The organism is Sphingobium sp. SJ10-10 (assembly GCF_036038995.2).
GTDB lineage: Bacteria > Pseudomonadota > Alphaproteobacteria > Sphingomonadales > Sphingomonadaceae > Sphingobium.
The window spans coordinates 112,991-169,660 of the sequence record NZ_CP158133.1; the positions used below are offsets into that span (position 1 = coordinate 112,991).

A 56,670-nucleotide genomic window follows, 5' to 3' on the forward strand; every position below is an offset into this window, starting at 1 on the left:
GGGAATTCAGCTTCCACGGGAAGGGAGTGCGCAAATGACGCAGATGATGCCAATAAACCGCAGAACGGCGATGTGCCGCAGGCTTATCGATATGCGGAATGCCGTTGGCGACGCGCTCGGCTATGAATTTTGTCCCAGCCCGATCTGGGACATGCTCCTCGATCTGTATCTCGCGCGGCACGAAAATCGAGGCGTCTATCTTTGGTCCCTGTATATGGTCGCGCATGTTTCGCCGTCGACGGCGCAGCGCAGGGTTGTGGAAATGGAGCGGCAGGGCCTGCTCATGCGGGAGTTGTCCGACCGCGATCGCCGCTGCATCGGCGTCGAGATGACGGAAGGTGGCGTTGATAAGATGAACAGCCTGCTCGACCGGCTGATCGGCATCTGTCACACCTCGCCCTTATGACATGGCGGAGCGGCCCGGTCCGGTCAGCCCGTCCGACCAAAAGCGCCATGAACGCGGTGAAGGATTTTGTTGGCCGCAATAGTGAGTTGCGGCATGCACGTTTTCGCCATGGCTCAGTCGTCGAGCGTGCGGGCGAAACGAACCACGCGGTCGATTTCCTCGGGCTTGCCTCTGATCAGGTCGATCCGGCGCCTGCCGTCGAATGCCGGTTCTCCCCCAACCAGAAACTGGAGGATCGCCCATCCACTTGATCGGGGCGCTGCAGCAAGAAGCTGTGGGATGGCGGGCCGAACGCTGTTGCCGTCGAATTGAAAGCTCGAGAACAGCTTCACACCCCCGTCGTCCAGCATGAGCAGGCGGCGCTCGCGCGCAGCCTTGTAAACCGCCTGGACGGTCTTGTGGCCGAGCAGCTTGCGGACCGACTCCGCGCTGAGGGCCTGTCCAGCCGCCTCCATCATCTGCCGCTTGAAAGTGATTGTCCGGCCGAGTTCCTCGACAATGTCCGGGTTATCGACCTGGGTGGCGGGAATGCCTCGCGCCAGGTTGAGGATGAATTCGGGCAGATCGACGCTTTCGATGGCGATCTTCTTGGCGGCGACCGGCATAACCTTCAGCAAACGTTCGGCGCTCGCCATGATGCGCGCGCGAAGCGCTTCATTCAGGTCGATAGAATTGCCGGTTGTCGGCCATACCATAGGATCACCTCGTTTAATGGAGATGATATTGCATGGAAAGGGGACGAATTCAACGAACGGCCAGAGACAGTCAACTCGGGATTACATCAGGATCGGCTCTTGCCCCTCCCGGTTTCCCGAAGCATAGCGGTGGCGATGAACGAAGAGCTGGCAAAAATTGTGCTGACAGTGCTGCAGCGGGCGCCCGAATGGATTCGGCACGATCTTGGCGCAAAGGACAACAGCCTGCGCGCGCGAGCCGAAGAGGTTTTGGCAGCGATGGTGGAAGCCGCGGTCCGGGAGCACGACTTAGCCTCGTAATCCACCGAGTTGCTCACCATGGAGTAGCAATTCTCCAACCGCTTCACATGGTCGGGTATCATCGACGCTCGTTGCGGCCGCCCCGGGATGACAGGCACATGGGAGCGGGTGTGTAATCGCAGTTTGATATATCCATATTTTGCTAAGTTAAACTTTCTAAAATGAATGATTTTCAAACTAGACTTCGGTTTAAAAATATTCCAAAATACCAAGTATGGCTTATTCTTCCGAAAGAAAGCTAAACCGTCTACAGCAGCTTCCCGAAAGCGTGCTGGTTGATGCCGCGTGGCTTGAACGCCATGGCTATTCGTCATCGCTGCGTAGCCAATACGTCAAACGGGGCTGGCTGCATCAACCCGCGCCGCGCGTTTATCGCCGAGCTTCCGGCCAGCCCACCTGGCAACAGGTCGTCACATCCCTCCAATCGTTCATGGATTACCCTCTGACTGTGGGCGGCCGCACCGCGCTCGAGGAGCAGGGCTATGCCCACTATCTGGGTGAACGGCGCGAAGTGCATCTCTATGGTCCGCGAAAGGCTCCGGGCTGGCTTGAGGCACTGCCGCTCGACATCCTGTTTCGCTGGCATAACAGCCGCCGCCTTTTCCCGGATAGTCCCGAACTGGCGCCGGCTTCGGCGCCCCCTGAAAACACGGATTCGCTGCTGCCCGGCGGCTTCATGGCAACCGCTGGCACAATGCAATGGCCGCTGCGCCTGTCCTCGCGGGAGCGCGCCATACTCGAATTGCTCGACGAGTTACCCACCCACGAAAGCTTCCATCAGGTCGATATGCTGATGGAGGGGCTCACCAACCTTAGCCCTCGCCACCTGCAGCCGCTTCTCGAAAGCTGCCGGAGCGTCAAGGTAAAGCGCCTGTTCTTTTTCTTTGCCGACCGTCACCGCCATGCATGGCTGGATGGCCTCGACAAGAAGGCCGTCGATTTGGGTTCCGGCAAACGCTTGCTGGTCAAGGGCGGCAAGCTTGATCCGACCTATCTCATCACCGTTCCGGGAGACCTTGATGGCCTATCTTGACCAATATCGCGATCAGGTCGCCCTGCTCGTGCGCGCGATCCCGTTCGTTGCGACTAAAAATGATTTTGCGCTCAAGGGCGGCACGGCGATCAACCTGTTCGTAAAAGACTTGCCTCGCCTCTCAGTGGATATCGACCTTGCATATCTGCCGATAGCCGACCGGGCCACGTCGCTCGCGGAGATCGACACGGCCATGGCACGTATCGCCGATCGCATCGAAAAGGGCATCCGGGGCGCTCACGTGACACCGAGCCGACTGCGCGCAGAAAATGTGATCACCAAACTGGTCGTCCGGCTGGACAACGCACAGATCAAGATCGAGGTGACACCCGTCCTGCGCGGTACGGTCTATGACCCCACCGAAACCTCCGTCACCTCTCCCGTCGAGGATGCCTTCGGCTTTGCGCGCATGCAAGTCGTCTCCCTCGCCGATCTCTATGCAGGAAAACTCGTCGCGGCGCTGGACCGCCAACACCCCCGCGACCTGTTCGATGTCCGCGAACTACTCGCGGGCAGCGGCGTCGACGATGCGCTACGCCGCGCATTCATCGTCTACACCATCAGCCATGATCGCCCCCTGTCGGAGATCCTCGCCCCTACACGGAAACCGCTCGAAGAGGAATTCGCGCGCGGCTTCGATGGTATGACGCGCGAACCGATAGCCCTCGACGCCCTCATCGAGGCGCGCGAGGCGATGATCGGCACGATGATCGCGGCCATGCCAGATGCGCACCGGCATTTCCTGATCGGCTTCAAACAGGGGGAACCGGATTGGTCGTTACTGGACGTGCCCAACGCATCGACTCTGCCCGCAGTGAAGTGGAAAATGCACAATCTCGGCAAACTCTCCCCCGAACGGCGCCACGCCCTCGTAGAGAGGCTACGAAGCGTGCTGTTTCCCGAGTGAATGCCGTCCACGGCATGTCGAAGAACGGAGGAATTGGCGCCGGACGCAGTTCCATACAGCGCGCCCTTCAATCTTGTTTGAGCTCGTTTCGTTCGCCACGATGTGCCAACATTTCCCGAAGATAAAATGTTCTCGGTCTTTGATTGGCGAGTCGTGCACATGACACCGGAAAATCGTCAGACAGTGCCTATTCTGCTGAGCGATCTCATCGACGCGCTCGAATTTGTCAGCACTTCCCAATATGACGAACATCACGCCTATATTTGCAGGCAATCGGGCCGCATCCTTTTTCTGGCCGACAGCGTCGACATGGACGATGCGGCGGAGTTGCCTGACGATCCGGAGGCCGCAGGCTATATCCTGGTGCCCCATCGACGCGACCTCGACCTTGGGAAAAAGCTGGCGCTCGCATTCGCCGCCGAGGAACTGCCAGAAGCACAGATGGACGTACGGGACATTTTCAGCCGGAAAGGCGCCTACAGGCGTTTCAAAAATCTGCTCGAGGCGAAGGCCGTGCTTGAAAGATGGTATGCCTATGAAGAACGCGCGGTCGAAGCGGCCATGTGCCGATGGTGCGACGATGTTGGCTTGACCTGGACCCGCGATACCCATCCAGATGAGACAGGCAGGAGTTGAGCGGAGAATGATGCCGCGCATATCATGCGACGAATGCCATAGCGGCGTTCCAGACTTCGAAATAACGCATTTCGGGAGCCTCGAGGCCGGTTACCGGGATCTTTGCAGCCGCTGCACGAGGAGGTCGCCCGCCGGAACGGGCTGACCTTCACCCATATCGCCTTCCTGCCAATGGAATTGCTCGATGCGAACGGGGCCGGGCATCGGTTCCATTTTGTGCTGCGGCTCCTTGGCATGATGCTGTCGCTTGAGGCTGTCGAAGTCAAAGGCGGAAGACGGGAAGGCTACGAATTCCAGGTGCATGGCGCCGCAGACGCCGATCCGCTTGATCTCATGACGCGCCTGCTCGAACGGATGCGGCATGATCTTGCCACGACCTACCTGGTCGAAGGCGATCTGGGTTTGTCCATTTCGGGAACGACCGTCCGAGGCCAACTCACTTGCGACCCAGAATCCGCCGATTATATGCCGGTGCTGATCATCGATGGGCGGGAGGTGAGTTGGGAGCAATTTGGTCGCATGCTCATGACCTTTGAGGGATGGCGAATCCATCTCGAAATCCAGGACCCCAGCGAGGAAGTCTGAGAGTATCGGTCTTCAATGATCCAATTCCATGAACCGCAAATATCGTGCATGGTTGGGAACGATCAGGCAGCCGCTTTCAAATCGGAAAGCGGGATCATGAGCGTCATCTCGTTGGTGGGTGATTGCAGGAAACCGCACGCCAAGTAAAATTGCTTCGCGTCATCACTGATTGCATGGACGATCATGCCACGGACGCCGACAAGGTCAGCGGCGGCAATCACCCGGCGGCCGGCGTCGCGGATGAGAGCCCTTCCAAAACCTTTGCCGTGTATGGACTGGTCGATCGCCAAACGAGCCAGAGTTATAACCGGAATGGGATCTGGCATATTTCGGCGGAAGCGGCCTACGGCCTCCGCACAGGCGATCGAACTGGAGGCCAGCGAATAATAGGCGATGACGCGCGCGTCATCGCACAGGACGAAAGTTCTGCTGGCTCCGCTTTCATGATTGGCACGCGCGCGGCGCCTTAGCCAATCGTCAAGCGAAGCCGTGCCGGAGGTGAATTCGTCAAGCAGATGACCGTCATCGAGCGGCACCGGAGCGATGAGCGTCACTGGGACTCCCAGGGCGCGGGCGTCTGCATGGTTTTGCGAAGCTGCTCATTCGCTTGCGCGGGGCGGTCGAGCATGGCCAAAAACTCGCCATAGGCTTCGGACGATACAGAAATGACACGTTGGTCGAGGATGGCATCCTCGGCAGCCTTCCTGGACGCAGCAATCATGAAGTCGGAGCGCGTGCGGCCAAGCATGTTTGCCGCCCGATCGATCAGGGACTGCGTGTCCTTTCGAACACGCAGATTGACGGCCTGAAGTGGCGTTTCCGAGGAGGCGGTGGTACGTGGCATGCCCTTGATCCTTTAAACCTCTCCCTACCATGAAAGATACACGGTGTGTATCTATTATTTTGGAATGCGGGATCGCAGACGAATTTCCGGATCGGGAATGGTAAATTTCGGCATTTAACGGCGATGAACGGCGCGTTGCCGAGCGGCCGGACTGATCCCGTTTGGAATGACATCACTCATACTCACGGTACTGGCGAAAAACAGGCTTAGCGGCGCTGCGCTAGCCACCGTGAGCAGAAATGGTGTATTATACACCACCCGACAAATTCGAGCTTGCTTCAAGGCGTTAATCGCGCAAACTAGGCCCGCTTCCGGGAAAAGAACGGAAGTGGGGCGTGGAAACCCTTCTGGATTGCTCGGTCACAGATTTCTGGGGCCGGGTGGCATGCGCGCATGTCCAACCGGCAACGGTAAAGGCGCATGCGCCTGTTCCAGACAGGTTTCCAACATCCGGCTTAGGCCGTCGCCCCGAGTGGACATAGGTGCGACGAATGAGCCAGGGCCAATCACGACCGGCGCGGGACCGGTCTAATCCGGGAATATTTCCCTTTCACGACGACCGCTGCGGGAAGCCATTCCTGCGATGCGGTGCGCATATGATGAGAATGCCGTCATGAGCGTCTCTCCCCAACGACGCGCGTCCCTCGACGATGACGACGCAAATAGCGCAGCCCCTCCCACCCATGATTTTGCAGACGTGTACCGGCGGGAAAAGCCCCGTCTCCTTCGCTATTTCCTGCAAAAGCTGGGAAATCGCTCGGATGCTGACGATATGGCGCAGGAAGTAATGACTAGGTTCCTGGGCGCCACGCCTCCGGTCGCGGTGGTAACCCCGCGGGCCTATATCACCCGCATCGCCACGAACATGCTGCGGGATCGCGCCGAACGGGGATCGACGCGCCTGTCGCAGCTGTCGGTATCCCTCGACGAAGGATTGCACAAATCCAACGACATCGACCCGCATCGTGAAGTCGAGGCGCGGCAGGAGATCCAGCGCTGGCGAGCGATCTTGCGGCAACTGCCGCCGCGCACCCTGGAAATTTTCCTTCTCAATCGTGTCGAAGGCTATAGCTATCGGGAGATAGCGACTGATCTGAGGCTCCCCTTGTGGAGGGTGCAAAAGCATATGTTGAAGGCCATCCGGCATATCGCCGCCAATATGGGAGGCGATCATGAATAAACTCTCATGGTGGGATCGCCGTGCCGCTTCGCGATGGCTTATGAAAATGCAATGCGACCCTGACAGGCATCGCGCGGGTCTCCGCCGGTGGATGGCAGCCAAGGATGGCCGTCAACATTTCTATGAAAAATTGTCGGCCAGCGTCGGCGTCGCAGCCGGCGCCGCGGCCGTTGCGCCCATGCATGTCGAGAAGGGCGTCGCGCAAATGCCAGGATGGCGGCCTGCGCTTGCCGCGGCAACCGTCATGACCCTGATCACCGCCGCCCTGGTCATGATGTTCTTCTACGCCCCATTCGCGCGCACGGATGCTCTGGGCGGCGGCAAGCTCGCAACGAGGATCGGCGAAGTACGCGAAGTCCGGCTGGAGGATGGATCGACGCTCATCCTCGACACCGGAACGAGCATCAATGTCGATCTCTCGGCGGAGCAACGTGTTGTAAGCCTGGAACGCGGGCGGGCAAGGTTCAGGATCGCGCATGATGCCGCGCGACCGTTCATCGTGCGCTTCGGCCAGAATGAAATCCTGTCCCCCGGCACGATATTCGATGTGACCTATGGCCATCGTATCGCCATTCATCTCCTTGAAGGAAGCGCCGACGTGAAGGTGCATGGATGGCGTTCCAGTGCTCGCTCCGAGCGACTCTTTCGTCTCCATCCCGGGGAGCAATTAGCCTTCCTTGATGGACAAGCCATGTCGCCTTCTGTCATGTCCGCAAAACCTACCGACGAGCAATGGGTCAGCGGCGTGAAAGATCTAGATGATGTTCCGATCAGCGAGGTAATCGCCGAAGCCAACAGTTACAGCACGACGCAGATCGTGCTCGCTGATCCAGGGCTTGGCAGCCGGGAGATATTCGGCTCGGTTCACATCCGCGACATTGACGCCGTGGCGGAGGCAATTGCCGCATTCCTGGAGGCGAGGATCGATCGTTCCCATCCAGGAAAATTGATCATCACCAAATAAATTTTAGCCAAGCCAGCTTCAACTTTTCCTTCCCCCGTCTTTTCCCGTTTGCCCTGTCCAAGAAGGGCGCAGCGAAAATGATGGGGGAAGCATCATGGGTTTCGGCAAGACGGGATTTCTGATTGGCGCAGCGACCGCCCTGGTCGCGATAAGTCCGCATGTCCTGGCTCAGGACAGCGAAAAGCGATCCTATGATCTTCCGGCGCAGGATCTGAAATATGCGCTTCGTGCCGTTGCCCGCAAGGACGGCTATCAACTGATAGCGGATTCAAGAGCACTTCGGGGCAAGCAGGCAAAAGCCCTCAAGGGCGCCTATACAGTCAGCGAGGCTGTCAGCCTCCTTGTCGAGGGCAGCGACCTCATAGCGGAAGTCCGCAACGGTTCGATCTTCGTTCGGGGGCGAGGCGAACCATCGCGGGAGGCGATAAACGGCACGGCGGAAAATAATATCATCGTCACCGGGTCGCGCATTCGCGGTGGCGCAAGCGCGTCGCCCGTGATGACCAGGACACAGGATGATATTCGCACAGCCGGACTTTCCAATCTCGGCGATTTCGCCCGCAGCCTGCCTCAAAGCTTTGCCGGCGGGCAAAATCCCGGGGTCACGGTCGGCGTGGGAGGTATCAGTAACGAGAATGTAAGCTCCGCTTCCAGCCTCAATCTTCGCGGACTTGGTCCCGATGCCACGCTGACACTACTGAATGGCCGACGCATCGCCTATAATGGCGTGGCGCAGGCCATCGATATTTCCTCCATTCCCCTGGGCGCGGTCGATCGCGTGGAAATCATCACCGATGGTGCTTCTGCCGTTTACGGTTCGGACGCGGTCGCTGGCGTCGCCAATATCATCCTCAAGCGCAGCTATGATGGAATGGAGGCATCCGCCCGATTGGGCGCGGCAACCGATGGCGGCGACGAGCAGCAGCAATATAGCGTGGTGGCGGGAAAGACCGGACGCAATCTCGGCTTCATGTTCACCTATAGCTATGACCGCAGCACGGCCATAAAGGCCGGCGACCGTTCATTCACCAACAACGCCTTTCCCAACACGACCATTCTCCCGGCCATGAGACAGCATAGCATAGTGGCGACCGGATATTGGGAACCCACCGACCACCTCACCATCAGCACCGACGCGCTTTTCAGCAATCGTCATTCCATCACCATTCAGCCGCTTATCAGCAACGATTATCGGGATCGAGGATATCGCCGGACACCGCGGAACCAATCCTGGTCAATATCCCCAAAAATAGAATGGAAGCTGCCCGCCGACTGGCTCGCCACATTCATGGGTACCGCAGCACAGGACAAGCTTGAAATCAACTCGCGCCTCTACACAGCAGGTCTGCTGAATTTCGCCTCGGTCGGCAGCTATACCAACAAGTCCCGCATATTGGAGATGAACCTGGAGGGCGCACTCGTCGATCTGCCGGCTGGCGACTTGCGACTCGCCCTCGGTGGCGGCTACCGATCGAACAGGCTGATCGCCGATCTCCAGACGGAAAGAGCGACCGGGACAACGCCTACGGTACAATTTTCAAAAAATCGCAGCAGCTATTACCTCTTTGGCGAAGCCGCCATTCCGATCGTGGCGCCAGAGCAGGACATTGATTTCATTCATGCGCTGTCTCTCAGCGCCGCAGCGCGCTATGAAAGCTATTCGGGCGGAATGGGGCATGTCACGACGCCCAAATTGGGACTCGTCTACGCCCCGTCGAAAGATATCAATCTCAAATTTTCATGGGGCCGCTCGTTCAAGACACCGACGCTCTACCAACAGTTTCTCGATTATACGGCGCAGTTGGTGCCGATCAGTGATTTTGGCGGCAGTGCCTACCCCGCTTCAGCTACGGCGCTCTACATCTCTGGTGGCAATGCTGATCTCAGGCCCGAGCGGGCCACCACAATGGCCGCGACGTTTGAGATACATCCGGCCGCGCTGCCTGGGCTTAAGATGAGCACAAGCCTCTTCCACATCCGTTACAAGAACAGGATCGCCACGCCGATCGCCTCGACGACCGGTCTATTGTCCAACCCCGCCTATCAGTCCCTGGTCAACCTTAGTCCCACCGAGGCACTCATCGAAGCTTTCATATCGGGATCTCCCACAGGTCTTACGAACCTCACCGACGCGCCTTTCAATATCGACAATGTGGCGGCTATCGTCGACAGCCGATACGTCAATATCGCCCAGCAGACAGCGAAAGGGATCGATCTCGACATAAGCTATTCTGTCAGATTGGCCGCTGGGGATATGATCCATCTGACGGGAAATCTGACCTATCTCGAGAGCCGCCGGAAAGTCACTCCCGTATCCGCCGCGGTCGATGCGGCCGGCACCTTGTTTTTCCCGCCGCATTGGCGCGCGCGAGGGGGCGCGGACTGGTCTCATGGCGGTTTCAGCCTGGGGATATTCGGCAATTATATCGGCGGAATCAAGGATCAACGGCTGATGGCCGCCTCATCGATCGACGGCATGACCACCGTCGACATGTCCGCGCGATACCGCACCTCCGATGACAGCGGTATCCTCAACGGAATCGAAATCAGCGCTGCAGCACTCAATATCTTCAACGACAAGCCGGATCGGATCCAGACGACAGCTCGCTACTATCCGACCTTCGACTCCACCAACTATTCCGCAGTGGGGCGCTTCATCAGCCTAACGGTGACGAAGAGGTTTCAATGATCCGCGCGATCAAGGGTCTGACGCTTTCGACAGCAGCGCTGGCCTTTGCCGCCGGCACGCCCGCCCTTGCCGACGTGCCGGCGGATTGCAGCGATCTGAAACCGGATGCCGTCTCCCACGAAACAGACACCCAGCAGGCGATCACGCCAGAGAAGCTGCTTCGACTGCGGGATGTAGGACTGCCCGCCGCCGCGGCCGTCTCCAGGCACGGGGCGATAACCGTTTCGCCAAACGGGAAATTGGTCGCCTTTCAAATCCGTCGCGTCGATCGGACGGCGAGTGCCTATTGCCTCGGCATGTTCGTCACAGCCCTCAACGGCGCGCATAGACTGATCGCGATGGACAGAGGCGGCGAACTCATCCGGATGACGATCGAGCGGACCGGCATTACCCGTTTCCCCACTGGGGTACCCCAGCTCATCACGCCACATTGGTCGCCCGATAGTCGCTGGATTGCCTATCTCAAACGCATCAATGGCGTGACACAGATATGGCGCGCCCGGGCAGACGGCCAAGGCGCCGAGCAGCTTTCCTCTTCGCTGGACGACATAGAGGATCTGGGGTGGTCGCCCGATGGAACGACGATCATTTTCGCGAGCCGGCCGGATTATCGCAAGATCCAGCAGCAGATCGACGAAGAGGGCGAGGCCGGCTTTCATTATGATGCCCGGTTCGTTCCCAAGGCAAGCCCCCGGCCCTTTCCTTATGCCCCCATCGATCGCGCCTATCTTGCAATCGATGTCGTATCCAGGGCGGCCCGTCCCGCCACGCACGAGGAAATCAATCTGCTGCAACTGCAGAACGACAGAGCAAAACCGGTCGGCGCCAATCTCTTCGCGCACGGCCCAGGCGGCGCACGCGCCTGGACCGCCATTCGGCCATCGAGCGGCTACATGCCCCAATTTGATCTCCATGTCGTGCTTGCATCGGGAGAGCAGTTCAATTGCCGCTTTGACACTTGCGAGGGCATCGTAGGCCTATGGTGGCCAGTGGGCGGCTCGAGCCTCCTTTTCCTGCGCCGGGAAGGCTGGGGTAACAGCCAGCTCGGTCTGTACCGATGGAAACCAGGCCCTGCCAGGAGACCGGTTAGGCTGTTCGTGACAGACGATATGTTGGCAAGCTGCGAACTGGTGGGTGAGCAGCTGCTATGCCTTCATGAAGCCTCCAACCAGCCGAGCCGGCTTGTGTTCGCCGGTCTTGACGGGCATCTGGAGCCGGTGGTCGACCTCAATCCGGAGTTCAGGGCGTTGACGTTCGGACCCACCCGCCGCCTGAAATGGCGCAATGCCTTTGGCGTCCAAACCTTCGGCGATCTCGTCTTGCCGCCCGACTATGACGGGAAGCGACGGCTCCCCCTCATCATCGTCCAATATGACAGTCGCGGATTCCTGCGCGGCGGCACGGGCGACGAATATCCGATCCAGCCGCTCGCAGCGCGCGGTTTTGCGGTATTGAGTTTCGAACGACCGCGCTTCACCGGGTTCGCTCGCCCCGCGAAGGATGGTGATGAATTGTTCCGGCATAATCTGGAGGGATGGTCGGATTTGCGCAGTGTCCTCTCATCGCTCGAAACCATCACCGATCAGCTTGTCACGCAAGGGATTGCCGATCCCGCGAGAGTGGGCATTGCTGGCCTCAGCGACGGCACAAGGAACATCCAATATGCGTTGGTCAACAGCGACAGGTTCGCGGCAGCTTCCGTCAGCAGTTCCTTCGAGGAGCCGGGCACCTTCCTGCCTCTCGCCGGCCCGGCCGGTGCGAACAGCTATGTCGCGTCCGGCTATCCCCGGATGGAGGAGATGGCACCGGATTTCTGGAATTGCTATTCGCTGGTAAGGAATGCCGCGCGTCTTCGCACGCCGGTCCTCATGCAGCTTTCCGATGATGAATATCTGGGGGCACTGGAACCTCTCGCCGCCTTGCAAGACAAGGGCATTCCCAGCGCGCTCTACGTCTTTCCTGGCGAGCATCATGTCAAATGGCAACCGCGCCATCGTCTCGCCGTCTATTACAGGAATATCGCCTGGTTCGAACATTGGTTGATGCCGGATCATCCCTCTTCGCTTGCCGCCAAATGGCTACCAGCCGACATCGCGCCATCGACTGTGCTTTCTCGCGCGAGGGGAGACGTCGCCGCACCGGTCCAATGCCGGGCCCAGGCCTCCGCATCCGCGAGCGCCAGCAGGCGCAGATAGTCATCATCGCGCTGCGGCCCCTCATAGGCCAGATAGGCCGACACCGCTTCGCGATCGATCACATGATGCTCCGCCAGCAGACCATCCAGCAGCATGTCCCGATATTGGCTTCGGTAGGTATCGAGCAGTTCAATACAAAAAGCGGACGGACCGCCCTTCCGGACCCGGCGCATATTATCATCGCCAAGAATCTGGCGATAGGCCTGGCGGGCAACCGCTCGGTTGATCCCGCCCGAAATCCAGAGCCAGCTGGGAATGGAAAGGCAGAATTCGACAATGGGCTGAGACAATAGCGGACAGACCAGTTCCAGTTCATCGTCCCGCGCATAGCCCTCGGTGAACCGCTGCACCCGCGTCGCCCATATACCATGGATGATGCGGCCACGAGCAAGACCCGCCGGCGCATCAAACCAGGGATGCGCGTCGAACATTTCCCGGCTCGCATCGCGCGCGACCAGGAATCGGTCTTCTATCTTCATGGCGATGGCCGCCGGCGAACTACCCCTCTTGCGGCGGAGGGCGGACAGCACCTGCGGAATGCTGCTGTCGGTCATGCGGCAAACATCGGCGAGGGTTTGTAGCAGGCCGCCGCGAGCGCCCCGCGTTTCCCAACGGTCCAGAATTGGCGTCACATTCTGCATGAAGCAGAATACCGCATCACCGCCATTCCCACGAAACAGGGTCTTGCTTCCCACAGCGCGCGCAAGCTCAAGGAGGATATGGTCATAGCTCTGGAGAAAGGGTTCGCCCGTGGGCCGCGCCTGATGCGCGGCGCTGGGACGCGCCGGATCGACATGCCGGGCAGCATAGAGTGCGCTGTCGAAGGGCAAGCCAAGCCTCAGGCATACCCCGCGCGCATAGCTACGTTCATCGCCATCGGGGTGACTGGTCGCAATGCTGATACCATGGGCGCCAAATTCGACCTCGCGCAGTGCCGCGGCGATGATCGATGAATCGAGTCCCCCAGAGACACCGATCAAGATAGGGCTTGCCGTGGATCGGCCCAAAGCTTTGATGCATTTTTCGGTGATGTCCCGCAAGCGAAGCGCCGCCTGATCCAGGCCCCCTTCAAATCTGCGGGCGGCATGCTTCCATGGTGACCATAGCGATGTTTCCGTCGCCATCGCTCCCTGCCAATCCAGCACGAATCCCGGCAGCAATTCCCTTGCACCGACCAATGCCGTCGAGGGGGATCGCTGATTGGGATATCGGAACTGATGGAGAATATAGTCATAATTGACCGCGGCGCGCAACAAGCCTGCGGCAACGAGCAATCCGACATCCGATGCCGCCGCGTGGCAGCCGTCCCGGCTCACATGGTAGCAGGGCAAGCCGCCTGAAGGATCGCGCAGGATCTGTGCGCCTTCGTTTCCATGCTTCACCGCGACATATTGCCCCCATCCCTGCTCGAGCAGATCGGACAGAGGGGCCGTTCGCTCATTGCCATCGGTCCATTTCGCGAGGTCCATCGGCCGGAAGTCAGTTTGCGAAAAAATGCGCCCGATGCCGATGAGGTTCACCCCTTCGACAATCTGCACAGGCGTGTCGTTCGACAGGAAGAGCATGAGTTGGTCGGATTGCCAGGCAAGCTTCAGTCCCCGGCGACCGACAGACGCGGCAATGGTACGCCGCCGGTCCGAACAATCGATGCTGGCGATGAGATAGCGCGCCGCCATCACAGGCTCACTATCGGACTGAACGTCCGAATCCGCTCAACCCGATCGTTCAGAAGGAGATCCCCTCGCTGGACCCAGGCATGAGCGGAAAATGGGCTGGCCGTAACGCCAAGCACGAGCGAGGCAGCAATATTGCGACGGCGCAGCAGTCTTGCAAGGGCAAGAGACCGAACGAGGCATTGGTCCGCCCCGGTCATGATAAAAGCCGATTGCGCGAAAGCCCATCCCAGGCGGTTCGCGATTTCGCCAGCCCTCAGAGGTTCACAGGCCTTCACCGGCGATGCGGCGACCTCCTTTGCGAGGCAATGCATGCCATGATGCCGCAAGTCCCGGCAAGCCTGCCACTGCGACCAGGCCACGCGCGCGGTCAAATAGCTGCTTGCTCGTTGGGGTCGCTCGTCGAGAAGGGATCTGATCGGCATTATGGGTACTGCGCGAAGGGATTCCTCCGCGGCTTTCTCCGATGGCTCGATTAGCCGGGCATCTCGCAGCCGCTGCACCTCGCGCAGGTTGATGGAGCCGTTCTCTCCCCGAACGATAGTACGAAATGCCCGATTCCAGGTCGAAGGAATCGTGAAATACCGGCCAGACGACACATCCAGAAAGATGATATGCTGACCAAGATCAGAAAAATGCAAATTCTCTCGCAAAGCGTAAGTCATCGCCACCTCGGATCGTGATGGGAGGGCACGCATAGCCTATGTGTGCCCTCCCGGGTCGGATCACTCGTCCAATATACCCATGCCGGTCAGGGGCGACTGGTCCACATCGCGCGCCTTGCCCTCGATCCCCTTGGTCTGCTCGACAGCCGATCCGAGGTCGATCAGCGCTTCATTCCGTTCGAAGTCACGTTCCATGATTGCTTCCTTCAGATACCGCTTGATTGCGGCCTGATGATTTTAGGGCAGGATGAAGAAACGGCCGACCATATACGTTCCCAATTTGACAACATATATGCTGGACATTGCAGAGTGATTGTGATTCTCGCCACGATAATAGCTGAATGATACGGATTTCCGTTCTCATTCTATGAATCCATTCTTCATCATGGCCGAAAAAATCGTCTCTACGTTCAACAAACGTCGGCGATGATAATGCCAAAGGGCCGTTCTGATGGAATGTTTGTTCCTCGAACGCACGAGATTCCATAGGGATTCCAACTCGGAAAGACATCGCGGCAGCACATTTTCATGGATCCGAATCAAGTGCAGCCGCGCTTCCAGGGCAAGGACAGCGTGGAGATGTTCCGGATTATGCGAACATGCCGCCAATGACGCGAAGAGCTCATCAGCCAGGTTCGCCAGATGATGATGTTCATCGCTTGTCTTACCTTGATCATAGACCGGAAACTCGCCGATCTCGATGGGGTCATTGATAGCGCGAACAATGATACGAAGAAGATCGCCGTGCCAGGCATAAAAACAGCTTATGCGGTCATGCGTGAGAGGAGGAACGGCAAATCCCCCTCCGCCTTGCATCTCGAGAAGACGTTCGCCGACCATGCGCAATATTGCGTCGCGTACCGGAGAGACACTGGTTCCAGCGCTATCAGCAATCTGGCTCAGTATAAGAACTGCTCCTGGGCGCAATTCTCCTACCATGATTTGCCGCTTCAATTCGCGATAGACGCGATCGGCCGTAACAGCATCGGGCGACATGGCGCTCAGGCCTCCCTGTCGATGCCCTCATCCGTAAGTGGAATCGGGATTGAACGGAGGAATGGTTTCAGACGATAGCTCGCAATAAACTCGATGCATCCAGCCTCCAGTTCATGCATGTCCTCATCGAAAATCTGTCGTGGAAAGTGCATCTGATGCTCCAGAAACAACATTGGCAAGAGGAGATGCGATGCCGACAATCCAAGACCGTGCGCGCACCGCAAATGGTCGTCGAGCCGGGACTTGGGACTTCCCGATTCGACTTCCCGGAGCCAGCGTTCACCCATCCCAACCTGGGCTGCCAGCTGCTTCTGCGTCATGCGCTTGTCCCGCCGCCTTTCCTCGATGCGGCGGCCCGAGATCTGTTTGACCTCGGCTAGAATAGCGGCGCGGCTACCCGGCCGCCTGCTCTGAGTCGACATCATCAGGTTCTCCCTGAATGTTCCTCAAAGCTTCCATGCACATTCCGACTGTTTCAACTTGTTGTGTGAAACCCTCGGTGCGTCAAATATTATCGTTCTCATTTTGGGAGCAATTACCGTCAGGCTCTTCGATGACCAAAGCCTGATCCTGCTCACTTATCTGCCAGAAGATCGCTCATTCGGCTATACGCCGCTCGCAGGGTCTTGTCCTCGCTGGCGGCCATGAGCGCGATACAGGCTGCATAAAGGGCGTTCTTTGTTGGCCGATCGCCAAGATGATCCGATCTTTCCAGGCGATCGCTGATCTTGCCCGCGATTCGCTGCAATCGATCGGACGCCCCGACAAAATGCTCCCTTTTCCCGATCAGCCGTCGCAAATGGGGGAGTTCGAGTTCGGCAGCAATCTCCGATGCATCCGACGCTTCCGCGATCAATATGGCTACATACAGTGTCGAGCCATAGGAAATCAGGCTGTTCGCGAGTTTTGCCAGACGTGCATGGCAAACCAGGAAGAGATCGGTGCCCTCAGGCGAAAGGCATAGTTTGTACGTTCTCGATTGGCGTTCTGTCATGATGTCTCCCTCATCCGATTCGAGGTTGGTACTCATGATGATGACGACCCGAACGGAGAATAAAGCCGATTTTTGACAAGGAAAGCGGCATTTATATGCCGCTTCCGGAAGATGAATGCCGCAATCGGCACAACAGTGCCCTGCCCCTTGCGCGCCTTTTCAAGCTGTGAACAACTCGTCTCACGGTCGATGACTGGGAAGCATGTTCCGGCAATTTGTACAGAGCTTCCGCCCACCGATCCCGCCCTCAAAAAAAGGCGTCCGAGAGGATTTGCCGCTTGCCTGGAGTACCGTCATGGTCCAATCTCCGCCTGTCCTTGGCGCCTGCCTGAGCCTGGCGCTCGCCGCAAACCCGGCGAGCGCAAAACCACTCCGCTTGCCTTCGACGGATCTGCCCGACCGACTGCGCATCATTCAGGCGAGCGACGCATTCCAGATCGTTGCCCTCCCAGCTGCCGAACCGGCATTCACGCCGCCCGGCAGCGCAATGGCCGTCGGCAGCAGCATCCGCATCGATGCCGATATTGCTCGCGCGATCACGCAGAACAGCGGAGGCACGCAATGAGCCGCCGGATGAGTTTCTCACAGGCGGCCGGCGCGGCCCTGCTCCTAGGCGTCAGCATCGGCGGCGCCCAAGCCCAGGCAAAGCCCGACGATGTGCAGCTGCTGCAAAAAGCGGCGCAGGACGCCGAGCAGAAGCTCCGCCAGAGCTTCACCAACCTTCAGTTCGAGGGGTTCGAGCCAGCGCCGGTCAAGGGGCCGATCTACCAGGCAAGCGCGGGCAGCCGCATGCTCTATTATGCTCCGGAGAGCGAGCATATCCTTTTCGCGACGGTCTATGACCGCAACGGCGTCAATGTGACGGCGCTGGCCCAGGATGCGCGAGCGCAGCGGCAGCTTGCCGCGATCGATCCCAAACAGGCGCTGGAGATTGGCCCAAAGGACGCGCCTTCGGTGATCGAATTCACCGATCCCGATTGTCCCTATTGCCGCGCGCTCGATCGCTTCTGGACGGCCAAGGCAGCGGAAGGAAAGCCCGTGCGGCGCCTTGTCTATTTCGTCTCAGGCATCCACCCCGAGGCCGCGACCAAGGCGGAACATATCCTCTGCGCGCCCGACAGGGAGGCCAGCTTCAAGGCCCTCTATGCCGGCGCGAAGCCCCCTGCCCTGCTGACATGCCCGGAAGGTCGCGCCAAGGTGGAAGCCGACGCGGCACTGGTGAAAAAGGTGGGCGTCAGCGGTACGCCGACCCTCATCGTGGGCGGCAAGATCATCTCGGGTTTCGACCAGGCGGAGATCGAGGCGTTTCTCGGACAAGCCTATGCGGCGAAGGCGTCCACCCATGCGCAGCGCTAACCCTTCCCCTTATCTGGCGGCTGCCTGGACCGCGCGGCGTCCCGCGTGGACCATGCGGAACGGAATGCCGGCGATCGCGGCCCTCAGGAGCCGTCCGACACGATCATCGGCAGCCTACGAGGTCCCTCGCCGGCACATATCCCAAGCGGACGGCTCCTTCTTGCACATGGAGTATGACATGATCAAAGCCCTTGGACGACGCAGCCTTTCCGCTGCCGACTATTCGATCGCCGCTCTCCTGGCCATATTTGCGGCCACGGGGATCGCCCATGCTTTCACGGCGCCCGCCGCCGGCGACCTTGGCTACGACATTTACGACATCGTCGTGAACCAGGGCGTCAAGGGACCGCTGGGCTTTGTCGGCGGCGTCGCGGCCTTCCTGTTCGGCGTCTCGCGCCTCTTTTCCAACATCATGATCGGCATCCCGACGATCGTGGCGGCGGTCTGCCTCATCAAGGCGGATTCGATCCTCCAGACCTTCGGCATGACCATCTGAACTGATCGGCGCGGGTCGCCACACTCTCACGCAACCCACGCCCCCGAGCCTGGAAGCCAATGATGGCTCCCGGGAAACCCCGAGCTCATGCCGGGGAGATGAAGCAGGAGGAGAAGGGACAATGGACGAACGCCTGCCCCAGTATCTGCATCGGCCGGTCCAGATCCTATGGTTCGGATCGGACGAGTTCATCCTGGTGGTCTCGACCATCTTCGTCGCCGTCATCGTCGGCGGGCTGATCGGATGGGCGCTCATCCTTGCCCTTCTCCTTTTCATCCCCTGGAAGCGCAGCAAACCCCGCGGCTTTCTGCCGCATCTCGCCTGGCGCTGGGGCCTGCTTGGCTTTCGCCATTATCCGGGTCCGACCCAGACCCGCTTTTATGAGTGAGGCTTAAAGCCATGTCGCTCTTCCCAAACCGAACTGGCCGCGAGGTCGATCCACTCCTTGGCAAACCGCCAAGCTTCGGCATTCACCGCTATCTCCAGGGCTCCTCCAATCTCTTCGAGGAGAACCGCCTGCTCAAATTCGCGATTGTGGGCCTGTTCGGCATCACGGCGGTGCTGGGCGCGGTGGTCTATTCGACCGACCAGAACCGGCGCACCGTGGTCGTGCCCTTTGGCACGGGCGGCGATCTCTATGTGACGGGCTCGAAACCCTCGACGGACTATCTGCGCACCATGACGCGCAACATCGTCGCGCTCTCGGGCACCTATTCCGCCTATTCGGCAGATCCGCAGTTCCAGGAGCTGCTCTCGATCGTCCATCCGAACGCCTATAACAGTATGCGCGACAGCCTCAACGCAGTGCTGGACGAGCTTTCCAAAAACCCGACCCTGTCGATCGCCACCTATATCCGTCCCGACCAGCCGGTCAGCTGGACCGACAGGGACATCATCGTTCCGGTCGAGAAGGTCCGCATCATCGGCGGCGTGATCCGCAAATTCCGGGGCACGCTGCGCATCGGCTACGGCGTCGAGAACGGCCGCTTCTGGATCACCCGCCTTTCGGAGGAAAAATTCGATGCCGAGCTTCGGTAAACCCCTGCGCGCGTCCGCCGCCCTGCTGGCCATGATCGCGTCGGCGCCGGTCTTCGCCCAGTCCATCGTCGCGCTGCCCGATCAGACCAGCACGATCCGGCTGTCGAACCGCGACGTCAATCATGTGATCTGTACAGGCGGCGAGATCGAGGACGTCAAATTCTCGGCGGAAAAGGCGATCGCGGTCGAGAAGGGCGGCGCGGACGCCTGGATCAAATTCTTGGTGAAGGAAGTCGATGACGCCGGTGCCGTCACGCGCAGCTATGTGACCGCGCCGTCCGAATTCTTCATTTCCTGCAATGGCGCCATCTATCCGCTCTATACCGAGCCCTCGGACATTCCCGCCCAGACCGTCACCCTGGTGCCGGGCAGCGCGCAGCGCGCCAAGGCCAATGACGAATTGCTGGGGCCGCTGGTCGAGGAGGAGCGCGCCGTCTCGATCACGCTCGCTATGCTCCAGGACCGTATCCCGGCGAGCTTCACCGCCGTCGCGCCCAAGGCCGAGCGGGTCGTGCTGCCCTCCCTTCCCGCCGCGCGAATCATCGAACGCCGACGGGTCGAGATAGAGGGTTCCGGTCTTTCGGCATCGGAATATCGGGTCGAAGCGGACGCGGACCTCGGCCTTGATGAGCGGCTGTTCCTCGACCGCGCCTTTGGTGCCCGCGTCTTTGCGGTCAGCGCCGATCGTCTTTCGCTCAAAGCCGGAGAGACCGCCCGCCTCATCATCGTACGGCGGGGAGCAAACCAATGAACGAGAAGAAGCAAGGCGGGAAAGAAACCCCGCAGGATCTTGGCGCCCCGATCAAAGGCTTTTCTCGCCCCCCGAAAGATCAAAATGAGGCCAGGGACGGAAAGCAAGGGCAAGCAAAGGATCAGGGCGCCGTTCGCGGCCCGGCCCTGCTCGACCTGAAAACCCACTGGCGCGCCATGTCGGCAAGACAGAAACTGCGCGCCAAGCAGGTGGGCGTGGGAGCAGCGGTCGCGATCCTGGGCTATGGTCTCTACACAGCGTCCAGCGGTTCCTCCGACGACAAGCCCGATCTGCCCGCAGCCTCGAAGCTGGACATGGGCGCGGGCCTGCGCGGTGATAGTCTGGAAACCAAGCTGCGCGGTGACCTGCAAAAGGTGCTCGACGGCCAATCCCTGCTGGGCGATCGCATCACCGCGATCGAGGAGGGCAAGGTCATGCCCGGCAGCAAGGTCGGCGGCACGTCGACCGATGGTGGCGATCTGCCGTCGGCCATGACGGGCACATTGCCGGCCTTCCCGCCGCCACCCAGCGACGCGGAGCTGGACAGCGCGATGGGGTCGATCCCGCCGCCTGTACCGCCGGTCGCTCCGGCCGCGCCGCCCGCGCCCCCAGTCGAGAAGACCGTCGGTTCGATTGGCGCTGCCACCAGCGCCATCATCCCCGCCGCAAACAAGGAGGGCGCCGGGTCCGGCAACGGAAAAAAGTCGCGGACCATCTATTTACCGCCTGGTTTCATGAAGGCACGGCTCCTGACCGGGATCGACGCACTGGCCAGCCGGGACGCGACCTCGAACCCGGAACCGCTGATCGCCCGCGTGCAGGCCCCCGCCGTGCTGCCCAATGATGTGAAAGCCAATCTTGCCGGCTGCTTTGTCATCGGCAATGCCACCGGCAGCCTCGCCAAGGAACGGGTCGAGGTCCAGCTGGTGTCGCTCTCCTGCGTCGATTTCGACGAGCGGTCCGTCGTCGATCAGCCCATCAAGGGCTTCTTCGTCGACACCGATGGAAAGAAGGGGCTTTCGGGCAAGGTCGTGACCCGCGCCGGCGCGGCGCTGGCCCGATCCTTCATCGCCGGGACCGTGAGCGGCTTTACCAGTTCAGTCGAAAACAGCTTCGGGGACCTCTCCACCTCCGCCCTGGGTTCGGTCCGCACGCTCGATGCGACCGATGCCGCAAAGAGCGGCATTGCCGGCGGCCTTTCCAAATCCTCCGACAAGCTCACCGATTTCTATCTCGACCTTGCGCGCCAGGCTGGCCCCATCGTCGAGGTCGGCGCCGCCAAGGAGGTGGTGGTGGTCATCCAGGAGGGCGTGACCCTCGACATCAAACCCAGCGCAGGGAGCAAATTCTGATGGCATATCGTCTTTTGAGGGGCATTCGCCCCATGCCTGACACGCCCGTTGGTGCTGCGCGCCGGGCTGGATCGCCAGCGCTGCTCGGCATGGCTCTGCTGCTCGCGGGCTGTTCCACCATTGGCTCGGTCATGTCGCCCTACAGCGAGAAGTTCAGCTGCAAGAATAGCGACCATGGGCAGTGCATCCATCCCGACAAGGCCTATGCCGATGCGGTGGCTGGCGTGCCATCCCGCTCCGATCCCGCGGTCACCCATGACAAGGCTCTTCTCAGCCAGGGAGACGGTACCGGGACAAGCAGTGCCACCAAGCGGGGCAAGACAGGCCCATCCCCCTATCTTGGCTATCGCGACAGCGTCTATCGGGAGTTGCAGGGCCTGGTCGATGCGCCGGTCACGCCGATGCTGCGCCCCGGCCGCACGGTGCGCACGCTGATCCTGCCCTATGCCGACCGCGAGCGGCCCGACCGGCTCTACATGCCGCGCTATGTCTATTCGATCCTCGAGAGGCCCCAATGGGTGGTGGGCGATTATCTGGTGAGCCCGGTCCAGTCCGCGACGGGCGTGCCGGTGCTGGAACAGGTGAGGGACAAGGGCGCGTCCGACCGCGCCGTCGAGGGCGAGCCCGCCGATATCCCCGCTACGCCTGAGGAGGCACGGCCATGATCGCGCTCGGTACCCGCCATGGCGGCGGCCTCACCCGGTCGGACCTGCATCGCGCCGTCGCGCGCGACGCCTATTCCGATTTTCTGCCGCTCGTCGCCTGGAACGAAGAGGAGGAAGCCTTTCTCTGCATCGACGATGGCTGGGGCCATGCCTGGGAGCTGATCCCGTCGGCCTATATGTTCGCTCATGTCCATCAGGCCTTGCTGGGCCTCCTCAACATCCATTTTCCCGATGGGACGGTGTTGCAGCTCCACGGTTTTGCCGATCCGCTGATCGACCATGCGCTCGATGCCTTCCTGGATATGAAGACCCGGCCCGATCCTCTGATCCAGGCATCGGCGCGGCGCACCGCCGATTATCTGCGCGCCGGAACCGAGGGGCTCGACGCGCTTCATGGCATCCCGGTGCGCAATTTTCGGCTGTTCCTCTCGATCAAGACGCGGGTGGAACTTGGCCATGACCTGCGCCGCCAGATCGAGGAACAGCTCGCCAAGCTTGGTATCCGCCGTCTGCCGCCCGAGGAACTGGTCAGCTTCTATCGCCGGATCTTCAACGGTCTCTTCGATGCCGCGCCAGGCGTGTTCGCCGATGGCAGTGACGGCCAGCCCGCCCCGCCTGTTCGCAAGCAGATCATCGATGCAGGCCCCGACCTGCTGTTCGACGGCCCGGAAGTGCATCTGGGCAATCAGGTGGCGCGCTGCCTGACGCCAAGGGCGCCGGCACGGCGCATCACCGCCGAGCGCGCCAATCGCCTGCTGGGCGGGATGCGCGGGGCGGCCGAGGACAGCGACCAGATTGGCGGCCCTTTTCTCTTCACGCTCAACATCCTGTTCGATCACAGCCAGTTCGAGATTCACAAGCGCGCCCAGATCCTCTCCGCGCAGAAGGCGGCGGGAAGCTTCGCGGTCGAGGTCGGCAAGCAGATCGAGGAAATCGGTTGGGTGCTCGATGAGGCGGGCAACAGCCGCTTCCTTTCGGTGATCCCGATGGTCTGGGTCTTCGGCCGCACCAGCGCCGACGCGCGGGAAATGGCGGCGCGCGCCAAGCGCCTGTGGGAGAGCGAGCCGCTCCCCTGGATGATGCAGGAGGAGAGCTATCTCAATCCGGTCCTGTTGCCGATGAGCCTCCCCTTCGGGCTCTATCCCGAAAAACGCACGATGCGGATGCTGGAACGCGATTTCCGCATGCCGGTCAAAGCCGCCGTGCTGCTGGCGCCGGTGCAGACCGACTTTCGCGGCGGCGGTCGCCCGGCCCTTCTTTATACCGGCCGCAAGGGCCAGCTCATCACGCTCGATCTTTTCGATCCGCGCATCAACAATTATAATTTCATCGTCTCGGCCGAGAGCGGCGCGGGGAAGAGCTTCCTCCTCAACAATCTCTGTCAGCAATATTATGCGCAAGGGTCGCTTATCCGCATCATCGATATTGGCGGCAGCTATCGCAAACTCTGCACCCTGTGCTCGGGCCGCTATATCGATATTGGCGAAGAGAAGCTCGTGCTCAATCCGTTCGACATGGGCTTCGCGCTTGATGGCGATGATCGCCAGTCCGCGATCTCCATGGCGGTCGCGATCGTCGCGGAAATGGCCAATGCCGCAACGCGCAAGGGCGTCACGACGTCGGAATGGAATCTGCTCAAGTCCGCTGTGCAGTGGACGATCGACGAAGGTCATGCCGAGGAAGGGATAGACAGCGTCCGGGCCTGGCTCGGCGCCTATCCGCAATTTGCAGCGTCCGATCTCGACCGGGTCGACCATCTGGTGCCGGCCGCGCGGGAACTCGCCTTCAACCTGCGCGATTTCGGCAGTGACGGCGCCTATGGCCATTTCTTCAACGGTCCCTCGACCTTCGACATCAGCAACGACGAGTTTGTCGTGCTGGAGCTTGAGCGGCTCAAAGCCATGCCGGACCTGTTCAACGTCATCGTCATGGTCGTGGTGAACGCGGTCACCCAGGAACTCTATCTGTCCGCGCGCGACCGGCCGCGCTTTGTCCTGTGCGATGAAGCCGCGCAGTTCATGACCCGGAGCGAGGGCCAGGACTTGTCGCGGCTCGCCGAAGCTTTCGGCCAGGGCTATCGCCGCGCGCGCAAATATCAGGGCAGTTTCGGTGTTGTCCTCCAGAGCATGAACGACCTTCTGCTCTTCGGCGGCACCGGACAGGTGATCCTCGAAAATGCAGCGACGCGGTTCCTGCTTCAGGGTTCGACCTATGCCCAGGCGGTCGAGAACAAGATCCTCGACTATTCCGGATTTGTCCTCGATCTGTTGAAATCCGTCCGTAACGCCAAACCCCATTATAGCGAGATCTTCATCGACTCTCCCCTGGGACTGGGCGTGGCCCGGCTGGTGGTGGACCCCTTTTCCTATTGGATCAACACCAGCGCGCCGCAGGAGGTGGCGGCCTTCGAGGCGCTGATCCGCGCCGGGCGCAGTCCACTCGAAGCCGTGTGCGAGCTGGCCGGGGTCGATCCCGCCGAAATCCTGCCTGCAATGCAAGATGGAGGGGCAGCATGATGCGCAAGCCTTCCACCCATCCCGATCAATTGCCCCTGGGGTTCGGCAAGGATGCCGAGATCGAGCGGATCATCGAGGCCCGGGTCGCGATCCGCGCGGAGGCCGAAGCCATACGATGGCGCTTCCGGCTGATGGTGATCGAAACCATCCTGCTGACCAGCCTGGTGATTGTGACCGGCCTGATGCTGCACCAGCCACCGATGCTGATCGCGCGCGGCGCGCTGCTGATCGGCGCTACCTGCCTCAACACAGGCCTTCTGCTCATCCTGCTCACCGGCTTGACGGGGAAATGCCTCGCAGCGTTGCGCAGCTGGAAAGCCAGGCGCTCCAATCTTCTCGCTGCCTGGAAACGGCCATGACCGGCCTCTTTTCATCCCGTCCTGGACAGCCCGCCATACGCATGATTGTCGGCACGCATCTGCTGCTGACGATCCAGGCGGGGCTGGTGCTGTGGTCGGCGACGGAACTGGACATGGGATTGCGGTGCATCGTCGGTGCTGCTGGCCTACTGGGGCTCGCCGCCATCATCACGGCGATCCGCGGTGGAGATGAGGAGGAAGGCCGGGTCTGGCGGCCCTATCGGCTGCGCAATCATGCGTGGCGTGGAGGCGGGCGGTCATGATCCACCGCACCCTCATTGCAGGCATGGCGATAGGCTGTTGTGTGCTGGTTGTTCCTGCGGCCATCGCGGACACCGCGACGATCGGGCGGACTTGGCCCATAGCCGAGCCTGACGCGCTCGCGGAGATCGAAGCGCGGGCCGCGCGACAACCTACCAATATGGCGGCTCAATTTGGTCCGCGCGCGAACTGGTCAGCGCTACGCGCTGCGTCGCTCGGAAACGCCCGACAGGACCGGACCCGCTTCGTCGTGCCCTTCTACACCCTGCCCGACGAAATCCGCCTGCCTGACGGCAAGCTGCTTTATCCCAAGGGTTTCACCTTCAACCCGCTCGACTATGTCTCGTTGCCGCAGCGTCTCGTCATCGTCCATCCGCGAAACCTTGGCTGGGCGCTCGACCATGCCCGGCTCACCGATTTCATCCTGCTGACGGGGGGCGACGCGCTCGAACTTTCCGAGCGAACCGGGCGGGCGCTGTTCATTCTTGAGGAGCGCGTGAAGGAGCGGCTGGGCCTGACCGTGGCGCCCGTCATCGTCTCCCAGGTCGGCAAGAAGCTCGAACTCCACGAATTTGAGGCCGTCGACCAGCGAAAAGGGGAGCGGCAATGATTCGTTCCAACATGCCCACCGCGCAATTGGCCGAATGCCGTCCAGTCTGCACGCGGTGTAGCGAACGGCTCAAAGCGCGTCTCCCGCGCCGCAACCTATGGGATGTTCAGCAATGCGTGGATCTTTGCGACAGGAAGGTGGAGGCGCAGAGGCACGTCGGGCAAGGGCTGGAACCCATAACGCATATAGAGCTGCTTGCGCTTCTCGACCTTCGCCGGATCGCCACAGTCGAGAATGTCGAGGAGCACAAGGGCGATTCCGACATCCATCGCGGCGCGTCCGATCCTCTTGAGAGCGTCGGCAAGCAAGAGGCCTCCAAATCCCTTGCCCTGGAAACGGGCATCGACCCCGATCATCGATATGAACGCAGCGGGTATCTGACCATGCCCCGGCCGGTTACGCGTAAAAGAAGCGGGCAGGTGGGAATAATCGACACTGTGCGCGTTCAACGTGTAAAAGCCCAAAAGCTCCCCTTCGGGAGACAGAAGGACAAACGCCCGCACATTGTCCGCTCGGGCCAGCTTGCTTGCCGTCTTGCGCAAATAATTGTCGACTTGATCAATCCCGGACGAAAAAGCCGCCCGGTCGTGCCGCACCGGATCAAGCGGCTCGATGATCATCCCCTTATCAGTCACGAAACCTCGCTCTTATCGGCTTTCGATCATCTGGTCATGCCGGGCGAAGGCTTCGCGCAGAGCATCCGAGGGCGGACCCGGATTCTCGAAGGCATTGAGAATCGATTCATAATCCTTCCGGCTCAAAATCGTACGCTCGTGCGTCTGGATCGTCTCCAGTGCCGCCTTATACGCGGCGTTCATAACGAATACGGAATCATCGACACCACACCACGCCGCAGCCTGCTGAATCGCCTGCTTGATATGCGGCTTGGTACGAAAATTCATACGCACCGTGCTCCGCTCGTTGATTGCACCCGCTGCGTCATCAAACGCTTGCATCGCCAAAGCCTCATCTTCACTGTTCCGCATATCATGTACGCCTTGCGGGCGCACATTTCAAGATCGATCGACTTCATAGCGACTCGTCCGATGAAGCAGATGCTGTGCCTTGGCATGGGGGGTCTGGCTATGCTGGTATCGACGCCGGCCCATGCCTCCAAATGCGAGGCGGGAACGATCTTCAATCCCATCACCAAGGTGCGCTGGACCTGCATCTTCCCCATCACCATCGGGGGCGTCCGGGTCGGCAGCTTCGACAAGCTCGATAAGGAACTGGACGCCCAGTCCGCCTCCAAGCCGCTCTGCGCCTGTCGGAAGGGCACCACCTTCTGGTTCGGCGTGAAAGTGAGCTTCTGGTCGCCCAACCGGATGATCGACGTCGTTACAGAACCCGGTTGCATGATGGCGCTGGGCGCCGACCTCATGCCCACCGGCGGCAAGCTCCAGGGGAGCCAGAGCAGCATCGCCGACGGCACCAACACGCGCAAGATGTTCGCGCAGATGCATTATTATATTTCCCCGGTCTGGAAGATGCTGGACATGTTCACGGACCTCCCCTGCATCGAGGATGACGGCTTCGACGTCGCCATGATCACCGAGGTGCTGCCGACCTGGCAGTCGGGGACTTTGGGCGCGATCATCCAGCCCGAGGGCATCTTGTTCGGCAATCCCGCCGCAGGGCTGGCCTGCATGGCCGATAGCGCGGCGGCTGCCGCCGGCAAGGTCATCGATCCCCTTTTCTGGTGCATGGGAAGCTGGGGCGCGACCTATCCGGTCGCGGGCGACATCCATTTCGATGACTCGGTCGAAGCCTGGGCCGGCATCGCGGCGCGCGGCACCTTCATGATGGGGCGGCTCGGTGCGCTGACCATTTCTTCCGCCGATGGCTGCTCGTTCAAGCCCCAGCCGATCTGGACCAAGAGCCGCTACAAGCTCCAGATCATGGAGCCGGTCAAGGGCGGCAAATGCGTCAATATCGGCCGCCCCGGTGCGCTCTGGTCTTCGGGCAAACATGCGCCCGGCAAGGACAACGCCCAGTTCATGGCTTTTGAAAAGGTGATCTGCTGCGCGGGAGTTTCGACCCCGTGAGCCGGTCCCTTCCCCCATCCCTCGCACCGATGCGGGCTTTTGCCTGCTCTGCCCGCCACAGCCATGGTGGCTGTCCCGCGCGGCGCGAGGACGGAGCGATGCCGCGGTCCCCCTGCGGCATCGCTCCACCTATGGTCAGCACGGCCGCCGAACCCCTGTCGGCGGTGGGCAAAACCCCTCTCCGGCCCGCCGTCGTGGTGGCCGTGCTGACCACCATAGGAGGCCAGGCCGCCTTTCGCGTACTGGGTGACGTCGGGGCATCGGGCGTGTCCCACTGCTTCCGACTGCGCCGCATGTCGCGCGCCGCCCCGGATGCCGCGTCATGAAGTGTCACGCGCTCCTCCTCTCAGCGGGCATCGCCATCTGCCTTCCCGCCGTCACCCAGGCGCAGACGATGGAGGAGCGCGCACGCAGCGCGGCCACCGCATCGCGAACGAAGACCGGCGACAGCGATGCCCTGCAAAGCAATTATCTCACCCCCAGTCTTGCCGGCCAGCCGGTCAGCACCATCGACAACAGCAAGAGCTTCGCGCCGAATATCGCCTGCCAGAAGACCGCGACGCTGCTCGAACTGCTCGCCCAACCCGCCTCGACCGGCGATATCGGCACGCTGCGCATCTCGCGCGACAAGGATCTCGACGGCTCGTTCGACGAAACGCTGAACGTGCCCGTACCCGTATCGGGCATCTGCGCCAATGGCATCATCTCCTGTGCGCCGGGCAGTTGGAACCAATGCCGCCCGTTTCAATGGGAGGTCGGCAGCAGCGGCAATCTCAAGCTTGGCGAGGTCGATCTCACGGCCCTTGCCGGCTGCTATTGCGTCAACAACAGCTGCGGCGCCAATCTCTCCTGGGGCAATATGGCCTCGATCCTCAAGGATCTGGGTGGCGGCGTTGTCGGGGCGCTCACCACCGCCGATCCCCGTATCGGCGTAGCCCAGGCTTCCATCGATGGTCCACTGATCCGCTATACTGGAGCGCAGACCACGGCCTGCACGGCTCAGCCCCAGCTTTCGGCGACCAGTTATCGGAGCAACCCCACCGCGATCCAGGGCGACGCCTATTCCGTCTCGCAGGCAAGCAGCGTCTTCCAGACCCTGGCCGGTTCCGCGGCCGGCAACGGTAAAGCGCAGCAGACCCGCAACTGCGCGATCGAGCGCGACATCACGGTCAAGGAATGGGGTTTCGACGATGTCCTGGCAGTGCGCGGCTCGATCGCTGCGGTCACGAGCTGCGGAACCGGCTGCCGGCGTTATGAAATTCGCGGCTCCGGCACATGTGGCAGCGTGCCCCCAATCTACAGCGCGACTTTCGATCCCCTGGCTCCGGCGCGGATACGCTCCGCGCGCATCGTTGAAATGGGCGCGGACGACTGGGTCCAGGCAAGGGTCAACGGCCAGATCGTGGGTTATGCGGGAAAGCGCCCCTGGCTGGGGGAGGCCTTGCCCTCGGGCGACTGCCGTATCAGCGACGATCCCTGGTACAACAGGTCCGCCATCGACATCACCTCCCAGCTGCGCAGCGGCGCGACAATAGTCGGCGCGCGGGTGCGGGGTGGCGGCGACGGCAATTGGGGCTATGTCACTCTCGAAGTGCAGGTCGACACGTCCTGCGAGGTCAGCGAGCGGCTGGTCGATCTATGCTCGGGCTATGCCGCCGATCCCGCCTGTCATCTTGTGAGCGAGACGGTCGATGGTGTCGTGACCTTCAGGAATGGCGTCAACACCGGCATCAAGCCCCTGCCCTCCACCCGTCTGTTCGGCACGGGGGCATGCAGTTTCCAATATACGCGCGACTTCTTCGAACGCGCACGCCAATATGCATGCGTCATCGACCAGGCAGACGCCGGCGCACCGGACCTCAGCCGCGGCGCGTATATCATCGACCACTCGACCGAAACGCTGCTGGCGGACCGGACGACCGATGCCAGCGGCATGGTTTCGGCCTCGACCCGTCCCTTCTCCATGCCCGAACGGGGTTCCGTTACCGCCTGCGAGCCCATCTGCAAGACCCGAGCGCCCAAGGCCAATAGCGATGTGGCGATAGACGGTGTCGTCGGCGTCAGGCAAAATGACCCGGCCGGCTGGGACATATTTTACCACAGCTGCTCAGCGGACAATGTCTGCCCACTTGGGCAGGGGGAAGAGCTGGTTTCGGCCTGCGGCTGTCTCGACGATTTTCCCGAAGCCGTCGTCATGATGCAGACCGTGCGCCTGGCCGGCGCTGACCTCGCCTGCACGGCGGAGACACGCTGATGCGGTGGCGCCTTTCCTTGTTGGCCACCTTGCTGCTGGCGTCCAGCCTTGCGCTCACGATGACGCCGGCCCAGGCGCAGCCACTCTGCGCCGCCGACCTCGATGGCAGCGGCGATGCCGAGACCCCGGGGGAAACCGCCCAATGTTCCGAGATGACCGACGGCAGCTATCTCTGTCCGATCCAGCAGGCCGCCTGTGTCGCCGATGCGGTCGGCGCCTATAGCTGTCCGCTGGGCAGCCAATATCCGTGCGCAACACCCATTGGCGGAGGAACGCCCAGTTGCTCGCCCCATGCCTGCACATCGGTGATCGGCGGCGGCATCGAGGAGGACGATCCGGTCGTCGACGATCCCGGCGCCCCCAATGACGGTCCCGTCGATGCCGATGGCAACTGCCTCGGGGCGATCGAGATCTTTGCCGGGCGCGCTGTTCGTTGCCGTCCGGCGGGCCTCAAGACCACATTCTCCAACTGCTGCAAGGATCGCGGCGAGATCGTGAAGGACGGGATGGGCTCATCCATTTCCTCGATCGGCACCAAGATCGCCATCGCCAAGGGCGTCTGGACCGGCATGAAAGCCGCCTACACCGCGTTCAAGGCGGGGGCGACTGCCTCCCAAGCGGCGAGCGCCGGTGCCAATGCGATCATCGTCGGCATCGATCCGACGTCGATCGCGATCAGCCTCGCCATCAACTTCATGATGGATTTCCTGCTTTCGGGCTGTGACCAACAGGACATGGAAGTGGGCATGCTCCGTGGTTCGGGCATGTGCCATGAGGTCGGCACCTACTGCGCGTCGACTATTCTTGGCGTCTGCGTGCAGAAGGCCAAGGGCCATTGCTGCTTCAACACCAAACTCGGCCGGATCATCCAGGAACAGGGCCGACCCCAGCTTGCCAGCTTCAACGCCGTGGGGTGGGGCACGGCGAAGAAGCCCTATTGCCGCGGGTTCATCGCTGAAGAGTTCCAGGCGCTGGATTTCAGCAAAATGGATCTCTCCGAATATTATTCCGACATCGAGGCGCGGGTCCAGTCGGACATCCAAATCGATATGAAGGACAGGATCGATGCCTATATGGAGACGGTCAATCCCTAGCCGCGCGCTTCTTGCAGCGGCGATACTGGTCGCCTCACCCTGCCAGGCGCAGAGTGAGGGGGACGCGGGCAATGCCCGGCAACGCGCGCAGACGCAGGGCGACAACGCCTTGCAGCGCCTCAAGGGTGCGGTTGCGGACCAGAAGGATCGCGCTGATGCGGGCGGGCCGGATCGGCTTCCCGATCTTCCAGAGGCGACACGGCGCCGCGCGTTCGAGGGCCTGCGCAACCGCAAGCCGGACCCCGGCATGGATGCCCGCGCGCGATCGGCGCTGACCTCGGGGCAGGACAGCCTCGCAGCCCAGCAGGAGGCCATGGCGAAGCGCCTCGGCCAGGCCCTGGGGCTGGACGCGCCGGACATCACGGGCCTGGCGGGCGTCCCGCCGCCCTCGGCGCCTCATGGCTGGGTGCCGCTGCTCTTTGCCTCATCCTCCATGCCCATCCCGGTTTTGCGGACCTATGCGGCGCAGTTGGAGAAAGCCGGCGGCGTCATGGCCTTTCGCGGCGTGCCGGGCGGCATGACGAAGATCGGTCCGATGGCCAGGCTCTCGGCGCAAGTGCTGCGGCTCGATCCGGGCTGCGACGGCCCGGCGTGCGCCATGCGCAATGTCCAGCTGATCGTTGATCCGCTGGTCTTCCGCCAGCACGGGGTCGCGCGTGTACCGGCGCTTGGCCTGGTACCGGGCGATCCGACCCAGCCCTATTGTGAGCGGGACGATGATAGCCCGGCAAGCCGCCACATCGTCTATGGCGACGCTGCCCTGTCCGGTCTGCTCGAAGAATATGCCCGTCTCGGCGGCACGAAGGAGGTGGCCGATGCTCAGGCTCGCCTGGACCGCCGCTAGGGCGGCATGGCCCGAAATCAGGGCCACCCCGCGCAAAGCAGCCATGGCATTGGGAGCGGGCGGTCCCGACACGGCGCCACAACCGCGCCGTTTCTGGTACGCCTGCGCGATCATCCTGCCCATCAGCGCCGCCGCCTGTTGGACCTTGCCGCAGTTCACCTTGGTCATGTCGCCCTCGATCGACGCCTGGTTGGTCCACAAGGCGCCGGGCACCATCCGGCGCGGTGACCTTGTGTCGTTCAAGCTGCGGCATCCCCTTGCCGGCCCTGCCCCGGTCGATGTCACCAAATATGTGCTCTGCATGCCGGGAGACAGGATCGAGATGATTGAGAAACCCTCGATGACGCCGGGCGCGAGGGATGGCTGGTATCGGTGCAATGGTAAGCTCATCGGGATCAGCAAGCCTGTCGGGCGGAAGGGGCAGCGCCTTCTTCATTGGCGGCCCACCGAGCCGCATATCCCTGCTGGCATGGTCTATGTCGGCTCCTCCTATGTAGGCGGTTTCGACAGCCGCTATTTCGGCCCCGTGCCCCTGCATCGCCTCACGCGGATGGAGAAGCTGCTATGACTTGGCGCCTCCCAACCGCCCTTGAGGCAATTTTGCTGATCTCGTCACCGACAGCCGCGCAGATGGGTTCGCCGGCATCGGAACCGAAGCAAGGCTATTGGTGGTACGTGGCACCAAAGCCGAAACCCCGAGACGAAGCCGCTGACCCGGACAGGCTGGTGAAGCCGGTGATCCCGCCCATGACCGAGCTTGCGGCATGGACGCCGCCCAATATCCGCAAGCTGATCGAGCAGCAACGCGATTATGCCGCCACCGTGCTGACGGTAGATGCGGTGGCAGATTTCTGGCGGTTGCAGGATTTTGCGCGGCGCAAGGCGCGGGCCTTTGCCGGCGTGACGCAGCTCGCCATGCTCCAGCATCCCGAACTCAATTCCAGGTCGGCCAATCCGATGGTGGGCGACGCACGCGACCAACTGCTGGGCCAAAAGGATGCTGTGCGCCGCGCCTATCTGCGCGCGCACGCCGGCGAGTTCGCGCTCGTCATGTTCTCGCGGACGAGTTGCGGCTATTGCCGCGTGCAGTGGCCGATCGTCCAGCGCTTCCAGGACGAGATGGGCTGGCAGGTGTCCCAAATCGACCTCGACCGCCGGCCCGAGGTTGCGCAGCGTTTCGGTGTCGATGTGACGCCCACGACCATGGTGATCCGGCGGAACAGTCCGCAACGCATGGTGATCGCTACGGGGGTCGAGGCCTATCCCAACCTCACCCAGACCGCCTACCAGGCCGTCCGTCTGCTTTCCGGCGACATCCGGCCCGAGCAGTTCCTGACTGGCGCGGGTGAGGAAGACGGCTTCTTCGACGCGCTCGCCAATGGTCCCGTTGCTGCAGCTGATCCATCGGCGGACGGGCCGCAGGATGCCAACCCATGAGATTCTGGATGATCCTTCCATTCCTGGCGCCTTCGCTTGCCATGTCAGGCGCAATGGCCCGGCCGATCACGCGCGCCGACGCCATGCGCGCTGCGATCCATCCCGTCGCGACGAACGCGGATATGCAAAGTTGGCTGTCCCGCGTGCCCGCAACCAAGGATTTTCCGCCGGATTTCGCTGCGACATTGGGAGGTGAGGCCTCGCTCTTCATCATCGAGATGACGACGGCGCCCGGATGTCTGCCCTGCGCGGACCTCTGGGCAAAGTTGGCGCAATATTCCCGGCATTATCATTGGCAGGTCCGCACCATCGGCGGCGACGAGGCCTTGCTGCGTTCCGGCAGGCTGGGCCTCCCCTGGGTCGGGCATCCGGTAGCATGGATCCGTCCCGTCGCCGATGCTGATCGCATCATCCCGATCGCGATCGGCACCGACCACGGCGTCAACCTGGCGCGCAATGCCTATCTCGCGGCCAAGATGCTGACGGGCGTGCGTCCGGCGGTCGGGCTTCGCGCGATGGCCAAGTTCACCGGCATCGTTGGAGCAGTTGATCGCGTTGGCGCGACAGTGAGGCCTTCCAGATGATCGGCAGCACGCACGCATCAAACTCCAGACATTCCCAGGCGGAAGCAACCCGACCGCCTGTCAATCAACCTCGCAATTTCGGATCATTGATCCAAATTTGCAAGGTTATTTCCCACATCCGACCATCCTTGAAAATGCCGCGCATGGCGGGCCGGCATCTTCGCCTTCTCATTCCAAGAGGAAGCCCGCCATGCCTTCGCTCCGTCCTCGCTGTGCGCTGATCGCGCTCGGTCTGCTCGCCACCTGCGGCACGACCGCGCCAGCCTATGCCCAGGGATGGGCGGAAAGCTGGTTCGACAATGTGACCTATACCTCGCCCGGCTCCTTCGAGGACCAGACGCGCGGCTATGTGACGGCGGGCGGCATGTCCGGCCGGGTAGATGTCCATGACGATTATCTGATGTCGCTCACCCTCCCCAAGGTGAAAGCCGGATGCGGCGGTATCGATATGTTCCTTGGGGGCATGTCGTTCCTCGACCCGGACTATCTGGTCCAGAAGTTGGAGAGCATCCTTCAGGCCGCGCCTGCGGTCGCATTCCAATATCTGCTCGAAACCCTCGACGAGAAAATGGGCAATATCATCTCGAAGATGGAAGCGGCGACCAATTACCTGAACTCCATCCAGGTCAATGACTGCCGTCTTTCCAATCGAATGGTGCAGATCGCCAAGGGCGACGACAATATGTCGGGCATCATCGAGGAGATGACCGGCTACAAGTCGATTAGGCAAGGTTTCGCGAAAAGCTACCAGCAGAGCCGCGAGAAGATCCAGGCGAACCAGAATAATCCGACCGAGGATCTGAAGGACGCGCTGGCCAACTGCCCGGCCGAGGTGACCGACATCTTCCGCACCGGCTCCCTGCTCTCCCATGCCGCGACGCGCGTGGGTGCCGGCGACTGGGCCTCGGTGATGCGCGCCCGCGTGGGCGACGTCTATATGCGCTGGGACGCGACCGACAAGGTGCCGATCTTCTCGGCCATTCCCGCCTGCCCGCATCAGGACAGCGACAGTCCGCAGGATTTTCTCGTAGGCAAGGTCCAGAGCCGTTCGCTCAATATCCCGCCGTCCGCCGCGGACTGCGCCCCGGACAGCGGCAAAGGGGCTTTGGAGCTGGCCCGGACACGGATGCAGTCGATCGCCACCAAGATCCGCACGCGCGCGGCGCTGACGGCCGAAGAGCGGCAGTTTGTCGCCAATGTCCGCACGCTGCCGGTCTATCGCATGCTGGAATGGGGGGTGCGTGAGGGCGTGCCCGATTCCGTGATCGCCGATACCGATGAGTTGGTGGCGCTCACGCTCGCCTATCAGATGCTCAATGATCTCACCCGATCGATCGATTTTGCGGTTTCCAATGCCGAACGGGGCGCGAGCGCCGCAGGCGCGGCCGATGCCGGCAACGCCAATATCTGCCAGACCCGCATTCTTTCCAAGGGCATCGAGCAGCTGAGGGATTTGCGCGAGGAGGTGCTGCGTCAGCGCGCGCAGATGCGGCAGAGCTATATGGCCGCGCTCAATCAGGCGAACCTTTCCGCCAACTATGCCGGGCTGATGCGCACGCGGGATCGCGATGCCCGCGACAGCGCCGGCACCGCTTCGAACAACAATCGATGAACCTTTTGGAGGCACCGCCCATGCGCCGCCTGTTTCGCCTGCCTCGCCTGCTCATTGCCCTGCCGCTCGCTTTGGCGGCAACGCCCGCGTGGGCTCTGGAGTCCAGTTTCCATACCTATGACGGCTTTGCCGAAACGGTCGATGCGTTCCGCCTGGTCTCGATGATCTTCGGCGATCCGCGCTATGAAACGCTGGTGCTGATCTGCGCGGTCGTGGGGATCGCGCTCGGCGTTGTGATCGCCTCGTTCCGCGGCCAGGGGATGGGGCTGGTTGCGTTCGGGTTCCAGATGCTGATCGGCATTGGCCTCTTCGTCGGCCTGGTCGCGACCACAGGCACGGTCCATGTCTATGACCGGGTCCGCAATGCCTATCAGCCGGTCGGTGATGTCCCCAATCTCATCGTGCTGGTGGCGGGCGTCACCAACCTCATGGAGCGGGCGCTCGCCGAGACGATCGACGACAACACCACCGACCCCAACGCCAAGCTGGAATTTGGCGCGGGCGGCCACGCCTTCGACCTCTTTCTGAATGCCGTCTCGCCGCGCGGCCCCATGACCGACACCTTCCTCGACGCAACGATCAAGGACTATGTCCGGCAATGCTATCCGGTCGCCCGCGTCTCGCCGGCCTATGGCGTCGATGATGATCAGCTTTTCCGGGGCACGACGGACCTTCCCGCCTCCTTTGCGGCCATGGCCGGACCGGCGACGTTCAGCACCGTCTTCACCTCGGCCGACAAGGGCGGCACGACCATGAGCTGCCAGGAGGCCTGGGACCATATCCAGTCCCGCCTCAGCGATCCAACCCTGTTCGACAACTATGCCCACCAGGTCTGCCAGAGCAGCGGCTATGATGTCGCCGATGGTAACCAGCTGGCGCGGTGCCGCACGCGTCTTGGGCAGCTTGGCGACGGGATGATGGGTACGCCCCTTACCCTTCAGGCCTTCTTCTCCGATGTGCTGCTGGGCAGCAGCGTCGGCGATGTGCTGTTCGAGGATAGCCCGGCGACAGCGGCTCGGGTGATGGCGAACCGGGCGGTGGTGTCGAGTGGGCTCTCCACCATGTCGGTCGCCAATCAGTGGATGCCCACAATCCGCGCCACGGTGTTCGGGATCATGCTGTTCATGATGCCGATCGCGCTGCTGTTCATCCTGACGCCGATCAATCTGCGTGTCGCGAGCTTCGCGCTCGGCCTGTTCGTGTTCGTGGCGCTCTGGGGCGTCATCGATGCGGGCATCTATCAGCTGACCCTGGGCCGGGCGATGGCGGTCCTGGCCGAGATGCGATCCAATCATGTCGCCGCGAATGCGTGGATGCTGGCGCCGTCGGCAGCGCTGAAGGCCCTTGCGATCTTTGGGTCGTTCCGCACGGCCGCTGCGGGCCTAGCGGGGGCGTTCGTGTTCACCGTGTTCCGCTTCTCCGGCAATGTGTTCTCGTCCTTCACCGGCGGCGCGCTTCAGGCGCAGGGCCAGGGCACGGCGGCAGCGACGCCCCTGATGACGCGGGAAGGCTTTGCCTCGGCGCTCGAAGCCCAGGCATCGGCCTCCGGCACGATGGCCCGCAGGGGCACGGCGTCGAACTTTGGAGATTTTGGGGAGCGCACGACGTTCAGCAGCAATCGGGCTTTCGGCGCGGCCGGAACCGTGCTGGGCGAACATGGCGGTGGGCTCGCTGGCAGCAGCGCCTTTGCGCTGGGTGGCATCGACGCCGCGCGGGAACTGGGCGGCATCTCCCCTGCTCTTGCCGGGCGCGATCTCAGCAATCCGGCAACCGCTCAAGCGGTCCGGGCGAATGCGACCACGAGCGCCATTCATAATTTTGCCGAGAAGGACGCATTGCGGGCGCTTGGCACGACCTATTTTGGCGAGGGGCAGTCGGGGGAGCGGGCTTTTGCGGCATTCGCCCAGAATATGGTGCAATGGAAAGCCTTCGGGGACCAGCGCGCCTATGACATGATGCTGTCGGGCACGCAGCGGCATTTTGAGCGCAGCGGCTATGATGCCAGGGACGCGGCGCTCAAGGCCTCGACGCTCATCGGTCAGGCTTCGGCCGATCCGACTTTCGCCAAGATCACCGCCAACGCCTTCGATCAGGAGCAGATGCTGCGAAACGATCTGACGGGAGCACAGGTGCAGGTCGGGGCGATGGAGGGCCGACGTGATTATGCCGGCGACCATGTGGCAGCGACAGAACGGGGCAACGTCGCCACCGAGCAGGCCTGGCGCACAGGCAATAATGCCGGTCACCGCAGCGCCGCCTCGATACTCGGCCTGTCGCTCGATGAAACCAGCCGCCGTATCGCATTCATCAATGCCCTTTCGGGCGAAGCACGCTCCACGGCCATTACCCAGCTCTCCCGCGCGACTGGGCGTAATGAGGCGCAGGTGATGCGGGCGCTTGAAAGCTATAATGCCGCAACCCAGGTCGGCACCGCCGATGGCGCAACGGCGGAAGCCGCACGCGAGGGTACCAGCGTCTATGGTCGCACCCGCGAGGCCGCCGGCTATGATTTTGCCGAACGGTCGGGCAAGCTCGACGCGCAGCGCGAGGTCGGTCTGGATGGAACGCGATCGGCGGCCAGGATCGGTGAGCAGCGCCGGGAAGCTGAGAATTTCGGATTTGCCGAAGGGGCTGCGGCCGCCGGCGCGTCGGTCCGGGAAGCGGCGCGCCTCGACAGCTTCATTCAGGCCTTGAGCCGCACGGCGGGCAATCAGGTCGATATGAATGAAGGCGGCACTGAGGGTGTTGCCGATCGGGCGCGCAATGAGCGGATGACCCGGATCGTCGATAATGAACGCCTGACGCGCATGCAGGCCTTGCTCCGTGAGAATGGTATAGGCCTCTCGAGGCGCCAGATCGCGATGGACCAGAATGGTGACCTCAACCTCAATTTGACGCCCGACGCAGCCGCGCAAATGTGGAGATCCGGGCTGATCAATGAAAGCCAGCTGGGCGCGATTGCCGGTGGCGGGCGGGCGCGGTTCAGCTTTGCTCATAATGATCTGTTGGTGTCGAGCAGCACCGGGTTCAGCCGATCGGCGCGGTCCGACACCAGTACACGGTTCGAGGCGGGCAAGCAGGCGGGGCCGGATACGGTCGAGCATTTCCTGGGCGGCGGGGCAGAGGGGCATGCCATGATGGCCAATTGGCTCAAGGGCGGGTTCGAAATGGATCGGAAGGGCAACTGGCGTCTGAAACCTCAGGTCGCAGATACGCTCCAGCGGGACGTCCAGGCGATCATGGTGCAAACGGGATGGGCGCGTTCGCTTTCTCGGAGCGCCAGTCATCAGGTTTCCACCTCGACGTCTTTTGGAGCAACTCTTGGAGGATCGGTCGAAAGCGGCGGTCATGGTAAAGGTGACGGAAGACGATCGCAGGGGCATGGCGGCGGTCAGATTGGTTTTGAAACCTCTGACGCAGGAATGGGCTCAACGGACGCAACTGCAAGCATCGACATCGTAAATTTCGACGTCCGCAATGCAATCTCCGCTGCTGAAAGCTTTGCGTCGCGCACAAACACTCCCCACGCCGCATTTGTCTCCGAACTGAGCCACCAAATTCTCGGACAGGATGGAATTCGCAATCGCTATCTAAAGGAAGCAAAATCAGGGCGCGGGACGTGGGATCTCACAGCACCCCTGACCTCGATGGAGCAGAGCCAAATCTTGCAGAGCGGTCGCTTTACAGGCGATCGTCAGTCGGGCAGCGGAGATGGCAATCCTACTTTCAACGAGCGTTAGCGCTTTCCTCTCACATGTCGATCAAGCCATGCTTGGCTCCTTGGATTTCCTGGGTGCCAGAAATAGCGTGGATTCGCCGGGTTTGTAGGATCCATCCGTCGAAATGCGGCAATATGGCGTCGGAAATCATCATGCTGGCTCCAGGCGAGGCCCTCTCCATTCCCCGCCCCGAATTGAAAGCCGAACCATGCTCTAAAAAAGCCGAAACCCAGCACCGGCACGATCACAAACGGATGAAGCAGCACGCCGACCGGCACGACAATGGCGACTGGAAGCAGATAACCGGGCACCGCAAGGATTAAGGCCCAGAATATCACCGCTGATCCCCACCAAAGTTTGGCATACCAAGGGCGCCACAACCAATCCCCAGCGCGCGGCGGGAACCTCACGGAATCAGAATTTCGCGCGTCTGAATCTGGGATGCTTTGCTCTGCCATAGGACCTCGCTTCGCGGCTACGATAGCATGTCAACCCCTTCGAAACACATACAATCGTATCCAAATTGACGCCAAGCCACTCCCCTCCCCCTTTTTTTGGTTTCATCCCGGCACGGAGCCCCCGTTTGCCACGGCCGACGAGATGTCACGCGATAAATCAGTATTCTCCGTCGCGCCATTTTTGGTCAGTCTCAACCAGAAATAGATGCTGAAATGCAGACACGAATCCCATAGGTATTTGCGCAAAGTTGCAATCCTGCGGGGCCACTTTCTGGCCGGGCATGGGACTTTGCGGTCAGTCCGTTCTGGGAACCTTGTCGTTGGAAAGCGGCCATTCTTGGTCGCTCCAATGCGCTTTCGGAATAAGGCTAAGACATTCCCTGCCGCTGGCGTCCCGCGTTGGATTACGACAAGCTGCCGGTTCATGCCTTCGGTGAGATGGATGAATCCGATAAGATGACTGAGAACTCGCCCTGTCGCCGGCCCTCTCCTCTGCTTAACCAACGGAAAGTGTTTCCTCTTGATCAGTCGCGCCTGTCGGGTAAACCGAGCGCCAAAGGGGGATTCCATTGGGTAGAAAAAGGACAGGTAAGCGGTCAGGCTCTGCGAAGGATTTGATCACGGCTAAGAATGCGTTAAGGCCGTTCTATAACAGACAGAAGCCATTGCGCAGGTGGCCTCAGTTCCAGACTGTTCGTGTAAGTGCTCCGCTGAATGATCTTCCTTCAATTTACCGCATAACCGAGCATAATCCTGCCTTTCAGTTCGAAGGCTTAGGGAACACTTTCCCCCGGGACCCTGGCGTGGTCCCAGACGCAACATTGAAGCGATTAGAACCACTTAGCCTATCAAGAGAGTTGTCTCTTCAGATTGGCAGAATCAACCATCATGCGTCCCAGCTCACCGATGCGCTCACGAGCTTAGCGGAAGCCAACGCAGCCCTTGCATCTAATGATTGGGAAAGAGCTGAAAGCCTGCTGACTGAACACTTCACTGGATACGGCTATTCGCTGATCTGGGCGAAGAAAGCCCTACTTTGTGCATTTCAGCGTGGCGGACTGGCTAGCCTATCGCGGCAATATAAGTCCATAACTCGCGGGGCAGACCGGCGAGCATGGGGCATTCTATGCCATTTATACTATGATATGGCGGACTCGGCCTACCATCCTTTTAAGTCTCTTAAGAACTGGTTGCACGTCCTCTCAGACCGAACTGCAGATGCTAGATGGTATCGCGACCTTGCCTGCTGGAACCTTTATGGCCATGTCTGCTCGGAAGAAGAACTTAGTAGCACCCTATTAAGTAGCGGCGGTGCTTCGCTTATAGATTTGGTTTTGACGATCTGGTCGCGTCACGAAATTCATGATTCTGCAACAATCAAATCGGCGTTATCTTCAAAGCTCTGCCCGACGGTGCGTTCCGTATTAGATCAACGATTTAGCAGTATTTCCCTATCGATCCCAGATCGGTACATGAAATCGAATCGATCAGTATCAGATCTTGATCTCTATCGATTCAGCTTCTTTTTCGACGAGGTTAATTCCGTTGCGTCATGGCGAAATCAGCTCACTGGGTTGCTTCATCCCGACAGGATGTCTGCCTTTGCGTTTGGATCGCGCACTGATCACCTCCTGGCTGGCGCAGCCTTGGCAATGGAGAATGAGACTGATGGCTTGGCCGGCAGCGAGGCAATCGTAGAAAAATGGCTCCGCCAGATTGCGCCAGAAGCAGTTCGAATAGATCAAAGTTGGGTTATTGCGGTCGTAATCGCTCAGTTTCTCAAAAATGTCGATGTAAAAAATGATATAAGCAGCAAGTATATTGTATCGCTCATATCGAAAGCCGACGATTTGCACGATCACCTGAGTTATGATCATATTGCTCGACTTCACTACTTAAACCGAGATAATGAGCCAATAATTAGGTTTTTCGTCAGGGACTTTTTATTCAAGAAGGTGAGATCACCAGATAACGATCTCGAACGACGCGCCGCATTTATGGATATAATTCCTGACTACGACAGGCATAACATTCTGTCGTATTTAACATCGGTCTCCATGTGGTCAAAGCCCGCTGCGATATACTTGGCTAGAACGTGCACAAGGACGTTTCTCGAGAGATTGTATATGATAATGACGTCTGTTCAAGATGTCATAGAATCGCGTATCGAGATATGTTCGTGGATCTTGAAAAACGATTCGAACAATCTTGAGAGCATTACAGAGGAGCTTGAAGCTCTCCGGCGAGAACTAAGTAATTTGGACGCCCGATCGGACATCGACAGCACGCGAGTGCACGTCGACGAGGAGGCTCTAAAGGAATGGTATTTAGAAACGCAGTATCCACAAACAAGCAGATACATACAGACCGTAATAGCGGAAGGTAGGGAGGCGAAGCACGAGTCTTTTCTGAAGTATTATAATGAACTTTTGGCGATCGCTGATCGAGGAGACAAAGAGGATTTTATTCAAGATACTCAAATTGGCTCTGAATTTATCCTGCTTTCCTTGGTAGAGAAGACATTAGACGCCTTTGTTTCAGACAGGTCGTTCGGACTTAATGCCTATCTGAGCCGACGGATTCGACACGGCACCCTCGGCGGGTTTATGTTAACTCCGGTCGCCCGAATTGTTCGTAGGGCTCGAGATGCTGCGCCTGGATCGGAGAGGACCGCCGCAACTGAAGATCTTCAAGTTGTGCAAGCTGTGCTAGAGCAATGGCGCCTCAATTTGGCGTCAAAGCTTGATCACGCCCGAAAAAATATCATACAGATAAATTCGGACGCCTGCCCAGAAGGCAAAATTGCCGCAACCTGGCGGAACGCCTCTGGGGTGACGCATCTTGACGCCATGTTTTCACGTGTCCGACAACGCGTGCTGGATGCTGACGGCGCATATGATATTTTTCCGGACATCTACGCTGTCTGTTGGGATCTGATCGAGAGAGATTTAGCCCAGATTCGCCTTTACTTAGTTAAGGAGTTCCTGCGGGAAGCGAACGACATGCTTGCCCACGCATTTGCAAACCTGTCTACTGATCAGCAGGTAATCGCTTTTCGTTATGTAAGTGATCTTTGTGAAGCCATTGAGTCGCGGGTTCTGGAAGTATGTGGCTGGTTTATTCGACCGATGGTCCGCCGAGACAACTATGATCTTACCACCCTTGTCGATAGCATGCTCTCGATTGTCCGCGAACTAGACGAATCTTATAATTTTCGAAGTGAGGTTTTGATAGAACACAAATCGAATATAAGCCGCGGTACATTCGAAATTGTAAGCGACATCTTGTTTGTTCTTATTGGGAACGCCGCAAAACATGGCAAAAAGGGTGGTCTGATTAGGGTTACTTCTCGTGTTGGTGGGCTTTGGCGTCATCACCTGGAACTGTCGATAGTGTCAGAAGTGGAATCGTCACAAGACATGGATGTCGCTCTCGGCCGTATACACGATGCTATGGACGTAAACGGCGCCGGAGAGTTGGACACGGCAGCGGTAGCTGAGGGTTTCACCGGCATTCGCAAACTCTTAGGAGTACTTCAGAGGGTCAAATCTGACCGCAAAACCTTAGAGTGCCTCCCAAATCGGAAAACGAGGACAATCACGTTTCGGGTTGGCTTACCGATCGAGATCGCTGCAGGACGGGGGACGGTTCGTTGAAGATTCTGATTGTCGAAGATGATGAGTATAAAGGTTCTGACATTTCACGCGTGGTCGGTGATCACTTCAGCGAAGCCCAGATTGAGCGTGCCGGGTCTGTGACGTCGGCGCTACGTGCCGTCACTCAAGGTGGTTTTGCATTTATTGTCCTAGATATGTCCCTGCCCACCTTTGATCTAACTGGTCCTGGCGGAGGCGGCTCACCGCAAGGGCAAGGAGGGCTCGAAGTCTTGCGACTGGCGAAAAAGCTCCAAGCAACAGCCCCGTTTATAGTGGTAACTCAATATCCGGATATAGAGATTGACGGGGTAGAGCTTCCCCTTTCTCTCGCTGCAGAAAAGTTATCATCGCGCTTCGGAGTAATGGTGATCGGGTGTTTGCTGTACGAGTTCGACAGCGATGTTTGGAAGTTGCAGTTGAACAATCTTTTGCATAGTGGTGCGCAATAATGAAAGTGTTGATTATTGAAGATACTGAGTCCAAGGCACGATCTGTCCAGGACGTCATATCTCATGGCCGGAGCGGCGTGGACACTCATTTCGAGTTCGCCGATGATCTGAGTTCCGCTATCAGAGCATCTGTCTCCACAGCATTTGACCTCATTATTTTAGACATAATGCTTCCTTATATAAAGGGTGGTGAAGCTGTAACCGGAGCGGGATTGGAGCTCTTGCGGCAGTTCCGGTCCCTAGATGGAAAAAACAAGAATTCGGTGATCGTAGGCTTATCGGCTTATCCTGAGGAAATGACATCAGCAAAGGACAGCTTTGATAAGTTTGGCGTGATCTTGCTCGAGTACGATGAAGCCCACCGATGGAAGCAAACTGTTGCGCGAATAACTGATGATGTCATTTCACGAGATCGGCAAGATGACCCCCTAGACTTTCTCATTGTCGTTGCACTTCCGGAGGAAAAAAGTGGTTATGAACAAACATCGCTAAGCATAGGGAACCAGTCGATTCGAGAAGGTCTAAATGTTACGTTTGTAGACCTTCATCTCGATGTTCCACGCCGAGGTGCGATAGTTCTTCAACGGCAGATGGGTCTGATTCCTGCTACCTTCGACACCGCAACAGCGATCGCCGCCTTTAGGCCCAAGGTGGTGTGCATGTCTGGCATTTGCGCAGGCATGGCTGATAAATCAGAACTTGGCCAACTTATTCTTCCATCACCAACTTGGGAGTATCAAGCCGGCAAGTGGGCGCAGGATGATTTCCTTATCGCGCCTCATCAGGTTCAGATACGACCAGCGACGAAAGTTATTGCTGAGCAGGTCTTTGCTCGGACATGCTTTGAAGAGTTGGAGCGTGATCTCCCGCTGTCTGTGCCTCGTCCGAAGCTGCGCGAGATACCTGTGGTGGCTCCAGGAGCCACCGGATCGGCTGTTGTCGCGAGCAGTGAGAAGCTTGACCATATTGTGAAGCAGCATCGAAAATTGGCCGTGATTGATATGGAAGTTCATGGAGTTTATTCTGCGGTTCACGAAAACGCGGTTTATGTACCGCACTACTTTGCGATAAAGTGTGTAGTGGATCATGCTGATTCCGCCAAAGGAGATGATCTGCATGCGTATGGGAGTATAGTTTCGGCCAGAATGACTATACAACTACTCAGCGCACTTTTCTCGGCAGGCGCGTGAAATGCTCTTATCGCTAATATGTCATGCAGTCTACAGTATCGGCGTACTAAAGATATTGTAAGCCGAATACTTGAAGAGCGTACGTTGTTGGTCGTAACTCAGAAAATTATCTCAGGCGGACCAAGACTGTTCCCAAGATTCGGACTTGGTGAAGGGCCATAAGCCTCACTGCACGAAAGGCCGACGGTTTTACAGCGGACGGTCTGTTGCTGGGTAGGCATTCGGTGAAGGCCGCGGATCAGGCTGCTTCGCGTTGATCTTCGGCGGCTCGCCAGTTCCAGGGCAGCAGTTCATGGAGACGGTTCTGGGGGATGTCGGCAATGCGGCTGAGGACATCGCCGAGCCAGGCCTGCGGATCGATGTCGTTGAGCTTGGCCGTGCCGATGAGACTCAGCATGAAGGCGGTGCGCTGCCCGCCGCGGTCTGAACCCGCAAAGAGCCACGATTTTCTGCCTAGGGCTATACCTCTTAGAGCGATTTCCAGTCAGATGGCATCATCTGACGGTTAAGAAATCGCGGTAAAACAAAGAAATAGAGCGGCCGATCTGATTCAATCAGATCGGAAACCGCTCTAATGCCCGTTCCGCGGCGTTGTTCGAGAGACAGATGCGACCGTCGTCGAGGAACGCGGCGAAGGCGGGCCATGCCTTGAGCATGTAATCCATGGCCTCGGCCACATCGCTGTTCTTCGATAGCTTTGACCGGTTGTCCCGCATCCATTCTTCCAGATTGGCAACCAGCGGTGCGCTGAGTTCCTGCCGAAGGGCGTGTCGCTCCTGTGCCGGCCTGCCGTTGATGGCGCGCTCAATGTCGAAGATCGCGTCGATGCGGCGGACCGCCTCCACCGCCAGCGGTGAAATGACGGCCGCCTTCTTGCGGCGCTTCTTGAGCTGCGCGGCGACATCGGCCAGTTCGAAGAAATAGCGGCGCGCATGCGCCTTATGTCGAGATCGACATAAGTCCCATTATCCAGAGCATGGTTTTATCTGGGGCGACGCGATTCTGACGTCCGGGATCGGCGGGAAAGGTCAGTGTGGATCTCGTGATAAAATCATAGGGACCGCAGGTACGAAAGCAGATCCGGCTTTGGCTTCCAAGGCGTGGCCTTTGCGGGTTCGATACCGGCGTGCTTCCAAAAGTTCTGTAGCGCATCGCGCTTCATCTTCAGGTTCGTCGAGATATACCGGTTCGTGGTCGCGATGCTGGAATGACCGAGATAATCGCGGATCACGGTCACGTCGGTGCCCGACTGCAGGAGCGCGACGGCGCAGCTGTGGCGGAAAACGTGAGGAGTGATGCGGTCACGCGCCAGCCTGGGTCGATCCTGGACGACTGGCGAGGCATGCTTGGTAAGGATGTACGCGACTCCATCGCGGGTCAGCGGTTGGCCGTGGCGGTTCATGAAAACATGCTGCTGGCCCGCAGCGCCCGACAGGTTTTGCAGGCGCCGCAACGCGTCGGCCGTCTCGCGCCATAACGGAACGAGCCGCTCCTTGCGGCCCTTCCCACGCAATCGGGCCTGGTGCGGTGGCGTCAGTTGAAGGTCCTGCCACAGCAGGCCGGTTGCTTCGCTCACTCTGGCGCCGCAATTATAGAGGAAAAGCAGCAGCGTGTAATCGCGCCAGCCACTGCGGGTCCGCCGATCGGGATGGGCGATGATGGCCCGCACGTCGGTTGCTTCGAGGTAGGTTGCGGGCTTCTGCCTCGCCCGCTTCGACGGCAGCGCCAACACCTGCGTGTAACGGAGCGCATTGTCGAGATCGTTGCGCAAGAGGTGCTTGAAGAAGCTGCGAAGCGCGGCACGGCGGCAGTTGCGCGTCGCGGTGGAGTTGGATCTTCCGCCCTCGAGATGATCGAGGAACCCAGCGACGGTGTCGGCGTCGAGATCCTCCAGCACAAGCGCGGCGACCTCGCGGCCGCGCCGCTGGGCAACGAACTGAAACAGCAGCTTGAGCGTGTCGCGATAGGCGCGCGTCGTATGTGGGCTCGCGCCGCGCTGACGCGGCAGATAGTTGGAGAAGAACGACTCCACCAAAGCGAACAGCATCTGAGGTCCTGCCTTACTCATCGTGGCTGCCTGGCGTGTCGCATATGTTGTTCGAAGCGCGTGCTCGCGAGTTCCAGGAGTTGCGGCGTCGCCTTCAGATAGACCTCGGTGCCAATGACGTTCTGGTGCCCGAGATAGGCCGAAAGCCAGGGGAGCTTGGCGTGAATGTCAGCACCTTCCTCCGCCCATGCTGTCAGGCGGTGAACCGCGAACGCATGCCGAAACTCATATGGGCGCGCTCCGACGCGCCCCTGCGCAGGCTTAATATCGAGGCGGCGCAGGAGCTTGCGAATAGCGTCGGACGCCGCGTGGGTATGGAGTGGCGCGCCGTTGAGGCGAACGAACAGAGCTTCGCAATCCCCTTGACCACGATCGTGAAGCACCCGGCATCGATCATCGACATAGAGGCCAAGCTCTGCGACAAGATCGTCGCGCATGGGGACGATACGCGTACGCCGCTTGCTGTTGCGTATGAGCAAGGTCCCACGGTCGAGATCGACATCATCCATGGTCAGACGCACCGCCTCGCCGAGCCTGAGGCCGGTGCAGTAAAGCACGAGAATCAGCCTTCGCAGCATAGATGCCCATATGAAGCGGCCTTGGTGCGCTGACGCGGCGGCGAGAATGCAGCGGATCTCGTCGCGGCTGAAAATGTAAGGAAAGAACGTCGACTCCTTCACCGGCGCAAAGGCGTGCTCGGGCACATAGCTGGTGGGATCGCGACGACGGCGATGCAGGCAAAGTTGACGAATGACCCCGAACTCGTTGCCGAGCGTGACGGCCTTGCGGTCGGGCAAACGCCCACACCAGCGGCTAATCGCTTCGGCCAGCGAAATATCGACATCGTCGCCCCACTGGTCTTCGACGAAGCGAAGGAAGCGTTCGATCTCAAACTCGCCGCGTCGATAGGGATGGCCCATGGCGCGCTTGAACGCCAGGAAGCTCGCGGCGTCGTTCCTTAACTCTTCCAGGACGATGACGGTGGTCATGTCGGCACCGGCAATGCGATCTCGCGCAGGGACGCGGTGGCGATCCGCACATAGGCCGAGACCGACTCTGGATCCCGGTGACCAAGGAGATCCGATATCACTTGGGGCCGCGCACCCAGGTCTATCTGGCGCGCCGCGTGAGAATGTCGCAATACATGGCTGCCCAGAAATGGTGCATCGATCCCCGCGATCTTCGCATGCTTCATCACGATGTGGCGTATCGCGCTCGAAGCCGCGAATGGCTCCAGCGGCATCTTCATCTGCACGAAAAGATGGCGGGTGGGTGTATCAGCGGGCCGGCCGTGGCGTAGATACTCTGCCAGCGCCTTGGCGACGGGTGGCAACAGCGGCAGCGTGAATGCAACGCCCGTCTTTGGGCGAAGGACTGACAGTGTGCTATTATCCCAGTCGATATCCCGAAACTGCAAGCGGATGATCTCGCCGGCGCCAAAGCCATAGGTGCTCATCATCAGCAGGATCGCGTAGTCGCGAAGGCCCTGCGGACTTGATCTGTCCACGGCCATCAGGAGCCGCTTCACATTGTCCCAGGAAAGGGCGCGTCTCGGTCGCTCGTGCCGTCGTTGCACGGGCGCGATCACGGCCTCGCTGATATCGACCGGACTCTGTCCACTCCAGTGCAGGAAACGGGAAAAGCAGCGTACCGTGCAAGCAAGATCGCTCACATGCGATCGGGAATATCGCGCGGCGCGGCCAACCAGAAATGCATCGACATCGGTTATCTGCATCGAGTGCCAGTCCTTGCCGGCCTGAATCAAGTAATCCTGAAGCTTACCGATGTGGCCCAGCTTTTTGTGAACCGTCACCTCTGGATTACCGCGATGCTGGGTCAGATAGGCGGCATACTGCGCGAGCAACGGCGGCAGCAAAGCCTTCCCTGGACGAGGCGGTCGCCAGTCAGGTGGGGCAAGCCCCAAGCAATGATAGACACGGCTGAGCGACAGCAGGGCGCTGCTGGAAAGTCTGAGAGAAAGCGGGTCTAGCCCCCGTCGCTCCGCATACCAGTCTTTGAAGCGGCCAACGCGTTCAAGGGTCAACTCTTCTCGCTCGACCAGGCCGTGCAAGGCGCAATAGGTACGAAACTGCTGGATGCGGATCAGATAAACAATCGTTGTTCCTGCCCCAAGGCGCCGCTCGGCGCTCCAGATGCGGCGGATATCGTCGGGGGTGGGCGCGGCAGGGTCGGCTGCGGCGATATGATCGACATGTACGGGCATGGCTTTACCTCGATCGGCAAAGCGTAGCTGACGCTGAAAACGTGATCACGCCCCGCATCGTGTTGGCAAGAGCCATCGGCATCGCCGACACTGCCTATCCTCTGGATGGGTCGGAGTCCCAAGGGGGCCGGAATACAGTGCAACAGCTCCGGGGAAAGGGCTAGGCGGAGCGTCGCAAGGGCCGGAACGTCGCTCACCGGCAAGCCCGGCCTCGCCAGCCGGGGCGCCATCAATTTGACGGCGGCAACGGATCTGCGCACCGCGACAACGCGGCGGCGAAGCCAGCGCACCGCGCCTGGAAGGGAAATATCCGGGCCGCGCGCTGCGTCTGCGGCGGCTTCCATGCTTCGTTCCGACGCGGCTATCCCAACGATGCGATCGATCGCGGCAAGCGAACCGGGCAGGCGAGCGGCGAGAAAATCCGGGAGCAGGCTGAATGTTATGTGCCCCTGTGGGCAGTAGCAGCGAGCGATCCGTACACCCGGACTGGTCAGGCGCGCATAGCTACCGTGCCGCCGAAATGCACAGCCGCCGCTCGGATGGAGCGGGCAGCGCAACAGTCGCGCGCGCCGCCACTCCTGCGTGGCGACATAGTCCTCGATCGTCGACCTGGTACGCAATGGTATCTGCAACGTCGCCCCCCGCGCGGCGGCCCCCGACTGCGAGGTCGCTGCTTTTATCTGGAGCCCAGTGCGCCGAAATCTCCGGCAAGCCCGGATTATATCCCAAAACGCCCCAGATAAAACCATGCTCTGGATAATGGCTCCAGCATAGGGCGCGGGTCAGCGGCGCCGGCAATCTGTCGGCGTGGAACAGCGCATTGTATCCGGCATAGGCATCGGCCTGGAGAATGCCTCTCCAGTTGCCCAGATGGCCAACGGGATGCTCGCCCCGCCGGTCACGGGAATAATGGAAGATCGCCGCGGGCGGCGCTGGCCCGCCAAAAGGTCGATCATCCCGGACATAGGTCCAGATCCGGCCCGTATCGGTCTTGGTCTTGGCCAGCACTGGTACCGTGGTATCGTCGCCATGCAGCCGCTCGGCGGCCAGGACATGCGCCTCGATCAGCAAATAGAGCGGCATTAGCGCGGCGGTGCAGGCGCCAACTTGATCGGCCAGGGTCGAAAGGCTCAGGTCTACGCCCTCGCGGGCATAGCGGTCACGCTGGCGATTGAGCGGCTGATGCGCGCCGAACTTCTCGAACAGCAGCATCGCCAGGAAACTGGGGCCAAAGAGCCCACGGGGCGTCACATGGAACGGCGCTGGCGGTTGGGTGATCTTCTCACAATCCCGGCAGGAGAACTTCTCCCGCACGGTCTGGATCACCTTCCACTGGCGCGGCACGACCTCGAGCGTCTCGGTGATATCCTCACCCAGCTTGCATAGCCGTTCCGAGCCGCAGCAGGGGCAGGCCTCCGGCGCAGCAATGACGATGCGTTCACGCGGCAGATGCTCGGGCAAGGGCTTGCGTGCGGGCCGCTTACGCTCGAAGGGCGCGACGTTGGTCTTTCCGCCACGGTACGCGGCGCACCACGCACGCCGGTTACGATGATGGCGCTTGCGTCAGCGGCGGCTTCGGCTGCGGCACCGTCGGGCGTCGCAACAGTCTGCGCGAACAAGGGCGCGGACGTCAGAAGCGCTCCTGCAAGTGCGGTCGAGCACAGATAAAGGCGATCAAGGTTCATGGATTTATCCCCCGGTTTCCGGGGACCGTCTATTTTCTATTAAATCGATTGAGAAATGACTTCGCTATCCGAACTATGAGTAAATTTGAATTTTAGATCTGCTTGCCGGTGGCGAAGTTCAGCTTCACCCGCTTTTGCCGAAACTGCGGTCGAAGGCATCCGCGACAGGCCGCTTGCCTTCAGTCAGACCGGCTTTCTGGAAGCGATGGATGATGTCCTGCTCATGCGCGATGATCTTCCCGTCAATGGGCTGGGCCACGCGGTTGTTGCGATCGAAACTGGCGCGGGCGATGTCGATCGGCAGGCCGGTTTCCTTTGCCAGCACTTGCGCGAATTCGTCAGGATGCGCGCGCGCCCATTCGACGGCCCTTGCCTCCCGCTGGAGGAAATCAGCGAGCAAAGCGCGCTTGGGGCCGATGGAATCGCTATGCGCGATGTCGATATAGACGGGCAGGCCATAATCCTTCGCATCGACCACGGCTCGCGCGCCTTCCTTGATTGCCACATTGGTATAGGGCGTCCAGGTGGACCAGGCGTCGATCGCGCCGCTGTCGAAGGCGGCCTTGGCATCGCCGGGCGGCAGGAAGGTGACGCGCACCCTGTCCGCCGGGATATGCGCCCGCTCCAGCGCCTGAAGCAGCAGATGATGGCCGATCGACCCCCGCGTGGTGGCGACCGATTTGCCGATCAGATCCTGCACCGACCGCGCAGGCGAGCCGTTCTTCACCACTATGGCCAGCGCTTCCCCGGCTTGGGCAAATGGCGCCTGCACCCCTATGGCCTTGACCGGGCTGCCGCTCTGATAGGCGAAGATGAAGGGCGCGTCAGCGGCCAGGCCGAGATCCGCGGCGCCACCGCCCACCGCCTCCAGCAAGGGCTGAGCAGCCGGAAATTCCGACCATTCGACCTCATAAGGCGCATCCTTGAGCACGCCCGAGGCGATCATCATGGATTTGACCTGCCCCTTCTGATTGGCGACGCGCAGCACCGTGTCGCCGCTGCCGCCGAATTTCGCGGCGGCAAGGCCAAAGCCCGCCGCCGCCACCAGTGCCACCGCGATGATCGCGCCCCTGTTTTTCGCCATATCAGCCCGCCAGCGCCAGACCGGCCTTGGTCCGCTCAGAAACCTTGCGCCGCACAATGGGGAGAAGTTCCCGGCCATAGAGGATGGAGTCGCCCAGCGGATCAAAGCCGCGGATCAGGAAATGGTCGATGCCGATGTCATAATAATCGAGCATCGCATCGGCCACCTGCTCAGGCGTGCCGACCAGCCCCGTGCTGTTGCCCGCAGCCCCGGTCAGCGCCGCGACGCCGGTCCAGAGCCGCTTGTCCTGCCGGTTGGCGCTGGCGGTTTCAAGCAGGCGGAGCGACCCGGCATTGGCCGGACGATGGCCGGCAAGCGGCAGTCCGGCGGCGATGCGATTTTCGCGCACCTGCTCCTCGATCTCCGCCGCGCGCTTCCATGCCGCTTCCTCCGTGTCCGCGATCACCGGGCGCAGCGAGAGGGAGAAGCCCGGATCGCGGCCATAGCGCACCGCCGAGCGGCGCACCTGCCGCACGGTATCCTGCACCGCCTCCAGCGTTTCGCCCCACAGGGCGTAGACATCGGCATGACGCCCGGCGACATCGATCGCTTCGGGCGACGAACCGCCGAAGAAGACCGGCAGATTGTCGGGCTTGATGGCGCTGAACGCCTGTTTCACGTCATAGAATTTGCCCTGATGGTCGAAGGGCTGGGCCGCCGTCCATTCCTGACGCAGGATCGACAGATATTCGTCGGTGCGGGCGTAACGTTCCGCCTTCACGCTCTTCGTGTCGCCATCCCGCGCCATTTCTTCGTCAGCGCCGCCGGTGATGATGTGGACGGCAACGCGGCCGCCCGACAACTGGTCCAGCGTCGCCAATTGCCGGGCCGCGACCGTCGGCTGGGTGAAGCCGGGCCGGTGCGCGACCAGAAATCCCAGGGTCGAGGTAATGGCCGCGGCATGGGCGGCGACGATCTGGCTTTCGGGGGTGTTGGAGCCGAACGGGATCAGCACGCGGTCGAAACCGCCCTCCTCCTGCGCCTTGGCCGCCGCCTCGACATAATCCTTGTCGAGCGTGCGGCTGCGCACCGCCGACTGGGTTTCCGAGCCGTTGTTGAAGCCGATATAGCCGATAAACTTGACGCTCATACTCGCCTCTCAAAATCAGATTACGAAAAAGCCGTGGGTGCCGTCGCGCTCCAATTGGGCGACGAGGCCATATTCCCAGTCGAGATAGGCCTGCATGGCGGCGGCCTTGTTGTCCGTGCCTTCATAGGGGCGCTTGTAGCGGCCCTCCGGCCCGCGTGGGCTGGGCGCGCCATCGGACCCCTTTTCCAGCGTCACTGCGGACCAGTCGACCTCAAGCACGAAGACCTCCCACCCCAATTGCGCGAGCCAGGAGGCGGTCATGTCCGCGCGCGGGCCAAGATCGTCGGTGACGACGATGCGCGCCCCGCGCACCGGCGCATTATGGTCGGTCTCCTGCACGAGCTGGCCGCCCTGCGCGTTGCGAAATCCGGGCAGATGACCGCTTTCATATTCACGCGGCTGGCGGACGTCGTAGAGATAGAGTGTGCGGGCACTATCCGCCTTCAACTCTTCCAGCTCATCCCAGCCGATACGCTTCACCCCGGCGCGATAAGCGACTTCCCGAGCATGGGCGCGGGCATCTTCAGCCGAACGATTGTCGACCTCCGGCGCGACGCGGGTCTGGCCGGTTTCAAGCTCCTGCCCCGCCAGCGTCCAGCCGATCGTGCCGTTGCGCAGGGCGAAGATCGGGTTGGGCAAACCCGCATTGACCAGCGACTGCGTGCCGATGATCGACCGGGTCCGGCCCGCGCAATTGACGATGATCGTCGTGTCGGGATCGGGCGCGATGGACCGGGCGCGCAGCACCAGTTCGGCGCCGGGCACGCTGGTGCCGGTCGGGATGCTCATCGTGTGATATTCTTCGTAGCGGCGGGCGTCGAGGATCGCGATATCCGCCTTTTCCCGGATCAGCGCCTGCACCTCTTCGGCCGCCAGTGAAGGCGTATGGCGGCGATGCTCGACCAGTTCGCCAAAGGCCTTGGAATAGCTGTTCACATCCTCGAACAGCTCATAACCCGCCTCGCGCCAGCCATTGAGACCGCCTTCCAGTTCGCGGACGTCGGTATAGCCCAGACCCTCGAAACGGACGGCCGCCTTGCGCGCCAGTCCTTCGCCATCGTCATAGACGACGATCGGCGTATCGAGCCGGGGAATGCGCCAGCGCGCTTCCTCATCGATCCGGCGCAGCGGAATCTGGGCCGCAAAGAGCGGATGGCCCTGCGCGAATTCATGCTCCTCACGCACGTCAATCAGGGCAATCTCGCTGCCGACCAGCAGGGCGCGGCGAATGTCCTGCGGCGTGGCAGTTTGAATACGGTCCAGCGTGTCGGTGGTCATGCGTTTCTCGATCTGTCCCAGAGGTTGGGGATCACGCCGTTGGCGTAACCCGATATGAAGGTCTTGGGCGTGCCGTCGGGCGCATAGGTCGCCCGCTCGACCGCGCCGATATTGGCGCCATAGACATGGATGCTGATCGACGGCCGGTCAGCAAGGCCGTTGGTCACGCGATGAATGTCACCGATGCGGGGGGATACGGCGTCGACTTCGCCCTCGCGCAGATATTGCTCGCCATGCGGGATCAATCGGCCGTCGGGCGACTGGCGGAACCGCTCGACCTTCTCCACGCCGCGCAGCACGCCGACCAAGCCCCAGACGGTGTGGTCGTGGACCGGCGTCGACTGGCCCGGTCCCCAGACGAAGCTGACGACGCTGAAACGCTCGCGGCTGTCGCAATGGAGCAAATATTGCTGGTAGCGATCGGGATGCGGGCGGGTGAACTCTTCAGGCAACCAGTCGTCCTTCGCGATCAGGCGGCCCAGCAGGGCGCGACCGCTTTCCAGGATCGCTCCTTCGTCACGCGTCGCCGCCAGCAGATCGGCAAAGGCGGTGACGAAGCCGCGCAAGCGGCCAATGTCCGTGCGGCTATCGACAGGCCGCTCTATGGCCGAGACGGCGTTCATTCGGCCGCCTCAGCGATGGGCGCGAAGGGAACGACACCGTCGCCATGATCCTCGCCACCCAGATAGGAAAGCAGCTTTTCGCGCAGGCGACCGGAAATGCCGGATCGTTCGCCGCGGGGAGCCGTGATCCGCTCCTGCGCGACGATGCGTCCCTTGTCGAGCACCAGCACCCGGTCGGCCAGTGCGATCGCTTCCTCCACATCATGGGTCACGATCAGCACGGCTGGCCGATGTGCGCGCCACAGCGACAGGACAAGGTCGTGCATCCGGTAGCGGGTCAGCGCGTCCAACGCGGCGAAAGGTTCGTCGAGCAGCAACAGCGTGGGTTCGCGCACCAAAGCGCGGGCGAGCGCGACGCGCTGCGCCTCCCCGCCCGACAGCGTCAGCGGCCAGGCGTCGAGCCGATGGCCAAGGCCGACTTCCTTGAGCGCCGCCTCGCTTCGGTCGCGCACCCGGTCGCCTTTCAGGCCAAGGGCCACATTCTTCCACACCGGCTTCCAGGGGAGCAAACGGGCGTCCTGGAACACTACGGCGCGGGAATCAGGGACTTCCACATCCTGGCCCCGCACCTCGTCCAGCCCCGCGAGCGTCCGCAGCAACGTCGTCTTGCCTGAACCGGAGCGACCCAGCAGGGCAATGAACTCGCCCGGCGCGATGTCGAGGTCGAGGCCATCGATGATCGTGTTGGGGCCGAAGCGGCGAGTGAAATCGCGCAGCCTCACCACGGGTTCTGGATGCGGAAGGTGATCGGCGGCGCTTTGCAGAGCGGTAAATCCGAGACGGGCGTCCATGCTTATTGCTCCACTATGCTGGGGCGCCAGATCAGGGCGCGGGCTTCGATGCTGCGGACCAGCCAGTCGGCGCCTAGGCCGAGAATGGCGTAGACCATGAGGCAGACGACGATGATGTCGGTCCGCATGAAATCGCGGGCATTGTTGATGAGATAGCCGAGCCCCGCCGAAGCGTTGATCTGCTCTGCCACGACCAGAACCAGGATGGAAACGGACAAGGCATAGCGCAGCCCCACCAGCAGCGAGGGCAGCGCGGAGGGCAGCACCACATGCCAGATCTGCTCCCAGCGGCTGAGGCCGAAGCTCTTCGCCGCGTCCAGCAGGCGCAGGTCGACACTCC

At 60.7% G+C, this 56,670-nt stretch carries 55 protein-coding genes and 3 pseudogenes (1 of these 58 running past the window's edge); 36 read left to right on the forward strand and 22 right to left on the reverse strand.

The annotated features are described in order from the left end of the window. Window positions 1-34: 34 nt before the first annotated feature. Window positions 35-406, forward strand: a complete 372-nt coding sequence (locus tag VVT58_RS16230) for a MarR family transcriptional regulator (protein ID WP_145907680.1) — start codon at window positions 35-37, stop codon at window positions 404-406. A 113-nt stretch (window positions 407-519) separates the two neighbouring features. Here VVT58_RS16230 and VVT58_RS16235 read toward each other — a convergent pair whose 3' ends face one another. Further along, a complete protein-coding gene (locus tag VVT58_RS16235; RefSeq protein WP_066563223.1) occupies window positions 520-1,101 on the reverse strand; it encodes a hypothetical protein in 582 nt (193 codons plus the stop codon). A gap of 135 nt (window positions 1,102-1,236) precedes the next feature. Between VVT58_RS16235 and VVT58_RS16240 the strand changes: the two genes are divergently transcribed. From VVT58_RS16240 to VVT58_RS16260, 5 genes are all read left to right on the forward strand, one after another. Then, a complete protein-coding gene (locus tag VVT58_RS16240; RefSeq protein WP_169575789.1) occupies window positions 1,237-1,401 on the forward strand; it encodes a DUF6771 family protein in 165 nt (54 codons plus the stop codon). A gap of 214 nt (window positions 1,402-1,615) precedes the next feature. Beyond that, window positions 1,616-2,434, forward strand: coding sequence for a type IV toxin-antitoxin system AbiEi family antitoxin (locus tag VVT58_RS16245; RefSeq protein WP_082749152.1), 819 nt, complete (start codon window positions 1,616-1,618; stop codon window positions 2,432-2,434). Then, window positions 2,421-3,341 (forward strand): nucleotidyl transferase AbiEii/AbiGii toxin family protein, encoded by a 921-nt coding sequence (locus VVT58_RS16250; RefSeq protein WP_327752434.1) that lies wholly within the window; start codon window positions 2,421-2,423, stop codon window positions 3,339-3,341. Before VVT58_RS16245 ends, VVT58_RS16250 begins: the two co-directional genes overlap by 14 nt. 102 nt (window positions 3,342-3,443) lie before the next feature. Further along, window positions 3,444-3,977 carry a UPF0158 family protein gene (locus tag VVT58_RS16255; RefSeq protein WP_140404537.1) on the forward strand — a complete coding sequence of 178 codons (534 nt, stop codon included), beginning with the start codon at window positions 3,444-3,446 and terminating at the stop codon, window positions 3,975-3,977. A gap of 102 nt (window positions 3,978-4,079) precedes the next feature. Further along, a complete protein-coding gene (locus VVT58_RS16260) occupies window positions 4,080-4,562 on the forward strand; it encodes a hypothetical protein (RefSeq protein ID WP_066563235.1) in 483 nt (160 codons plus the stop codon). Window positions 4,563-4,624: 62 nt separating this feature from the next. Here the strand turns inward: VVT58_RS16260 and VVT58_RS16265 are convergent, their stop codons facing one another. After that, a complete protein-coding gene (locus VVT58_RS16265) occupies window positions 4,625-5,116 on the reverse strand; it encodes a GNAT family N-acetyltransferase (RefSeq protein WP_066563237.1) in 492 nt (163 codons plus the stop codon). Further along, the gene (locus tag VVT58_RS16270) at window positions 5,113-5,406 is read right to left on the reverse strand and encodes a DUF1778 domain-containing protein (protein WP_066563239.1); all 294 of its coding nucleotides are present in this window, start codon (window positions 5,404-5,406) and stop codon (window positions 5,113-5,115) included. The genes VVT58_RS16265 and VVT58_RS16270 overlap by 4 nt, the downstream gene beginning before the upstream one ends. Window positions 5,407-6,019: 613 nt before the next feature. Between VVT58_RS16270 and VVT58_RS16275 the strand changes: the two genes are divergently transcribed. The 4 genes from VVT58_RS16275 (at window position 6,020) to VVT58_RS16290 (ending at window position 12,434) form a co-directional block, all read left to right on the forward strand. Next, window positions 6,020-6,586, forward strand: a complete 567-nt coding sequence (locus tag VVT58_RS16275; protein WP_082749196.1) for an RNA polymerase sigma factor — start codon at window positions 6,020-6,022, stop codon at window positions 6,584-6,586. A 91-nt stretch (window positions 6,587-6,677) separates the two neighbouring features. Further along, entirely contained in the window at window positions 6,678-7,550 is an 873-nt protein-coding gene (locus VVT58_RS16280; protein ID WP_066563242.1) for a FecR family protein, read from the forward strand. A gap of 94 nt (window positions 7,551-7,644) precedes the next feature. Continuing rightward, window positions 7,645-10,239, forward strand: coding sequence for a TonB-dependent receptor (locus VVT58_RS16285; RefSeq protein ID WP_087574120.1), 2,595 nt, complete (start codon window positions 7,645-7,647; stop codon window positions 10,237-10,239). Continuing rightward, window positions 10,236-12,434, forward strand: a complete 2,199-nt coding sequence (locus tag VVT58_RS16290) for an Atxe2 family lasso peptide isopeptidase (RefSeq protein WP_066563248.1) — start codon at window positions 10,236-10,238, stop codon at window positions 12,432-12,434. Before VVT58_RS16285 ends, VVT58_RS16290 begins: the two co-directional genes overlap by 4 nt. 14 nt (window positions 12,435-12,448) lie before the next feature. On the opposite strand, the pseudogene VVT58_RS16295 reads toward VVT58_RS16290, so the two are convergent. From VVT58_RS16295 to VVT58_RS16320, 6 genes and pseudogenes are all read right to left on the reverse strand, one after another. Continuing rightward, window positions 12,449-14,110 (reverse strand): annotated as a pseudogene (locus VVT58_RS16295) (asparagine synthase-related protein); the annotation flags it as partial. Next, entirely contained in the window at window positions 14,110-14,772 is a 663-nt protein-coding gene (locus VVT58_RS16300; protein WP_066563250.1) for a lasso peptide biosynthesis B2 protein, read from the reverse strand. The gene VVT58_RS16300 and the pseudogene VVT58_RS16295, both read right to left, overlap by 1 nt. A 60-nt stretch (window positions 14,773-14,832) precedes the next feature. Beyond that, window positions 14,833-14,967 carry a benenodin family lasso peptide gene (locus tag VVT58_RS16305; protein ID WP_140404536.1) on the reverse strand — a complete coding sequence of 45 codons (135 nt, stop codon included), beginning with the start codon at window positions 14,965-14,967 and terminating at the stop codon, window positions 14,833-14,835. Window positions 14,968-15,132: 165 nt separating this feature from the next. Further along, complete coding sequence (locus tag VVT58_RS16310; protein WP_082749158.1) at window positions 15,133-15,768, reverse strand: GntR family transcriptional regulator; 636 nt, start codon at window positions 15,766-15,768, stop codon at window positions 15,133-15,135. A gap of 5 nt (window positions 15,769-15,773) precedes the next feature. Then, window positions 15,774-16,193 (reverse strand): helix-turn-helix domain-containing protein, encoded by a 420-nt coding sequence (locus VVT58_RS16315; protein WP_066563261.1) that lies wholly within the window; start codon window positions 16,191-16,193, stop codon window positions 15,774-15,776. Window positions 16,194-16,342: 149 nt separating this feature from the next. Beyond that, window positions 16,343-16,798: a hypothetical protein gene (locus VVT58_RS16320; protein WP_082749159.1), complete on the reverse strand. Its 456-nt coding sequence runs from the start codon at window positions 16,796-16,798 to the stop codon at window positions 16,343-16,345. Window positions 16,799-16,964: 166 nt separating this feature from the next. Here VVT58_RS16320 and VVT58_RS16325 point away from each other — a divergent pair, with 166 nt between their 5' ends. The 12 genes from VVT58_RS16325 to VVT58_RS16380 all read left to right on the forward strand — a co-directional run bounded on the left by VVT58_RS16325 (window position 16,965) and on the right by VVT58_RS16380 (window position 26,166). Then, window positions 16,965-17,327, forward strand: a complete 363-nt coding sequence (locus VVT58_RS16325) for a hypothetical protein (RefSeq protein ID WP_327752432.1) — start codon at window positions 16,965-16,967, stop codon at window positions 17,325-17,327. 8 nt (window positions 17,328-17,335) lie between these two features. Next, window positions 17,336-18,118 (forward strand): DsbC family protein, encoded by a 783-nt coding sequence (locus VVT58_RS16330; protein ID WP_082749197.1) that lies wholly within the window; start codon window positions 17,336-17,338, stop codon window positions 18,116-18,118. Window positions 18,119-18,296: 178 nt separating this feature from the next. After that, the gene (locus VVT58_RS16335; RefSeq protein WP_066563974.1) at window positions 18,297-18,614 is read left to right on the forward strand and encodes a hypothetical protein; all 318 of its coding nucleotides are present in this window, start codon (window positions 18,297-18,299) and stop codon (window positions 18,612-18,614) included. A 121-nt stretch (window positions 18,615-18,735) separates the two neighbouring features. Beyond that, the gene (locus tag VVT58_RS16340; protein ID WP_066563270.1) at window positions 18,736-19,002 is read left to right on the forward strand and encodes a type IV conjugative transfer system protein TraL; all 267 of its coding nucleotides are present in this window, start codon (window positions 18,736-18,738) and stop codon (window positions 19,000-19,002) included. 11 nt (window positions 19,003-19,013) lie between these two features. Then, window positions 19,014-19,652 carry a TraE/TraK family type IV conjugative transfer system protein gene (locus VVT58_RS16345; protein ID WP_066563273.1) on the forward strand — a complete coding sequence of 213 codons (639 nt, stop codon included), beginning with the start codon at window positions 19,014-19,016 and terminating at the stop codon, window positions 19,650-19,652. Continuing rightward, a complete protein-coding gene (locus VVT58_RS16350) occupies window positions 19,636-20,403 on the forward strand; it encodes a type-F conjugative transfer system secretin TraK (RefSeq protein ID WP_066563279.1) in 768 nt (255 codons plus the stop codon). Before VVT58_RS16345 ends, VVT58_RS16350 begins: the two co-directional genes overlap by 17 nt. Beyond that, the gene (locus VVT58_RS16355; protein WP_169575775.1) at window positions 20,400-21,755 is read left to right on the forward strand and encodes a TraB/VirB10 family protein; all 1,356 of its coding nucleotides are present in this window, start codon (window positions 20,400-20,402) and stop codon (window positions 21,753-21,755) included. The genes VVT58_RS16350 and VVT58_RS16355 overlap by 4 nt, the downstream gene beginning before the upstream one ends. A gap of 32 nt (window positions 21,756-21,787) precedes the next feature. Beyond that, window positions 21,788-22,420 carry a TraV family lipoprotein gene (locus tag VVT58_RS16360; RefSeq protein ID WP_066563280.1) on the forward strand — a complete coding sequence of 211 codons (633 nt, stop codon included), beginning with the start codon at window positions 21,788-21,790 and terminating at the stop codon, window positions 22,418-22,420. Next, entirely contained in the window at window positions 22,417-24,936 is a 2,520-nt protein-coding gene (locus tag VVT58_RS16365; RefSeq protein ID WP_169575774.1) for a TraC family protein, read from the forward strand. Before VVT58_RS16360 ends, VVT58_RS16365 begins: the two co-directional genes overlap by 4 nt. Beyond that, on the forward strand, window positions 24,933-25,295 hold the full coding sequence (locus tag VVT58_RS16370; protein ID WP_327752431.1) for a hypothetical protein: 363 nt from the start codon (window positions 24,933-24,935) through the stop codon (window positions 25,293-25,295). The genes VVT58_RS16365 and VVT58_RS16370 overlap by 4 nt, the downstream gene beginning before the upstream one ends. Next, the gene (locus VVT58_RS16375; protein ID WP_176392533.1) at window positions 25,292-25,558 is read left to right on the forward strand and encodes a hypothetical protein; all 267 of its coding nucleotides are present in this window, start codon (window positions 25,292-25,294) and stop codon (window positions 25,556-25,558) included. The genes VVT58_RS16370 and VVT58_RS16375 overlap by 4 nt, the downstream gene beginning before the upstream one ends. Next, on the forward strand, window positions 25,555-26,166 hold the full coding sequence (locus VVT58_RS16380) for a conjugal transfer protein TraW (protein ID WP_206377301.1): 612 nt from the start codon (window positions 25,555-25,557) through the stop codon (window positions 26,164-26,166). Before VVT58_RS16375 ends, VVT58_RS16380 begins: the two co-directional genes overlap by 4 nt. Before the next feature lie 95 nt (window positions 26,167-26,261). On the opposite strand, the gene VVT58_RS16385 is transcribed toward VVT58_RS16380, so the two are convergent. Together VVT58_RS16385 and VVT58_RS16390 are read right to left on the reverse strand one after the other, a co-directional pair. Further along, window positions 26,262-26,786, reverse strand: a complete 525-nt coding sequence (locus VVT58_RS16385; protein ID WP_087576296.1) for a GNAT family N-acetyltransferase — start codon at window positions 26,784-26,786, stop codon at window positions 26,262-26,264. Window positions 26,787-26,813: 27 nt separating this feature from the next. Continuing rightward, entirely contained in the window at window positions 26,814-27,122 is a 309-nt protein-coding gene (locus tag VVT58_RS16390) for a DUF1778 domain-containing protein (RefSeq protein ID WP_066563305.1), read from the reverse strand. A gap of 90 nt (window positions 27,123-27,212) precedes the next feature. Here VVT58_RS16390 and VVT58_RS16395 point away from each other — a divergent pair, with 90 nt between their 5' ends. From VVT58_RS16395 to VVT58_RS16460, 14 genes are all read left to right on the forward strand, one after another. Further along, complete coding sequence (locus tag VVT58_RS16395) at window positions 27,213-28,211, forward strand: TraU family protein (RefSeq protein ID WP_169575773.1); 999 nt, start codon at window positions 27,213-27,215, stop codon at window positions 28,209-28,211. 98 nt (window positions 28,212-28,309) lie between these two features. Next, a complete protein-coding gene (locus VVT58_RS16400) occupies window positions 28,310-28,537 on the forward strand; it encodes a hypothetical protein (protein WP_140404698.1) in 228 nt (75 codons plus the stop codon). Further along, window positions 28,534-30,465 (forward strand): hypothetical protein, encoded by a 1,932-nt coding sequence (locus VVT58_RS16405; protein WP_087576256.1) that lies wholly within the window; start codon window positions 28,534-28,536, stop codon window positions 30,463-30,465. The genes VVT58_RS16400 and VVT58_RS16405 overlap by 4 nt, the downstream gene beginning before the upstream one ends. Next, window positions 30,465-31,559, forward strand: coding sequence for a conjugal transfer protein TraN (gene traN, locus VVT58_RS16410; protein ID WP_405053746.1), 1,095 nt, complete (start codon window positions 30,465-30,467; stop codon window positions 31,557-31,559). Before VVT58_RS16405 ends, traN begins: the two co-directional genes overlap by 1 nt. Further along, entirely contained in the window at window positions 31,531-32,403 is an 873-nt protein-coding gene (locus VVT58_RS16415; RefSeq protein ID WP_327752429.1) for a type-F conjugative transfer system pilin assembly protein TrbC, read from the forward strand. The genes traN and VVT58_RS16415 overlap by 29 nt, the downstream gene beginning before the upstream one ends. Beyond that, on the forward strand, window positions 32,375-32,971 hold the full coding sequence (locus VVT58_RS16420) for a S26 family signal peptidase (protein WP_066563331.1): 597 nt from the start codon (window positions 32,375-32,377) through the stop codon (window positions 32,969-32,971). Before VVT58_RS16415 ends, VVT58_RS16420 begins: the two co-directional genes overlap by 29 nt. Then, window positions 32,968-33,840: a conjugal transfer protein TraF gene (locus VVT58_RS16425; protein ID WP_405053747.1), complete on the forward strand. Its 873-nt coding sequence runs from the start codon at window positions 32,968-32,970 to the stop codon at window positions 33,838-33,840. The genes VVT58_RS16420 and VVT58_RS16425 overlap by 4 nt, the downstream gene beginning before the upstream one ends. An 8-nt stretch (window positions 33,841-33,848) precedes the next feature. Continuing rightward, the gene (locus VVT58_RS16430) at window positions 33,849-34,424 is read left to right on the forward strand and encodes a hypothetical protein (protein ID WP_226869605.1); all 576 of its coding nucleotides are present in this window, start codon (window positions 33,849-33,851) and stop codon (window positions 34,422-34,424) included. 190 nt (window positions 34,425-34,614) lie between these two features. Beyond that, window positions 34,615-36,036 (forward strand): conjugal transfer protein TraH, encoded by a 1,422-nt coding sequence (locus VVT58_RS16435; RefSeq protein ID WP_222885333.1) that lies wholly within the window; start codon window positions 34,615-34,617, stop codon window positions 36,034-36,036. Between the two features lie 20 nt (window positions 36,037-36,056). Further along, window positions 36,057-39,776: a conjugal transfer protein TraG N-terminal domain-containing protein gene (locus VVT58_RS16440; RefSeq protein WP_327752428.1), complete on the forward strand. Its 3,720-nt coding sequence runs from the start codon at window positions 36,057-36,059 to the stop codon at window positions 39,774-39,776. Window positions 39,777-39,889: 113 nt separating this feature from the next. After that, window positions 39,890-40,078: a hypothetical protein gene (locus VVT58_RS16445; RefSeq protein ID WP_327752427.1), complete on the forward strand. Its 189-nt coding sequence runs from the start codon at window positions 39,890-39,892 to the stop codon at window positions 40,076-40,078. Window positions 40,079-41,070: 992 nt separating this feature from the next. Then, window positions 41,071-43,869 carry a hypothetical protein gene (locus tag VVT58_RS16450; RefSeq protein ID WP_327752425.1) on the forward strand — a complete coding sequence of 933 codons (2,799 nt, stop codon included), beginning with the start codon at window positions 41,071-41,073 and terminating at the stop codon, window positions 43,867-43,869. Further along, complete coding sequence (locus VVT58_RS16455) at window positions 43,866-44,318, forward strand: hypothetical protein (protein WP_327752423.1); 453 nt, start codon at window positions 43,866-43,868, stop codon at window positions 44,316-44,318. Before VVT58_RS16450 ends, VVT58_RS16455 begins: the two co-directional genes overlap by 4 nt. Next, on the forward strand, window positions 44,318-45,508 hold the full coding sequence (locus tag VVT58_RS16460; protein ID WP_327752421.1) for a hypothetical protein: 1,191 nt from the start codon (window positions 44,318-44,320) through the stop codon (window positions 45,506-45,508). The genes VVT58_RS16455 and VVT58_RS16460 overlap by 1 nt, the downstream gene beginning before the upstream one ends. A gap of 238 nt (window positions 45,509-45,746) precedes the next feature. On the opposite strand, the pseudogene VVT58_RS24425 reads toward VVT58_RS16460, so the two are convergent. The 11 genes and pseudogenes from VVT58_RS24425 to VVT58_RS16520 all read right to left on the reverse strand — a co-directional run. After that, window positions 45,747-46,446, reverse strand: a pseudogene (locus VVT58_RS24425) (transposase); the annotation flags it as partial. 113 nt (window positions 46,447-46,559) lie between these two features. Beyond that, window positions 46,560-47,576 (reverse strand): site-specific integrase, encoded by a 1,017-nt coding sequence (locus VVT58_RS16475; RefSeq protein WP_066563385.1) that lies wholly within the window; start codon window positions 47,574-47,576, stop codon window positions 46,560-46,562. Continuing rightward, window positions 47,573-48,544, reverse strand: coding sequence for a tyrosine-type recombinase/integrase (locus VVT58_RS16480; protein WP_066563387.1), 972 nt, complete (start codon window positions 48,542-48,544; stop codon window positions 47,573-47,575). Before VVT58_RS16480 ends, VVT58_RS16475 begins: the two co-directional genes overlap by 4 nt. Beyond that, window positions 48,541-49,779 (reverse strand): site-specific integrase, encoded by a 1,239-nt coding sequence (locus VVT58_RS16485; RefSeq protein WP_327754311.1) that lies wholly within the window; start codon window positions 49,777-49,779, stop codon window positions 48,541-48,543. The genes VVT58_RS16480 and VVT58_RS16485 overlap by 4 nt, the downstream gene beginning before the upstream one ends. Before the next feature lie 759 nt (window positions 49,780-50,538). Further along, window positions 50,539-51,285, reverse strand: a pseudogene (gene tnpC, locus VVT58_RS16490) (IS66 family transposase); the annotation flags it as partial. A 303-nt stretch (window positions 51,286-51,588) separates the two neighbouring features. Then, window positions 51,589-52,548 carry an ABC transporter substrate-binding protein gene (locus VVT58_RS16495; protein WP_327754533.1) on the reverse strand — a complete coding sequence of 320 codons (960 nt, stop codon included), beginning with the start codon at window positions 52,546-52,548 and terminating at the stop codon, window positions 51,589-51,591. A gap of 1 nt (window position 52,549) precedes the next feature. Continuing rightward, window positions 52,550-53,638, reverse strand: a complete 1,089-nt coding sequence (locus VVT58_RS16500) for an LLM class flavin-dependent oxidoreductase (RefSeq protein ID WP_087573650.1) — start codon at window positions 53,636-53,638, stop codon at window positions 52,550-52,552. A 15-nt stretch (window positions 53,639-53,653) separates the two neighbouring features. Then, window positions 53,654-54,916, reverse strand: a complete 1,263-nt coding sequence (locus VVT58_RS16505) for a rhodanese-like domain-containing protein (protein ID WP_327754534.1) — start codon at window positions 54,914-54,916, stop codon at window positions 53,654-53,656. Further along, a complete protein-coding gene (locus VVT58_RS16510; RefSeq protein WP_327754535.1) occupies window positions 54,913-55,539 on the reverse strand; it encodes a cysteine dioxygenase in 627 nt (208 codons plus the stop codon). Before VVT58_RS16510 ends, VVT58_RS16505 begins: the two co-directional genes overlap by 4 nt. Further along, on the reverse strand, window positions 55,536-56,330 hold the full coding sequence (locus tag VVT58_RS16515) for an ABC transporter ATP-binding protein (protein ID WP_066563419.1): 795 nt from the start codon (window positions 56,328-56,330) through the stop codon (window positions 55,536-55,538). The genes VVT58_RS16510 and VVT58_RS16515 overlap by 4 nt, the downstream gene beginning before the upstream one ends. 2 nt (window positions 56,331-56,332) lie before the next feature. Continuing rightward, window positions 56,333-56,670: the 3' portion of an ABC transporter permease gene (locus VVT58_RS16520; protein WP_327754536.1), read on the reverse strand. 481 nt of this gene lie beyond the right edge of the window; the window shows 338 of its 819 coding nt (coding positions 482-819); its start codon lies beyond the right edge, outside the window; its stop codon occupies window positions 56,333-56,335.

Coding starts and splice junctions, on each gene's coding strand:
- VVT58_RS16230 (WP_145907680.1), top strand. CDS start 35: ATGACGCAGATGATGCCAATAAACCGCAGAACGGCGATGTGCCGCAGG.
- VVT58_RS16235 (WP_066563223.1), bottom strand. CDS start 1,101: ATGGTATGGCCGACAACCGGCAATTCTATCGACCTGAATGAAGCGCTT.
- VVT58_RS16240 (WP_169575789.1), top strand. CDS start 1,237: ATGAACGAAGAGCTGGCAAAAATTGTGCTGACAGTGCTGCAGCGGGCG.
- VVT58_RS16245 (WP_082749152.1), top strand. CDS start 1,616: ATGGCTTATTCTTCCGAAAGAAAGCTAAACCGTCTACAGCAGCTTCCC.
- VVT58_RS16250 (WP_327752434.1), top strand. CDS start 2,421: ATGGCCTATCTTGACCAATATCGCGATCAGGTCGCCCTGCTCGTGCGC.
- VVT58_RS16270 (WP_066563239.1), bottom strand. CDS start 5,406: ATGCCACGTACCACCGCCTCCTCGGAAACGCCACTTCAGGCCGTCAAT.
- VVT58_RS16275 (WP_082749196.1), top strand. CDS start 6,020: ATGAGCGTCTCTCCCCAACGACGCGCGTCCCTCGACGATGACGACGCA.
- VVT58_RS16280 (WP_066563242.1), top strand. CDS start 6,678: ATGGCAGCCAAGGATGGCCGTCAACATTTCTATGAAAAATTGTCGGCC.
- VVT58_RS16285 (WP_087574120.1), top strand. CDS start 7,645: ATGGGTTTCGGCAAGACGGGATTTCTGATTGGCGCAGCGACCGCCCTG.
- VVT58_RS16290 (WP_066563248.1), top strand. CDS start 10,236: ATGATCCGCGCGATCAAGGGTCTGACGCTTTCGACAGCAGCGCTGGCC.
- VVT58_RS16300 (WP_066563250.1), bottom strand. CDS start 14,772: ATGACTTACGCTTTGCGAGAGAATTTGCATTTTTCTGATCTTGGTCAG.
- VVT58_RS16305 (WP_140404536.1), bottom strand. CDS start 14,967: ATGGAACGTGACTTCGAACGGAATGAAGCGCTGATCGACCTCGGATCG.
- VVT58_RS16310 (WP_082749158.1), bottom strand. CDS start 15,768: ATGTCGCCCGATGCTGTTACGGCCGATCGCGTCTATCGCGAATTGAAG.
- VVT58_RS16315 (WP_066563261.1), bottom strand. CDS start 16,193: ATGATGTCGACTCAGAGCAGGCGGCCGGGTAGCCGCGCCGCTATTCTA.
- VVT58_RS16320 (WP_082749159.1), bottom strand. CDS start 16,798: ATGAGTACCAACCTCGAATCGGATGAGGGAGACATCATGACAGAACGC.
- VVT58_RS16325 (WP_327752432.1), top strand. CDS start 16,965: ATGTTCCGGCAATTTGTACAGAGCTTCCGCCCACCGATCCCGCCCTCA.
- VVT58_RS16330 (WP_082749197.1), top strand. CDS start 17,336: ATGAGTTTCTCACAGGCGGCCGGCGCGGCCCTGCTCCTAGGCGTCAGC.
- VVT58_RS16335 (WP_066563974.1), top strand. CDS start 18,297: ATGATCAAAGCCCTTGGACGACGCAGCCTTTCCGCTGCCGACTATTCG.
- VVT58_RS16340 (WP_066563270.1), top strand. CDS start 18,736: ATGGACGAACGCCTGCCCCAGTATCTGCATCGGCCGGTCCAGATCCTA.
- VVT58_RS16345 (WP_066563273.1), top strand. CDS start 19,014: ATGTCGCTCTTCCCAAACCGAACTGGCCGCGAGGTCGATCCACTCCTT.
- VVT58_RS16350 (WP_066563279.1), top strand. CDS start 19,636: ATGCCGAGCTTCGGTAAACCCCTGCGCGCGTCCGCCGCCCTGCTGGCC.
- VVT58_RS16355 (WP_169575775.1), top strand. CDS start 20,400: ATGAACGAGAAGAAGCAAGGCGGGAAAGAAACCCCGCAGGATCTTGGC.
- VVT58_RS16360 (WP_066563280.1), top strand. CDS start 21,788: ATGCCTGACACGCCCGTTGGTGCTGCGCGCCGGGCTGGATCGCCAGCG.
- VVT58_RS16365 (WP_169575774.1), top strand. CDS start 22,417: ATGATCGCGCTCGGTACCCGCCATGGCGGCGGCCTCACCCGGTCGGAC.
- VVT58_RS16370 (WP_327752431.1), top strand. CDS start 24,933: ATGATGCGCAAGCCTTCCACCCATCCCGATCAATTGCCCCTGGGGTTC.
- VVT58_RS16375 (WP_176392533.1), top strand. CDS start 25,292: ATGACCGGCCTCTTTTCATCCCGTCCTGGACAGCCCGCCATACGCATG.
- VVT58_RS16380 (WP_206377301.1), top strand. CDS start 25,555: ATGATCCACCGCACCCTCATTGCAGGCATGGCGATAGGCTGTTGTGTG.
- VVT58_RS16385 (WP_087576296.1), bottom strand. CDS start 26,786: ATGATCATCGAGCCGCTTGATCCGGTGCGGCACGACCGGGCGGCTTTT.
- VVT58_RS16390 (WP_066563305.1), bottom strand. CDS start 27,122: ATGCAAGCGTTTGATGACGCAGCGGGTGCAATCAACGAGCGGAGCACG.
- VVT58_RS16395 (WP_169575773.1), top strand. CDS start 27,213: ATGAAGCAGATGCTGTGCCTTGGCATGGGGGGTCTGGCTATGCTGGTA.
- VVT58_RS16400 (WP_140404698.1), top strand. CDS start 28,310: ATGCCGCGGTCCCCCTGCGGCATCGCTCCACCTATGGTCAGCACGGCC.
- VVT58_RS16405 (WP_087576256.1), top strand. CDS start 28,534: ATGAAGTGTCACGCGCTCCTCCTCTCAGCGGGCATCGCCATCTGCCTT.
- traN (WP_405053746.1), top strand. CDS start 30,465: ATGCGGTGGCGCCTTTCCTTGTTGGCCACCTTGCTGCTGGCGTCCAGC.
- VVT58_RS16415 (WP_327752429.1), top strand. CDS start 31,531: ATGCCTATATGGAGACGGTCAATCCCTAGCCGCGCGCTTCTTGCAGCG.
- VVT58_RS16420 (WP_066563331.1), top strand. CDS start 32,375: ATGCTCAGGCTCGCCTGGACCGCCGCTAGGGCGGCATGGCCCGAAATC.
- VVT58_RS16425 (WP_405053747.1), top strand. CDS start 32,968: ATGACTTGGCGCCTCCCAACCGCCCTTGAGGCAATTTTGCTGATCTCG.
- VVT58_RS16430 (WP_226869605.1), top strand. CDS start 33,849: ATGATCCTTCCATTCCTGGCGCCTTCGCTTGCCATGTCAGGCGCAATG.
- VVT58_RS16435 (WP_222885333.1), top strand. CDS start 34,615: ATGCCTTCGCTCCGTCCTCGCTGTGCGCTGATCGCGCTCGGTCTGCTC.
- VVT58_RS16440 (WP_327752428.1), top strand. CDS start 36,057: ATGCGCCGCCTGTTTCGCCTGCCTCGCCTGCTCATTGCCCTGCCGCTC.
- VVT58_RS16445 (WP_327752427.1), top strand. CDS start 39,890: ATGGCGTCGGAAATCATCATGCTGGCTCCAGGCGAGGCCCTCTCCATT.
- VVT58_RS16460 (WP_327752421.1), top strand. CDS start 44,318: ATGAAAGTGTTGATTATTGAAGATACTGAGTCCAAGGCACGATCTGTC.
- VVT58_RS16475 (WP_066563385.1), bottom strand. CDS start 47,576: ATGAGTAAGGCAGGACCTCAGATGCTGTTCGCTTTGGTGGAGTCGTTC.
- VVT58_RS16480 (WP_066563387.1), bottom strand. CDS start 48,544: ATGACCACCGTCATCGTCCTGGAAGAGTTAAGGAACGACGCCGCGAGC.
- VVT58_RS16485 (WP_327754311.1), bottom strand. CDS start 49,779: ATGCCCGTACATGTCGATCATATCGCCGCAGCCGACCCTGCCGCGCCC.
- VVT58_RS16495 (WP_327754533.1), bottom strand. CDS start 52,548: ATGGCGAAAAACAGGGGCGCGATCATCGCGGTGGCACTGGTGGCGGCG.
- VVT58_RS16500 (WP_087573650.1), bottom strand. CDS start 53,638: ATGAGCGTCAAGTTTATCGGCTATATCGGCTTCAACAACGGCTCGGAA.
- VVT58_RS16505 (WP_327754534.1), bottom strand. CDS start 54,916: ATGACCACCGACACGCTGGACCGTATTCAAACTGCCACGCCGCAGGAC.
- VVT58_RS16510 (WP_327754535.1), bottom strand. CDS start 55,539: ATGAACGCCGTCTCGGCCATAGAGCGGCCTGTCGATAGCCGCACGGAC.
- VVT58_RS16515 (WP_066563419.1), bottom strand. CDS start 56,330: ATGGACGCCCGTCTCGGATTTACCGCTCTGCAAAGCGCCGCCGATCAC.